43 protein-coding genes and 2 pseudogenes (2 of these 45 only partly in view) are annotated in these 57,671 nt (G+C 45.6%); 9 read left to right on the forward strand and 36 right to left on the reverse strand.

Translation table 11 applies throughout. From position 1 onward, the window contains the following. From ASG89_RS00890 to ASG89_RS00925, 8 genes are all read right to left on the reverse strand, one after another. On the reverse strand, positions 1–918 hold the 5' portion of the coding sequence (locus ASG89_RS00890; RefSeq protein WP_235549537.1) for an alkaline phosphatase family protein. The gene continues 654 nt to the left of window position 1, outside the view; 918 of the gene's 1,572 nt are visible here — the first part of the coding sequence; the start codon lies at positions 916–918; its stop codon lies beyond the left edge, outside the window. A 206-nt stretch (positions 919–1,124) separates the two neighbouring features. Continuing rightward, positions 1,125–2,513: a sialate O-acetylesterase gene (locus tag ASG89_RS00895; RefSeq protein ID WP_057308417.1), complete on the reverse strand. Its 1,389-nt coding sequence runs from the start codon at positions 2,511–2,513 to the stop codon at positions 1,125–1,127. 68 nt (positions 2,514–2,581) lie between these two features. Further along, positions 2,582–4,144, reverse strand: a complete 1,563-nt coding sequence (locus ASG89_RS00900; RefSeq protein ID WP_057308418.1) for an extracellular solute-binding protein — start codon at positions 4,142–4,144, stop codon at positions 2,582–2,584. Positions 4,145–4,201: 57 nt separating this feature from the next. Continuing rightward, positions 4,202–5,074, reverse strand: a complete 873-nt coding sequence (locus ASG89_RS00905) for a carbohydrate ABC transporter permease (RefSeq protein WP_057308419.1) — start codon at positions 5,072–5,074, stop codon at positions 4,202–4,204. 10 nt (positions 5,075–5,084) lie between these two features. After that, a complete protein-coding gene (locus ASG89_RS00910; RefSeq protein WP_057308420.1) occupies positions 5,085–6,035 on the reverse strand; it encodes an ABC transporter permease in 951 nt (316 codons plus the stop codon). A 5-nt stretch (positions 6,036–6,040) separates the two neighbouring features. Beyond that, a complete protein-coding gene (locus ASG89_RS00915) occupies positions 6,041–7,681 on the reverse strand; it encodes a right-handed parallel beta-helix repeat-containing protein (protein ID WP_057308421.1) in 1,641 nt (546 codons plus the stop codon). Between the two features lie 26 nt (positions 7,682–7,707). After that, positions 7,708–9,231 carry an extracellular solute-binding protein gene (locus ASG89_RS00920; RefSeq protein ID WP_057308422.1) on the reverse strand — a complete coding sequence of 508 codons (1,524 nt, stop codon included), beginning with the start codon at positions 9,229–9,231 and terminating at the stop codon, positions 7,708–7,710. Positions 9,232–9,381: 150 nt separating this feature from the next. Beyond that, positions 9,382–12,816, reverse strand: coding sequence for a cadherin-like beta sandwich domain-containing protein (locus ASG89_RS00925; protein ID WP_082592529.1), 3,435 nt, complete (start codon positions 12,814–12,816; stop codon positions 9,382–9,384). Positions 12,817–12,991: 175 nt separating this feature from the next. Between ASG89_RS00925 and ASG89_RS00930 the strand changes: the two genes are divergently transcribed. Together ASG89_RS00930 and ASG89_RS00935 are read left to right on the forward strand one after the other, a co-directional pair. Then, on the forward strand, positions 12,992–14,755 hold the full coding sequence (locus ASG89_RS00930; RefSeq protein WP_057308424.1) for a sensor histidine kinase: 1,764 nt from the start codon (positions 12,992–12,994) through the stop codon (positions 14,753–14,755). Further along, entirely contained in the window at positions 14,730–16,337 is a 1,608-nt protein-coding gene (locus ASG89_RS00935; protein WP_057308425.1) for a response regulator, read from the forward strand. Before ASG89_RS00930 ends, ASG89_RS00935 begins: the two co-directional genes overlap by 26 nt. 52 nt (positions 16,338–16,389) lie before the next feature. Here ASG89_RS00935 and ASG89_RS00940 read toward each other — a convergent pair whose 3' ends face one another. The 9 genes from ASG89_RS00940 to ASG89_RS00980 all read right to left on the reverse strand — a co-directional run bounded on the left by ASG89_RS00940 (position 16,390) and on the right by ASG89_RS00980 (position 26,402). After that, on the reverse strand, positions 16,390–18,012 hold the full coding sequence (locus ASG89_RS00940) for a right-handed parallel beta-helix repeat-containing protein (protein WP_057308426.1): 1,623 nt from the start codon (positions 18,010–18,012) through the stop codon (positions 16,390–16,392). 267 nt (positions 18,013–18,279) lie between these two features. Further along, a complete protein-coding gene (locus ASG89_RS00945) occupies positions 18,280–19,989 on the reverse strand; it encodes an adenine deaminase C-terminal domain-containing protein (RefSeq protein ID WP_057308427.1) in 1,710 nt (569 codons plus the stop codon). Between the two features lie 21 nt (positions 19,990–20,010). Next, positions 20,011–21,072: an ABC transporter ATP-binding protein gene (locus tag ASG89_RS00950; protein WP_057308428.1), complete on the reverse strand. Its 1,062-nt coding sequence runs from the start codon at positions 21,070–21,072 to the stop codon at positions 20,011–20,013. A gap of 15 nt (positions 21,073–21,087) precedes the next feature. Continuing rightward, positions 21,088–21,876, reverse strand: a complete 789-nt coding sequence (locus tag ASG89_RS00955) for an ABC transporter permease (protein WP_057308429.1) — start codon at positions 21,874–21,876, stop codon at positions 21,088–21,090. A 4-nt stretch (positions 21,877–21,880) separates the two neighbouring features. Further along, on the reverse strand, positions 21,881–22,702 hold the full coding sequence (locus ASG89_RS00960) for an ABC transporter permease (RefSeq protein WP_057308430.1): 822 nt from the start codon (positions 22,700–22,702) through the stop codon (positions 21,881–21,883). Between the two features lie 27 nt (positions 22,703–22,729). Next, complete coding sequence (locus ASG89_RS00965; RefSeq protein ID WP_057308431.1) at positions 22,730–23,662, reverse strand: nucleoside hydrolase; 933 nt, start codon at positions 23,660–23,662, stop codon at positions 22,730–22,732. A gap of 69 nt (positions 23,663–23,731) precedes the next feature. Next, positions 23,732–24,838 (reverse strand): ABC transporter substrate-binding protein, encoded by a 1,107-nt coding sequence (locus tag ASG89_RS00970; protein ID WP_057308432.1) that lies wholly within the window; start codon positions 24,836–24,838, stop codon positions 23,732–23,734. 246 nt (positions 24,839–25,084) lie between these two features. After that, positions 25,085–25,432: a hypothetical protein gene (locus ASG89_RS00975; protein ID WP_056619026.1), complete on the reverse strand. Its 348-nt coding sequence runs from the start codon at positions 25,430–25,432 to the stop codon at positions 25,085–25,087. 577 nt (positions 25,433–26,009) lie between these two features. Continuing rightward, entirely contained in the window at positions 26,010–26,402 is a 393-nt protein-coding gene (locus ASG89_RS00980) for an ATP-binding cassette domain-containing protein (RefSeq protein ID WP_414813229.1), read from the reverse strand. A gap of 177 nt (positions 26,403–26,579) precedes the next feature. Here ASG89_RS00980 and ASG89_RS00985 point away from each other — a divergent pair, with 177 nt between their 5' ends. From ASG89_RS00985 to ASG89_RS01005, 5 genes are all read left to right on the forward strand, one after another. After that, on the forward strand, positions 26,580–27,350 hold the full coding sequence (locus tag ASG89_RS00985) for a sugar phosphate isomerase/epimerase family protein (RefSeq protein WP_057308434.1): 771 nt from the start codon (positions 26,580–26,582) through the stop codon (positions 27,348–27,350). A 1-nt stretch (position 27,351) separates the two neighbouring features. Further along, positions 27,352–28,434 carry a Gfo/Idh/MocA family protein gene (locus tag ASG89_RS00990; protein WP_057308435.1) on the forward strand — a complete coding sequence of 361 codons (1,083 nt, stop codon included), beginning with the start codon at positions 27,352–27,354 and terminating at the stop codon, positions 28,432–28,434. Between the two features lie 157 nt (positions 28,435–28,591). Next, positions 28,592–29,413, forward strand: a complete 822-nt coding sequence (locus tag ASG89_RS00995; protein ID WP_162259662.1) for an AraC family transcriptional regulator — start codon at positions 28,592–28,594, stop codon at positions 29,411–29,413. A 162-nt stretch (positions 29,414–29,575) separates the two neighbouring features. Continuing rightward, positions 29,576–31,129, forward strand: a complete 1,554-nt coding sequence (locus ASG89_RS01000) for a response regulator (RefSeq protein ID WP_057308436.1) — start codon at positions 29,576–29,578, stop codon at positions 31,127–31,129. Continuing rightward, positions 31,122–32,912 (forward strand): sensor histidine kinase, encoded by a 1,791-nt coding sequence (locus ASG89_RS01005; RefSeq protein ID WP_057308437.1) that lies wholly within the window; start codon positions 31,122–31,124, stop codon positions 32,910–32,912. The genes ASG89_RS01000 and ASG89_RS01005 overlap by 8 nt, the downstream gene beginning before the upstream one ends. Positions 32,913–33,024: 112 nt before the next feature. Here the strand turns inward: ASG89_RS01005 and ASG89_RS01010 are convergent, their stop codons facing one another. From ASG89_RS01010 to ASG89_RS01060, 11 genes and pseudogenes are all read right to left on the reverse strand, one after another. Further along, positions 33,025–35,778, reverse strand: coding sequence for a hypothetical protein (locus ASG89_RS01010; protein ID WP_157276472.1), 2,754 nt, complete (start codon positions 35,776–35,778; stop codon positions 33,025–33,027). A 150-nt stretch (positions 35,779–35,928) separates the two neighbouring features. Beyond that, positions 35,929–37,707, reverse strand: a complete 1,779-nt coding sequence (locus tag ASG89_RS36025; protein ID WP_057308439.1) for an S-layer homology domain-containing protein — start codon at positions 37,705–37,707, stop codon at positions 35,929–35,931. A gap of 106 nt (positions 37,708–37,813) precedes the next feature. Continuing rightward, on the reverse strand, positions 37,814–43,090 hold the full coding sequence (locus tag ASG89_RS01020; RefSeq protein WP_057308440.1) for a DUF4962 domain-containing protein: 5,277 nt from the start codon (positions 43,088–43,090) through the stop codon (positions 37,814–37,816). 13 nt (positions 43,091–43,103) lie between these two features. Further along, positions 43,104–44,129, reverse strand: coding sequence for a M14 family zinc carboxypeptidase (locus ASG89_RS01025; protein ID WP_057308441.1), 1,026 nt, complete (start codon positions 44,127–44,129; stop codon positions 43,104–43,106). A gap of 154 nt (positions 44,130–44,283) precedes the next feature. Then, positions 44,284–45,870 (reverse strand): ABC transporter substrate-binding protein, encoded by a 1,587-nt coding sequence (locus tag ASG89_RS01030; protein ID WP_057308442.1) that lies wholly within the window; start codon positions 45,868–45,870, stop codon positions 44,284–44,286. 51 nt (positions 45,871–45,921) lie between these two features. Beyond that, on the reverse strand, positions 45,922–46,791 hold the full coding sequence (locus ASG89_RS01035) for a carbohydrate ABC transporter permease (protein ID WP_200963404.1): 870 nt from the start codon (positions 46,789–46,791) through the stop codon (positions 45,922–45,924). A 93-nt stretch (positions 46,792–46,884) separates the two neighbouring features. Continuing rightward, positions 46,885–47,802: an ABC transporter permease gene (locus ASG89_RS01040; RefSeq protein ID WP_057308444.1), complete on the reverse strand. Its 918-nt coding sequence runs from the start codon at positions 47,800–47,802 to the stop codon at positions 46,885–46,887. A gap of 213 nt (positions 47,803–48,015) precedes the next feature. Then, positions 48,016–48,686: pseudogene (locus ASG89_RS01045) on the reverse strand (ABC transporter ATP-binding protein). 86 nt (positions 48,687–48,772) lie between these two features. Further along, positions 48,773–49,083 (reverse strand): annotated as a pseudogene (locus ASG89_RS01050) (sigma-70 family RNA polymerase sigma factor); the annotation flags it as partial. 122 nt (positions 49,084–49,205) lie between these two features. Continuing rightward, complete coding sequence (locus tag ASG89_RS01055; protein ID WP_057308445.1) at positions 49,206–49,598, reverse strand: hypothetical protein; 393 nt, start codon at positions 49,596–49,598, stop codon at positions 49,206–49,208. 2 nt (positions 49,599–49,600) lie between these two features. Further along, the gene (locus tag ASG89_RS01060) at positions 49,601–50,479 is read right to left on the reverse strand and encodes a DMT family transporter (RefSeq protein WP_057308446.1); all 879 of its coding nucleotides are present in this window, start codon (positions 50,477–50,479) and stop codon (positions 49,601–49,603) included. Between the two features lie 93 nt (positions 50,480–50,572). On the opposite strand from ASG89_RS01060, the gene ASG89_RS01065 reads away from it, so the two are divergent. Beyond that, positions 50,573–51,271 (forward strand): ArsR/SmtB family transcription factor, encoded by a 699-nt coding sequence (locus tag ASG89_RS01065; protein ID WP_200963400.1) that lies wholly within the window; start codon positions 50,573–50,575, stop codon positions 51,269–51,271. A 203-nt stretch (positions 51,272–51,474) separates the two neighbouring features. Here the strand turns inward: ASG89_RS01065 and ASG89_RS01070 are convergent, their stop codons facing one another. Then, positions 51,475–51,918 (reverse strand): alpha/beta hydrolase family protein, encoded by a 444-nt coding sequence (locus ASG89_RS01070; protein ID WP_268795571.1) that lies wholly within the window; start codon positions 51,916–51,918, stop codon positions 51,475–51,477. 104 nt (positions 51,919–52,022) lie between these two features. Here ASG89_RS01070 and ASG89_RS01075 point away from each other — a divergent pair, with 104 nt between their 5' ends. Beyond that, positions 52,023–52,391 carry a DUF3888 domain-containing protein gene (locus ASG89_RS01075; protein ID WP_057308449.1) on the forward strand — a complete coding sequence of 123 codons (369 nt, stop codon included), beginning with the start codon at positions 52,023–52,025 and terminating at the stop codon, positions 52,389–52,391. Between the two features lie 83 nt (positions 52,392–52,474). On the opposite strand, the gene ASG89_RS01080 is transcribed toward ASG89_RS01075, so the two are convergent. From ASG89_RS01080 to ASG89_RS01110, 7 genes are all read right to left on the reverse strand, one after another. Then, the gene (locus ASG89_RS01080; protein ID WP_057308450.1) at positions 52,475–52,897 is read right to left on the reverse strand and encodes a UPF0158 family protein; all 423 of its coding nucleotides are present in this window, start codon (positions 52,895–52,897) and stop codon (positions 52,475–52,477) included. Positions 52,898–52,916: 19 nt separating this feature from the next. After that, positions 52,917–53,117 (reverse strand): hypothetical protein, encoded by a 201-nt coding sequence (locus ASG89_RS01085; RefSeq protein WP_057308451.1) that lies wholly within the window; start codon positions 53,115–53,117, stop codon positions 52,917–52,919. A 370-nt stretch (positions 53,118–53,487) separates the two neighbouring features. Next, positions 53,488–53,847: a Rieske (2Fe-2S) protein gene (locus tag ASG89_RS01090; RefSeq protein WP_057308452.1), complete on the reverse strand. Its 360-nt coding sequence runs from the start codon at positions 53,845–53,847 to the stop codon at positions 53,488–53,490. A 15-nt stretch (positions 53,848–53,862) separates the two neighbouring features. Then, the gene (locus ASG89_RS01095) at positions 53,863–54,924 is read right to left on the reverse strand and encodes an amidohydrolase family protein (RefSeq protein WP_057308453.1); all 1,062 of its coding nucleotides are present in this window, start codon (positions 54,922–54,924) and stop codon (positions 53,863–53,865) included. 57 nt (positions 54,925–54,981) lie between these two features. Next, a complete protein-coding gene (locus ASG89_RS01100; RefSeq protein WP_057308454.1) occupies positions 54,982–56,547 on the reverse strand; it encodes an extracellular solute-binding protein in 1,566 nt (521 codons plus the stop codon). Between the two features lie 72 nt (positions 56,548–56,619). Further along, on the reverse strand, positions 56,620–57,480 hold the full coding sequence (locus tag ASG89_RS01105; RefSeq protein WP_057308455.1) for a carbohydrate ABC transporter permease: 861 nt from the start codon (positions 57,478–57,480) through the stop codon (positions 56,620–56,622). A 14-nt stretch (positions 57,481–57,494) separates the two neighbouring features. Then, positions 57,495–57,671, reverse strand: the 3' end of a protein-coding gene (locus ASG89_RS01110) for an ABC transporter permease (protein WP_057308456.1). The gene runs 744 nt beyond the window's last position; only the last 177 of its 921 coding nucleotides appear in the window; the start codon falls outside the window, past its right edge; it ends in the stop codon at positions 57,495–57,497.

A 57,671-nucleotide genomic window follows, 5' to 3' on the forward strand; every position in this document is an offset into this window, starting at 1 on the left:
GCTATCTCCTGCCACAATAAAAATCGCTTTACGCAGCGCTTCATCAAGAGAACCGTAGTTTTGCATAATGCCATTTATTTGTTGATCGACTTCAATTACTTTTTTCATATGGGATGGACCATCCCGATGTAACGCCTGATCCAATTCAGGAAAAAAAACATATAGAAAATCAGGTGCTTGCCCGGTCTTTATTAAATAGGAGGCGACATTAGCCGCGTATTCATTATTCAGCCCCAAATGTTTCGTTGCATTCTCCGGTAAGTCTATGATGCCTCTGAGAGGATTGGAAAAAGCTCCGAATGTGAAAAAATCCGGGCCTTTCACGGTCACTGCTTCGGGTAGCGATGTAGGAGCCGATAACCAGCTAGGAAAACTGAGCTGATGATCCGTGTTTCCTCGGTAAATGATTCCGTTCACCGCCCCTGACTTTAACCCCAGCTTGGCCAAGTCCTCATAGATCGTAGGTGCATTCTTACTAAGATGTTTGTTATTCAAATCAATGAAAACCTGACTCAAAAAAGGATTGGGACCTCTTCGCACGATGTCTCTAATGCCTGTTCCATAATTGATCACATCTTTGTCAGCAGATGAGTACCAAACCAGTCCAGGAATCCGATGCTTGTCAGGATAAGTTCCCGTTAGAAGCGTACTGTCTATTGTCACGCTCATCGTCGGAAACGAACTGACAAATTCTTTATAATATTGCCCATGTTCCTTCAAGAATTTGAAGGTTGGAAGCATATCCTTACTAATTCCTTCATCAATTGCAGAAGATAGCAAGGAATCCACATGTATAAGGATAACCGGTTTTACCGAGTGTGTTTTGTCTAATGTTTTCATTTGAACGAGATCATTTTCTTTGTTTTCCGGTTTCCCGCAGCCAATAACCAAAACGATTAAGAAAATCAATGTTATCACTTTGCTTCTATGCAGGTGTCGATTCATAACATTCACATCCGGTTCTATTACTTACTTTCATACTTAATATCTACCAAAATGTACCGAATGATTCACTCTAACCTTGAACACAAAGCAACGTAGAAATAATTAATAACCTTTCGTGCTGATCGTACTTGTTGAACAAAGGTTTTTCGTGCACGCTACTTATCGATCGTTATCTTGAATTATGGAACATCAACAGGACCGAATAACGTCATCGGTATCCCCAAATCATCCCTTAGATTCAGTGCCGGATAGTACCCGGTTCCGTATTGAAGCTTAGCCGTATAGGGAATGATTTGGTCGAAACGGAGTAAAACAGCCTGCCGATCTACTGATAATGTAGATTCGATTGGCAGACAGACTCGGTCTTCCAACTCGATCTGGAAGCCGAAAGCTCTATCTACTTGCTGGAGTGATCCGTTCATCCCAGTAATATGGACAGTCAGTTCCATCCGATTGGCGTTCCATGTGAAGAAGCTTGGACGTGGACCAGTTGGACGGCTCTCGCCATATGCAAGCCTTAACGCTTGCCATGCAAAACGTTTACCGATCACCTTCAGTGAGCTGGCATCCAGATGTATGGGGTCGGAAAGTGTAGCATCCGCCGTAGATACAAGTGCACATGCCCCCAAGATCTGCTCTAAACGTAATTGCTCGTGTTGAATAAAGTCCCACCAGCTTTCATTCTGCTTATCCCACGAATGAAAGTGTGCCAATTGCGCATAAATAAAAGGCAACTGAGGTTCCTGTAAATCTTCTCTCAGGCATTGGACAAAATGCTCCATTCGTTTCGCATACATCGTAGCAAGTTCCAGATTGGCGTCGCTCTCTCCCTGATACCATAAACAACCCTTCACTTTGCCGCCAGTTGCCTTTACCCGGCGCATCATGGACCCATATAAGGAGTGTCCTTCTTGCCCCCGCAGCGCTGGGTCCCATTGTGTCATCCTTGTCCCCCCGTGCGCACAAACAATGAGCCCGATGGGGATGCCGGTATTTCGGAGCAATTCTTTACCAAAGGAAATACCCAGCCCTGCTCCTCGTGTTCTCGTTTGGCGTTCTTTAAGTCGTTCCTCCAGAAGCTTCTCCTCTGGAACGCTCCAATGCACGGGATCCACGGCTTCAAAATACCAACACATAGGGTCCTCAGCTATGCCCCAACGGTCATCCAGGTAGAAGCAACTCACGCCTTCCATAGGATTCTCCACTTCGAGAAGTGTGCCGCAACCTTGCATATTGGATTGTCCGGCAAGTATCCAGAGATCTCCTACGAAGACTGGCTCCACCTGCGTCTCAGCGATAAAGTCTTCCGTTAAGCCATCGCGAATTCGAAATTGCAGGAAATGACTTCCTGTCGATAGTCTTGTAAAAGCACCATCGAACGAATCTTGATCTCGGATCAATCCTGCCATTACCCACGCACTATCCATCGCGGATCGCATTTCCACTTTTCCACTAGCCGGCAAGGAAAGTCTCAAAGAATAAGTCACTTCTGCTAGTCCCATTGCATCACGCTGATACACCCTTTGCGGACTTGGCCCCACCACCTGCATGCCAATCGGTTCATTCATTTTCTTCACTCTCCCTATAAATAAGGGAAGCAGCCCATCAAGCACTGCTTCCCCTATTGTTCATGTTATTATTTACCTGATTCCGTTTTCTTGATATATTCGTTCATTTGTTTCACATAATCGGTCCCGCCGTTTTTGTACCAGCCTGTTAACAACGCATCAAATTCGCTGGCTGGAAGTTCACCAATCAGAATTTTCATCGTCGTTGTATCCCATACCTTCTGGTAATCCATGTAGTTTGGTTTCTTCGCAGCCTCAGGCTGGAAGCCCAGATCCTTACCGGCGACAACGGTGTCTACCGACTTTTTCAACCATGGCTTCACTAGATCCACGATATCCTTTGGCGTTCCTGTTGTGATGAAGAATTCGGTGTCATTTGCTCTACGCATAGAGTTACGGCGAATATAGAATTTCGGCGGTGGCGTAATTGCCTTCTTCTCTGTCCCCGTAAAGGTGTAATCCGAACCTTCATAGCCATCAACGACCACAGGCCACATGTCATCGGAAAGCCAAGAATTGAACAAATCAACGACCTTTTGCGGATTTTTCGCATTTTTGGTAACTGCCCAGAAGCCCCATAGACCGGTTGGACTTGTCGCCAGATTACCACCCTTAACCTCGCCTTTTTCATTCTTCACATGAACAAAAGTCAATTCCGCATTCGGATTCAACTTTTTCATCTCTGGAAGATGCCACGTGTAGTGACCTGCGAAGCCGGGATATACCCCAGTCAAACCGCGCCAGAAGCGTTCGCGCTGCTTCGTCCCGTCATTCGTGGCAGAATCCGGATCGAACACGCCTTCCTTATAGAGCCTCCCCGAGAATGCAAGGGCCTTCTTAAAAGCTTCACCCTTTTGATCATACATTGGGTTCATATATTCATACTCTCCGCCGGTTGCTTTTTGCCAGCCTAAGAGATCAAACGGTCCCGTTAGAACCGGATCTAGCACCTTGCGTGCGTTATACGCCCCGGCATAACCGTAGGTATCGTTTTTCCCGTTTTTATCCGGATCGTTGAACGTGAATTTTTTTAATATGTCCTCAAACTGCTCAATGGTAATTTCTCCGTTAGCTGGTGCCTGTAAACCCACATTCGTGAGCCAATCTTTCCTGACCCAATACCCATCGTTGCGTACGACAGAAGTCCGCGGAATGCCGTAAATTTTACCGTCCTGATTCACCTTTAGCTGATCCCAGGAGGCTTGATACGTATACTTGTTCAGGTTGTCAGCCGATTTCAGATAATCGTTGACTGGAACCACAATCCCGTCGCGAACCGCGTTTTGGAAAGCCTGATCGGTCGTATTTTCGAAGAAAACGATATCTGGATATTCGCCCGAAGCGAGCATAAGCTGAAGTCTTTCCTTATACCCTGTGACCGGAGGAATGTCGAACGTTAACTTTACGTTGTTCTTCTTTTCCAACTCCCCAATAAACTTAGCATCTGTTACCGATATTTCTGGTTGGTCATGCATCGCCATGATTTTCAAAGGGACTGGACTCGCTGCTGCTGTCGGTTGTGTGCTTGCTGTTGTTGAACCTTTATCTCCACCTGTTGAATTGGACGAACATGCCGTTAACAGCATCATACCTGCAAGTGCAACTACCATTCCTTTACGATTCTTACTCATATCTTATACCCTCCTCATGTAAGTAAAACTAAACTATAGTGCGGGTTTCCCCGATGACTATCCTTTTACGGAGCCTAACATAATCCCTTTTACAAAATACTTTTGTAAAAAAGGATAAACACATAAAATGGGGATCATCACAATCATTAGCGTGGCGTATTTTAATGTTTCACTCGTCACCTGTTGGGATCCCATTTCTGCGGCATTCGATTGCTGAGCCATCATACTAGCCGCTTCAATCACCTCGCGCAGGTAAAGCATGAGCGGCCAATTCGTTACACTGCGAATGTAAATGATTGCGTTAAAAAAGTTGTTCCAATAGCCTACAGCAGCGAATAAACATAAGGTCGCAATAATCGGTTTGGATAACGGAACAATAATCCGAAATAAAATATAGGGATCCGATGCGCCATCCATTCGAGCTGCTTCTTCCAATTCCTCGGGCAGCGATTCAAAGAAATTTTTCATCAGAATGAGACTGAAGCCTGAAAACAATGCCGGCAAAATTAATGCCGCAAGCGTATCGAGCAGCCCTAATGAGCGCATCAAGTAATAATTGGGAATTAATCCCCCGTTGAATAGCATCGTGAATACGATAAGAACCATGAAGAACTTTCGACCTTTAAGTACATTCTTGGATAAGGGGTATGCTGTGATGATATACAAGAAAATGCCTATGCTTACTCCGCAGATCGTAACAATCACCGTATTCAGGTAGCTTCTCCATAACAAAGCTCGCGACATGATTTCTTGATAAGCAGCCAAGTTGAAGTCATGCGGCCAGATCATCATTGGATTATTCACATAAGCCGAGTAGGAACTCAGTGACACTGAGGCTACATTGATAAACGGATACAGCATGACCACACAGATGAGCGAGAGCAGCGTATAGTTGATAGCATCGAATAACTCTAATCTCTTAATGCTCATGTACTCTCACCTACCAAATTTGTTTTCCGAACAATCTTGCAATCCGATTCGCCAGTAGAATGAGAACGAAACCAATTACAGCTTTAAATAGTCCGACAGCTGCAGCGAATGAAAGCCTGCCATCGATTAAACCAATACGGTACGTGTATGTCTCGAATACATCGGCCACCTCATACGTCATGGGATTATATAAAAGGAACACCTGCTCGAAGCCATTGTCGAGAATGTTGCCTAGCTGCAGAATGAGCAGGACAACGACCGTCGTAGTAATACCCGGCAGTGTGATATAACGAATTTGCTGCAGTCTGGAAGCTCCATCCATTTTGGCCGATTCATACAAGGAGGGATCAATACCAGTCATCGCTGCGAGATAGATAATCGTTCCCCACCCAACTCCCTTCCAAACTTCAGCTGAAACGAGAATCGTTCTGAAATATTCTGGTTTTAGCAGAAAAGAAATCGGTTGATAATCCAGGGACTTAATCAGAAAGTTTACCGGGCCGGTTGATGGGGATAGAAAATTTATGATCATCCCAGCGAGCACGACCCAGGAAATAAAGTGAGGCAAATACAGGATCGTCTGAGATAATCGTTTGAACATCAGATTTCTGACTTCATTAAGCATGACAGCAAGTAAGATCGGAGCCGGAAATCCGAACAAGATTTGATAGAAACTAATGATTAACGAGTTGCTCATCACTTTGTAAAAGTCACGTGCTTGGAATAAGTAGGTGAAATTTTCGAAACCTATCCATTTGCTTGCCCATATCCCCCGCACTAAGCTAAAGTCTTTGAAGGCGATCACGATTCCGAGCATAGGAATGTATTTGAATATGACCAAATAAAGCATTCCCGGTATCAAAAAGATATACAGCCATTTATGAAGCTTAAAGTGCTTCAAGGTTGCGCTTTTATGTTCTGTTGCCCTTAATGCACGAAGTTTCTCCGCAGATACTTCCACACTTTTCACTTCCTTTCTTCGATGATAATCATTCTGGATGTAGATGGGTCGATTCGAAATGGCTGCCCGACATTATGAAAGCGGTTACAAACAAGGCGAACACCCTCCGCATGATGAACGTCCACCCCGATGGGTACATGCCGAAACGTACATTCCTCAATGACGATGTTTTTATTATAGAAACCTTCAAGCCCCTCCGAACGAATCCCGATACCTCCTGTTACTCCACAACGAGGTGTGAATCCGCAATTGTCAAAGCTGCACCGGCGTATGGTAACACCATTTGGATGCCCACCTTCGTAGAAGTCAGTCCACTCAGCGCCAATTAATATACCTACATTCATTAAATTCTGATAGGAAACATCCTCAATGGTGACATGACTGTGCTTCACGATATGTCCGCTTCCAGCGATATTACGGAACACGGAATGTTTTATCGTATAGGCGTTTAGCTCCCAGCAGGAAGGGACTGCATGAGCGTTTAGGTTCAGCGGCAGATCCACAGGTTGTTCACATTCGATCAAATAATAGTACCCGCCATTGCCAGAACCGTCCGGTTGCCATGAACGAATCCCGTTCTCCATCTGATCGTCCCCGTTATAAAAGGTAAGTCGACTGCCCGTTCGGAGCGGAGCATAGCTCCATTTCGCCCAGAGTCGCAAGTGATAGCGATCGATCACCTTATCGACCAAGAGGAACGTGCTGTGCATATTCTGACCATCCATCCGCACGCCTTCAACATACATGTGCTCAATCTCGAAGTCACCTTCACACTTATAAATCTTCCATGCATCTCTTGGCGCTGTAAACAGCAACTGTCCTTCTGGCTGAAATCGAACCCGATTCGCTTTCACTCCATTGCAGCTTTCTGTTTGCATCGCAAAACCGTTTGAGCTAACCGTATGCAGATTGTTAAGCCACAATCGGGAGCATTCCTTGAACTGCAATTGAAACTCCGTATTCGCTCCAAAATGCCAAGATAGCCCTTCTCCGACGGTTACTTTCTCAGCAACTTCAGCGCTGTCCAGTCTCAACCTGCGTCCCTCGCCGCCTTCAATGCAACGCCAGTTGACACCTGCACCCTGTCCATAAGTCACACTTTCGCCGACCAATGCACCAGCCTGCAGATCAAAGCGGTTCGCGCAGAAGCAAGCCATGCCGTCTATATAGGGATTGCTTTCAAACACCTCTACGATAAGGAAATCATCCCCTTTGTCGACGATGATTCCAGCACTGGAATAAGCCGGCTCCCGCGAAAACTTTAAATTGCGCAATTGCAAGTCTTCACACCTCTCCGCCCATAAGATAGCGGGCAAATAAGCTTCGTTCTCTCCTTTGTGACAACCGACAAGTAGCGACGCCGGATTACCTTCCTCATCAACAGCACCTTCTAGCGTCAAGCCATGAATATCGTGCAGCCAAAGATGCCTGCGAGCCCAATCCTGACGTTCGGCATCCTCATCTGTCACAAAGCTATACAGATAGTATTTTCCGCGCTCCAGCAGTACGCGTGATTTACAATGTGTAGCAGCAAATGTTATTGCCTGACGAAGCGCCTCAGCCTGATCGAAGGGAACATCCGGCACAGCTCCAAAGTCCCTTGCAAATACACAATTCTCTAGATCTTGTTCTGTTAGATTCAGCATGTTAAGGCACCTTCCTAGTGTACAAATTACTGTTTAAGTAGCTCTTGCTCGACGAGCTGCTTTCTAGCTGCTTCCATATATAAGTCGTAACGATACGTCTTCTCCAGTGTGTGAACGAAATCGTCGTACTCGGATAACGGACGTTTATCATAAATGAATTTGAACGTCTCCTCCATGATGTATCGATTAGCATCTACCGCATTAAACCCTGGTGGCAGCTCGATAAAAGCGTCATAGACCTTCAATCTCGGCTGCTCGATGGCAAATCGATAATAGGGTTCGGCATCTGGGAATTTCGTTCGTAAATAGGTCATTTCATCACGGCCAATCAATTGATACAAGTGTGAGTAAACGACATCATTAATTTTTTCGGTTGGTAGAATCGTATCACCGTCCAATTTAAAGTGAATCCCGGGGAGTCCATATTGCACAAGACGGGAGCCTTCCGTAGAGGATAAATAATTCAGCAATGCAATGACCTTCTGCAATTTCTCGGAATTATTCTGAAGCGAAGCAGGCATGACCGCAATACTACGCGCGCCCACATCGTCATAGCCGTTGTAAGAGCCACCCGGCCCAATTGGTGCTTGTATTTGGACCCAATTGGCTTGCGGCTGCAAGGTCTTAATTTGTTTAGCTGCATCACTATTCACGACAACCGGCCAATTAAAGTTGAGCAATCCTACCTGTCCTTGATAGGCTTTATCTTTATGCTGTACCTTGGTATTCGCCAGAAAATCGGGATCGACGACACCTTGCTTCACCATGGTATTCACGAACCCAAGCGCTTGTTTGAATTGTGGATCGTAGATTGAATTCACAAGCTTGCCATCCTTCAAATAAAACTTACCAGGATACGTTGTACCATACGCCCCGAATATTTGGTCCAGTGCGTTAAATTGCGGATTGCCCGTAAAACCGTACGTATCTTTCTTGCCATTGCGATCTGGATCTTGTTCAGTGAAAGCTTTCATGACCTGCAGCAACTCGTCAATAGTTACAGGTGCCTGCCTATCTACCTGATCCAGCCAATCCTGACGAAGCCATAAGGTGAACTGTGGAGCTGGCGAAACCTTTGGAATGCCGAATACCCGTCCCTTGACTGTTCCCGTCTTCATCGCTTCGTCTCCCCCGACAAATTGCTTCGTCGCTTGGAGCTTATCCATATAAGGTGTTAAATCCAATAAGCTGCCTTGCTGAGAAAGGGCAATCATATCCCTGCGGTCCACATAGAACAGATCTGCAGAGGTGTTGCTTGCTAAGCGGAGATTGCGCTGATTTTTATAATCCTCGTCTCCTACTACTGCTGTAATTTTCAAATCAATACCCAGCTTGGTATCCAATTCTGTCTTGATCATATCCATGGCCGGATCCGTAGGAAGGTTGTTTAGCGCGCTTATCAGCACCTCGATTTTCACCCTTGTACCGGTTTGATTAGTAGGAGCAGCTGAATTCGGGCTCGCAGGCTGCTTGCTGCAACCTGCTAAGCTTAAGGTTAACAATACGCATGTCACTAAAGCGGGAACAGATTGCCATCTTCTCAAGATCATAAGTCTCTCTCCCTCATTGCAATGAAAGTGATGCCATACACCTATTGTACATCCTGCGAGCCCTTTTCACCTTTCAACATTTCGTAAAAAACTTCATTATTTCATTATTCGACTTTCGAACCTGATAGATCATACTGTTCTTCGTCTTCTCTAGTTCTTATTTTTGTCTTTGTCTTTGTCTTTGTCTTTGTCTTTGTCTTTGTCTTTGTCTTTTTTGGCAGGCCCAGCGCCTGGTTCGGGGTTGGTAGGATCATTTGCCTTTGGAACGAACATCACCGCATCTGCACGCAGGTACGCTGTATCCATGGCAGTCATCGTAACGGTCGCCTCCTCATCTTGCGTAAAGTGATAAGTACCAAGCGAGATCCACTGCTGGCCTCCCATCTTCTGATCGATCATGACGGACGTCGAGCCCCCCGCATGCTGCACAGTGTACATGGCTTGCGTTGTACTGTTATGAAAGGACGGATTCCATATCCGTACTTCATAGTTCCCCTCTGTTTCAAGAGCCTTACTCCAATTCACTTGATCGCCAACAGTCCTTGTAAATCTGGTGTCATTATCGTCATAGCCGAAAGCGTCTGTTGTGGAAGACCATGTGCCTGTTTCCGAGTAGCTAGGATCTCCGTTGTCTACGATAACTGCATCAAGAGGTGCGTCCAAACCATAATCTTTCGTGTAAAATTTGAAATAATCATAGGTTACTTCCGCAGGCAATTGGTCATCCGCAACAGGAAGCTTATACACCAAAGATGTCAACCATAAATGCTGACCTCTCCCTTGCGTCCCCGCTCCATGCGGTCCGGGATAGAATTCTTCTCTGAACATTTTACCGTCCACATAAAATTTAATCTTTGTCGGTGTCCATTCCATTCCGTACGTATGAAAGCCATCAGAGGAGTCCACTTCGCTGTAGGTGGTATAAGGCACATATGTCAAATGCGCATCTCCGGGCCACCAGTAATGACCTGCGGTCATTACTCCATCGGGGTGTGAAGTATCAATCTCAAATCCGTCGATTTCATTTACCTGATAATCCGTTGTCGGGGAATAGAGCTGATCCCCATCGAGAACCGTTACCCGCTGATTCAAGCCTGCAATCCAAAAGGAACTGTGAAACCCTTCCTTATTCCATTGCTTAAATCTAGTTTCATAATAGCCGTATCCCAAAAGCGGCTTGGTAATAATGCCACCCCCAGAATAAGCCCTTCCACCGCTGCCAGCAGGCTCCTTTTTCAACGCAATTCTTAGAAAGCCATCCGATACAGACACGTTTTCTTTTTTATTATCGGTATACGCATTACTTCCTATGCGATAGTACCACTGATCGTTATTCAGAGCGGAACCATTAAATTCATCCTCAAAAGCAAGCGTATAGCCGGAACCCGGTACTGAAGGTACTAATTCGATATGCAATCGATAAACGAGCTTGCGACTTCCATCCTGGGAAGTAACCTCGATTGGTACTGTTCTAACTCCACCGAATAAGGACTCCTTGGAGACTAGCAGGTTGCTTTGACTTTGGCCGTCTATTTTTAACGTCTGTCCCTCCGCGCCTTTCACCGGTGTTAACGTAATGTCTCGATCTGTAACGATCGTGTAATCGGTTGAATAAGGATCAAATGAAATGAGACCGTTCGATAATGTGATGCCTGATAACCGTTCGTAATTTTCCCCCGGTACGTTTGTTGGAGGCGTAGCCCCATATATTTCAAAGGAATATAACCCTGTAAACACGAAATCTTTTGCTTTGTCCGCATAAAACCGCACGTACCTAGCGGTCACCTCTGGAAAGCTGACGTTTTCAATCGAGGATGGCTTGGCTTGGCTGATATAGGCGTCCTGCCATTGCAAGCCGTCGTCCGAGTATTGAATTTTGAAGCTTTGCATATCTGTGTAGTTGTAAAAAGCAGCCACTGCCCGATTAAACGAGGTTCTGCGGAGTAAATCTACCTCCAACCAGACATAAGGTGTGCCATCTGCCAACACATTTCGCCATACCGAAGCTCCATCGCCATCCACCGCATACTTGCCCGGCGTCAAATAGTATTCTTGAGTAGTCCTCACAGGCTTTCCGCGTGTATGATTCCCGTTGCCCACCGTAATGTCATATTGCTTCTTATAGGAACGGTCCTCTGCTTGCACCTCAACTTGAATGGTTTGAACGCCATGTACTAGCAGGATTGACATTGAGTCTGTACCACTGCTAATTTGGGCACCATTCACGAAAAGAACTGCGTTCAAATCACTTGTTTCAGCCGTTATAATGAGCTCATTCTCCCCATTTGGGACCTCATAGGAATATGTGATTACGTCTGGCTCAAATCCCGGCGATTGGTTCTGTCCAGGCGTAACGTTGTAGCCTCTTGTTAGCTCATGTCCGTTGATCTGCAGTTTTTTCAATGTTGCGTCTGCCTTCTGACGATAAATATTCAGCCTATAGTGCTGGCTATAAGCTGGATCTTGGGCTATCACCACAATGTCAATCTCGTTATTGCCAACTGTTAAATCTACAGATATCGGTTGTTCTGAGCTGATTACGGTTCCGTTCACCTTCACAGATGCTGCGGTATCAGCTGATATAGGCAAGATGGTAATGGATGAGCTTGCATTTTGAACCGTATACGTATAAGAAGTCACGCTAGGGTCGAACTCCTGCAATGGAACCCCATTCAACTGCAAATCGCTTAATGTCACATTCGTGTTGTTACCAGCTGAACGTTTTACAACAACCGTGTATCGCTGAGTGTAGCTGCTATTTACCGCTTGAACATCGATAGGAATCTCATTATCTCCGATTATTAACGGAATGGACTCACTTGAAGACCCATTGTTCACCACCACCCCATTCACTCTAATCTCTGCTGAAGGATCAGTAGCAGTCGGAGTAATCGTAATCTCATGTACGGCATTGCTTACTAAATACGTATAGGAAGTCACTGTAGGCTGAAATATAGATGTGGAGCCAACCTGCAAATCACGAAGCGTATGAATCCGCGATGGCAGCTTCTCAAACTTTACCGAATCCGAGTTGAAATAACCTGTCGGGCCTCCCGGATCTCTGGAAAGCTTCACATATTCCTCCCCTGCTGCTTGAAAATCAAAGATGCCTAACTCTACCCAACCGCCAGCCGGAGCCGCATTATCATAAGCCGACTTCGTCGACTCACCATTCCGATACACCTCGGTCATTAGTCGAGCGGATGCCGCCGTTCTTTGGACGATCCATACGGACACTCGATATGTTCCCATTGTAAAGCTTTGCTCGCTTAAGGATGGTGTGTAGGTTGCATAAGCAGTATTTGTATTAGCATTCTGAGCACCCTTTGCATAAGCTAGTGTGCTTTTGGAACCGCCCCCCAGCATGCCTGAGCTGAAGTAGCCCTTGGTCGTTGTGGGAAATCCACCTGCGATATTAGGCGCCCCTTCATTATCGTTATCGATAATGATCGTTTGCTGCACAGATTCTGTTGCGTAAGCTGTGTCAGCTCCATAAGCCTCAAAAATGCCACTTAACCCTGAAGACATAAGTAGTACGAGGGCAAGAAAGCAGAAAACCATACGTCTGAATGACTGGTACATCATATTCCCCCTATTTTCAAATAAAATACAACAACATCCTCATTATCACTTCATTTAATCGCTCATCTGCATTCAAAATTTATTAAAATGATTCAATATTCAACGAAGTATCAGATAACACTAACTTTCGCTCGGAAAGCTATTATAATAAGAGTTAAGATCGTTTAGGAGGACTTCTATGAAGCGTCGTATCGCAGTCCAAGTGTTCGTTATCTCCTTCTTGCTTGTGGAATCGATAATCGTTTTGTTAGGTTACTGGTATTATCGGCATTCTTCCGATTCCTTGCTGGAGGCGCAGTATGAATACGCCGATCAGATTGCTAACAAATCCAACGATTATTTAAATGTTACACTCGAAAATATTCGAAATTTATTCATTACCGTAGGTACTGACAGTCGTTTCCAACAAGGCTCAAGCGAGGAAATCATTCGCTGGTTTAACAACAGTCTGCTGCCTTATATGCCCAATGTGTACAATATTCATTTGCTTGAACAAGGTAAGATGGCTGCCAGCACTTCTTATGTGCAATGGGCACTTTTGGATACACCTACACTTTCCAAGGAACTAGCGCAAATTAAGCTAAGTGGAATCGTGTATTGGATCGGCCCTTACTTTTCACTGCCTTCCAACTATACCGTGACGGCTGCCATGAAGCTTCCTTCTACGGACGGTGACAAAATCATACTGCTCGATCTCTATCTAGCTAAGCTCTATGAATCCTTGCAGTCACAATCTTCTAATCGAATCACGGGGGAAATCCTTTTACTTGATCGGTTGCACCGGCCTGTTTTCGGAAGACCGCCTTATTCGCAATACAATGTGTTCAATAAATCGTACCAGCTAATCGGACTCAAAGATGAGTGGTTCGAAGGCGGATGGAAACAATCCGAACAGCAAACCGCTGATGGCCAAAGTCTTGTCCTTACAAGAGTGACCAATCCTGCGCTCGGTTGGGATGTTGTTTGGATACTTGACAAAACAGCACTGCTGAAGCCTTTGCAAAAAACGCTCTCCTTTACCTGGGCACTCGGTTTAGTCTCATTGCTATTATCTATTGCGATGGCTTATACGATATCCATTCTGATTAGTAGACCTATTCGTAAGATTGCCGACTCGATGAATGCTGTCAGTGACGGGCTCTTGGACACCTCCATTCAGCTAAACCGTCAGGATGAACTTGGGCTTCTCGCCAAGCATTTCAACCGGATGACGGCTCATATTCGCGAACTCATTGCTAATCTGAAGCAGTCTGAGAAGCAGAAGCAGATATCTGACTTTCTTGCACTTCAAGCACAGATCAAACCGCACTTTCTATTTAATACGTTGAATTCCATCAGCATGGCTGCCCGCTCCGGCGAATATAACAAGGTTGATCAACTCGTATCGTCCCTGACGACACAACTGGATTACACGTTAAAAACAAGTCCAGGTCCTGTGACATTGCGAGAGGAAATAACAGCATTAGAGAGTTACGTTGATTTGATGCATATCCGATATCCAGGTAAATTTTCCTTTCATATGGATCTTGATCCACTCACTTTAGAGCGGAAGCTGCCGAAGTTCGTGCTGCAACCTTTGGTGGAAAATAGTATTTTTCACGGGCTAGTGCCAGATCATAAAGACGGTGTATTGTTCATAGGCACGACTGTCGGGACAGATGGCTGGGACATCATGATCGAAGATAACGGCAAGGGCATGTCCACTGAGAAAATATCGAAACTAATGGATCGGCTGAATAGCCATTCCGCTAACGGTAAAGAGATTACAGCTGAGGAAAATAAAAATGGACATAGTATTGGTCTTGTCAATGTTCACCGCAGACTTCAAATGATGTACGGAGACCGATATCGTATTCACTTAGAGAGCACGCAGGAAGAAGGCACAAAGCTATTAATCAGATTGGGGGCAGAACCGAATGAAGAGCATCTTGATCGTGGATGACGAGCCGATGGCAAGGCAGTATATTCGTACACAGTTTCCTTGGGCACAATGGGGTTATGTCATCGTTGGCGAGGCCGAGAATGGTGTGGAAGCTTTGGAGAGCTGTCGTTCCATGCAGCCGGACATCGTATTACTTGATATTACAATGCCGCTGATGGATGGATTGGAACTGCTGCATCATTTGAAAAAGGATGTCCCCCATGTGCGCTGCATTATGCTAACCGCTCACCGGGACTTTTCTTTCGCTCAAGAAGCGATTCGCAGTGGCGCAGACGGCTATATTCTAAAGTCTCCAATTGAAGCAGAAGAGCTTAAAACAGCCTTAGCAAAAGCCTGTGAGGAGCTTGAGAAGACGTATCGATTAACGACAAGTGAACAAAGCTATAAAGTGCTAGTACAAAATTATCAGTACCCCCTTCGTCAAAAGTTTTATGAGGATATCCTCTCTTCCTTGCTTGCGAAACCAGAGGAAATCGTAGTCCGCGGGGAGAAGCTTGGTATCGACTTAATTCAGCCCTCTTACATGTTAATGGAATGCTGCGTTGATGAACTTACCAATTTCGAGCAGCGCTATCCGATCAAAGACCGATCTTTAATTGAATTCAGTATGCTGGAGATTGTTCGAGAATGTGCACAAGTCGATTTCCCTTGTCGATTCGAGCTGTTCCCTGTTAGCTTCGGACGGTTCATTCTGCTTCTGACAGGCCAACAACCAACGAATAGCAGTATAATAAAGGAAAGTATCATCTTATTTATTCGCAAGCTGTCCACCCCGCTCAAGCAATACTTAAAGTTACGGCTCTTAGTAACTATTAGTCGGCCTTTTACGACTATTTCTTCCCTTCGTTCCGTGTACATGGATACATTGACATATCGCTTGCATCACTTTTACTCGGAAACAGCTGATCCTATGTTCATCGATCAAATTCTGCCTTTCCATGCAATTCCGGATAAGACACTAAGTAGATTGCGTACCCGACTAGAGGAACTAATCAAACATCAAGAAGAACCTGTTTATCAGGAGTGGGCTACGATCGTGCGGAATGAGTTTCTCCTGTATAAGCCCGATCCTTCCACAGCGAAAAATTGGTTGGAGTTACTTGAACAGCTTCATGCTGCTGGGGGCCACGAGATTAATCCCCTCGATCCACTTAATCTGAAGGCTGAGACCTCTTTTCATCGCGCGCTCGAAACTGTGATAGGGCGGTTTATCGAAATTAGGAAACGAAGCACGCAATCGCTTCATTTGCGGCATGAGCTTTCCTCCGCAATTCAGTACATCAAATCTCATTTGAGCGATGATCTCAATGTGGAGTCGATCGCACTCAAGGTAAAGCTGAGCCCGTCTTACTTAGGGCATCTGTTTAAGAAAGAAGTCGGCGTCTCCATCGTAGACTACATTCTGGAGCAGCGCATGGAAACAGCCAAGATCTACTTGCAGACTGGACAATACAGGAATTATGAGTTGGCTTCCAAAGTCGGCTTTCGCAGCTACTCGTATTTCTGTACCTTATTCAAAAAATACTCGGGCATAACGCCTAATGAATACAAGCATTCCCATCAGCCGGTTGTAAATCCTTGATTTATGAGAAAAGGACCTGAAGATTAGCTTCAGGTCCTTTTCTTTATGTATGTTATTCAAATTCAATTGTACCCGTAATGCCTGGACTAACAACCAGGGGCTTATCTATTTGCATGAAGCGATTATTCTTAACCACGACTTCATCAGCGTCGATGGCATGAATACCAATTGTTGAATTCTTGAAGAGATTCCCTGTAATCGTGATCTGTCGATTATGCTTCCCTTCGAAGCCTGCGGATTTAATACCTATGCATCCCTCAGCCCCATATCGCGGGTAAAATCCACAATGATCGAACTCGCAATCCTCAATTCGAATATTCGTAGCATGTCCTCCCTCCGCATGCGTCGGCAGCTCCGCACCAAGCAGTATCCCCGGATTCATCGTGTTACGATACGTACAATTCTTAATCAGGACGTGATCATTCCTGACAAGATGTCCAGCGCCTGCGATGTTGACGAACGCTGAATGTGAGCATGTGTAGCTCTCAGCTTCCCAATAATCGGCTGCACACAGAGATCCTTCCGCGGCATAGTCAGGAATATCTTGCGTGAATTGAATGCGATAGAGATGACCACCGACTCTCTTCCCTTCGTGCGACCAACGGGCAATCTCTCTTTTCTCCATATGCTCACCATTGTAGAATTCAATGTTGCTGCCTGGCTGCAAAGCCGCGAATGTATACTTCCCGAAGAACAGTGCTTCCCGAGTTGAGAGCCTACTTTCAAAGAAAAACCAGTTGCTTTGGATATTTTGACCATCCATTCTAACGCCTTCTACATACATCCCGCTGATTTCAATGTTTCCACCACACTTAAACAGCTTCCAAGCATCTCGTGGTGCAGTAAACAATCTGTTCCCATCCGGTTTGAAAACGACGCGATCTGCAGTAATATGGCGGCAGCTTTCTGCTAGCATGGCAAAGCCATTGGCATTTCTCACACGCAGATTATTCAGCACGAGATGATTACATCTTGCAAAGTACGTTTGGAAATCCGTTTGCGCTCCTTGATGCCAGGAAAGATGCTCGCCAAGTCGAACCTTAGCAGCGACGCTTGCGCTGTTCAGGATTAGCGTCCGTTCACCAATCTGTTTCCAACCTGCGTCAGCGCCACCCCCATAGGTAACACTTTCCCCAATCAGTGCCCCTGTTGCAGGGTCCAATCGGTTCATACAGTAAGTCCCCATTCCCTCGTAGCATGGATTGCCCTCAAATACCTCAACCGTAATCGAATGATCCGTGTGATCTATAACGACTCCAGCGGATGCGTAAGCAGGCTCTCTCGTAAACGCTAGATTCTGAAGTGACAGATGCTCATTATTCTCGCACCAAAGGATGGATGGCAAATACCCATGAATAGCCCCATCATTGAAACCGGCCAGTACGGTTGCAGGTTCGCCGTCTTCTCCGACCGCACCTTGCAGTGTTAAACCGCTAGCGTCCTTAATTGTAAGATGACATTCTTTGGCTAGTTGAGCGCCGCTTCCTGCATCATGCACCATTCCCTCGGTCTGCAGCAGCTTACTGGAAACTAATCGATATCTCCCTGGTTCAAACACGACCCTCTCCGCTCCCACAGCAATAGCCTTATCAATCGCTTCGCGAATGCCTGCTGCGCTGTCCTCATTGGAAGGACGAGTATAATCTTTGACAAAGATACTTTTATCAGAAAACATTAGAAATTCCTCCTTCAATCGGCCAAAGGCTCTCATTATGTCATCATTATAGAGCTTCCATAGGCCACCGAATATGAAGGATTTAACGAAAAAGTTTAAAATATAACAATCTTATTTTTTACCTAACTAAACTCTACTCTTCCATAAATATTCAATACTAATTAAATAACCCCGTAGAAATTAAAAAAGTGAATGTTCACAAAAGTAAACATCCACTAACGAACTCTATTTTCCATTAACGATCTTTATTTTCCTTGATCATTTGCTCTATTGAATAATAAGCGGGACTACCTTGCCCTGATTCACATCGATTAAACCGAAGTCCGTAATTTTCAAAGCCGGACTTACCGGTAAGGAGTGCGTACTGATGGACATGATGGGATTATAATGCTGGTAGCCCAGCGATTCCATAGCTTTGCGGAGCTGTTCCACTTCCTTAGCTACCTGCTCCAGCGGCTCTTCCGTTAAGATGCCGCCCACTGGCAGCCTGAGGTTCGCGATCACTTTGCCGTCTTCCACCACGCTGAAACCGCCTTGATTATTAATCACTTCGTTAGCGGCAAGCTGCATATCGCCGGGATTATGCCCGACAACGAGCAAGTTATGATTGTCGTGGGAGTACGTCGTCGCGATGGCTCCCCGCTTGATCGTATCGCCGCCGATCAGCCCGTAGGCGCGATTGCCATTCTTCCCGTAGCGTTCGAACGTAGCAATGAGTGCGCTGCCGCTTTCCTGCCATAGCAGCTTCCCTTGCCGAACTTCAACCTGAGCGTGCTGTTCTTCTGTAAATGTAGAACCATCCTTCACCATCATCTTGCGGCACGTATAAACAGCGTCAGCTTCTTCTATACTGACAACAAAATCCGTTTCTTTTAAAGGCCCCATCTGCACGCTCTGATAATAATGCGCAGGGAAAGCCGGAGGCTTGATGATTGGTGTATAAGCCTCTTCCACATCGTAAACTTTACGCCCCGCCTTGAAAACCTGCTCAATCGTTAGCTGTTCTAGATTGGAAAGCAGCAGGAAATCGCCTATCTTGCCAGGGGCGATTACCCCGCGGTCATACATCCGCATCCGCTTGGCTGGAGAGAGTGTGCTGGCATAAATGGCCTGCTCGGGCTTCATACCCATGCCGATTGCTTTGCGCACAATATGATTCAAATGCCCGCGGCGCTGGAAGGAGTCAGCCATCACATCATCGGTAACGAAGCAGTAATGCTCGGATACATCATGCTGGATTAAATAAGCCATGACTTCATCCGTCATTGATTTTTCTTGAATTTCGATGAACATACCCGCAGCGATCCGGGCTTCCATGCCCTCAATTGACTGATGCGTATGATCCGAATCGACCCCACTGTAAATCATCCGGTGCAGGTCCAAATCCAACAGCTTAGGCACATGCCCTTCAATAATGAGATGGGGATAGTTGGCACGGACATGGTTGATGATTTGATTTGTTTTGCAATCGGGGTCTGTGATAACATCAACGAAATTCATGATTTCACCCAGGCAGATGATCCGTTCCGTACGCAGCAGCTCGTCCAAATCGGCGATATGAATCTCGCCGCCTGTCGTTTCCATGGATGTCGCTGGAACCGAGCTCGGGATGGCGTAGAACATGTCCGCGATACAATCTGTACTAGCTTTCATAAACTGCTTGACCCCATCCCGCCCGAAGACGTTGGCAATCTCGTGAGGTTCAGGAACAATGGTTGTGACCCCATTACGAATGAGTCCGTAGGAGAACGTTTCCGGCGTCACCATTGTGCTTTCAATATGCAAATGGATATCGATAAGACCTGGAATCATGTAACGGCCGTTTCCGTCTAAACGTTCCGCGGCTTCGAAACTTTCCGTCCCTCTTTTGCCAATATATAAAAATTTACCATCCAGGATGGCTGCGTTGCCATGGATAAATGTTTTAAAATAACTGTTATAAATCTGGACATTCTCAATCAGAACATCAATGCGCATCTGTCTTCACCTCCAAGTCCACTACTCAACGATTACTAATTTCTCACCTGGAAAATAAAGCCGGACCTCTTCCCCATTCACATAGGGAAACTCCATTTCTTTATTCACGGTGAAGGAACCGAGTTCCGTTTCAATCACATACTGATAGCTTCGCCCGAGGAACGTGCTAACCTTGACGCGACCGCTCACGCGATTGGCCCCTGCATCCAGCTCATCCAGCTTTCCCATCACGACATCGTCCGGACGGATAGCTCCTTGCTTGCCTAGCTGTTCGCCTTTACTCGCATGCTTTGTTACAGCGAACATATATTCTTTCACCTTGAGGGCAATCTCTTCCCTGGTATCAAACCGTGACTCGAAGGTGATAAAATTCGTAAACCCGATAAACCGTGCCACGAACTCCGTCTTCGGATATTTGAATATCGTCGCCGGAGCGCCTAACTGCTCAATAATACCTTTGTTCATGATCGCTACTTTATCAGAGATCGAGAAGCACTCTTCCTGATCATGAGACACATACACCGTCGTGATGCCCAGCTCCTGTTGGATACGGCGTATCTCCACGCGCATGTTGACGCGCAGATTCGCGTCGAGATTACTCAGCGGCTCGTCAAAGAGCAGCAGTTCCGGCTCGATGACGAGCGCCCGCGCAATCGCGACGCGCTGTCTTTGACCGCCCGACAGCTCCTTAGGGTAACGCTTCTCGAAGCCGGATAAGCTGACGACATCGAGAATGTGACGCACGCGGCGATCCAGCTCCGCCCCACCCACTTTGCGCAAGCGCAAGCCGAAAGCCACATTATCGTAAATCGACAAATGAGGGAATAACGCATAGCTCTGGAAAACGAAGCCAAAATTGCGTTTATTCACAGGAACACGCGTATAATCTTTTCCATTTAATGAGAAAGTGCCTGATTTCGCCTCGATGAATCCTGCGATAAGTCGCAAGGTCGTTGTTTTCCCGCATCCGCTAGGACCAAGCAGCGAGATCAGGCTCCCTTTTTCAACACTCAAGTTGAAATCCTGCAGAATATAGTGCTGGTCGTAGGCAACCGAAATTTTTTCCAGTGATAGCAATGCCATGGATACAAGCCTCCGTTATCGTTTGGTGAAATAGGATAAACCCATCAACCGTTCAATGATGAACATAAGTACAGCTGTGAACAGCATCAGCAGCACAGAAATAGCAGCAATTGTCGGATCAAAATGATTCTCCACATAAGTCAGCATCTGAATAGGCAACGTACTGACCCCAGGCCCCGTCATAAAGACCGAAATGTCCACATTATTAAAAGATTCCAAGAATGCAATCAAAATTGCCGCAATAATTCCGGATTTGATATTTGGCAGAACGACTTTAAAGAAGGTCTTCAAGTGGCTGCTGCCCAAGCTTAACGCGGCTTCTTCAATTGCAAAATCGAAATTCGATAAGCTTGAAGCAATAACCCGAATAATAAAAGGCAGCATAATGACTGTATGTCCAGCCAGCAGCGCCGCATATATCGGTAGGTGGTACACCACGATCAGGTACTTGAGCATTGTAAAACCAAGCACAATACCAGGAATTAGCACAGGTGAAATGAAGATCGCATTGAGCGCTTCCTTCCCTTTGAACGTAAACCGACTTAATGCGTAAGCGGCAGGAATCCCCAGGAGCAACGCAAATAAATTACCGAGCAGCGATACGATTATGGAAGTGCTGAACGTCGACATGAACATCTTGACGTCCAGGATGTTACGGTACCATTTTAAAGAGAAGCCTGTCGGCGGGAATTTCAAGATACTCCCTGGCTCAAATGATGCAAATGCAATAATGATGAGCGGCCCGAGCAAAAATAGATAGACAAGAAGCGTAAATACGGCCAGCCCTCGGTTCTTCTCCCGCATATTTCTACCCCTTCGGATTCAATTTAACAGCCAGTTTATTCATCAGCGCGATGACCACAAAAGTAATCACGATCATAATTACCGCAATAACGGAGGCGAGGTACCAATCATTCAGCGTAATCGCGTTCTGATATAGGAATGTGGAGATAACCCGCTGCTTGCCTCCGAGCAAAGCTGGTGTCGTATAGGCCGTCAGACTGCCCACGAAGACTAGAATACTTCCTATGATTAATCCGGGTACGCTAAGCGGCACGATGACTTTGACGAAAGCCGTGAAGCGACCCGCTCCCAAGCTTTCCGCCGCTTTCAGCAGATCCGGATCTATATTCTCAAGAACACCGACCAAGGTAATAATAATGAGCGGCAGGAATAAATGGACCAGACCGATCATCATCGCAGCAGGCGTGTACAAGATATCGAGCGGTTCCTTGATCAAGCCAATGGCGATCAGCGCGTTATTCAGCAGCCCTTTTTTGCCCAAAATAATCATCCAACTGAACGACCTAACAACAGAGCTGGTGAGTAGTGGGAAAATCGCTAAGGCAAGCAGAATCGCCTTCTGCCTTGGGCTTTGCTTGGAGATGAAATAGGCAACCGGGAAGCCCACCAGGATGCATAGCAAGGTTGTGACCACACTAACACGCAGGGTCGTCCATAAAATTTTCAGAAAGTAAGGGTCCTTGAAGAAACTCCAGTAACCGGCTAATGTGAAGCTGCCTTTATTGAAAAAGGTTGAACCTATCGTAAGAAGGATCGGAACCACCATGAAAACCGTCAGGAACAGTAATCCCGGCAGCAATAGTAAATATAAATACGTTTTTTTCATGTAGCTTTACTCCTGTTCCTGGGTTCGCTAGGCGCGCAGTGCGCAGATAAATTGGTCGAGAAAGGCCTCGGCGGACACTTCCATACACACATGGACGTTAGCAGGCTTGGCTAATCGGTTCTGGAAATCACAGACCGTTTGCCCGTCGCACAGCTCACTTCGGGTTTCTACATCTACGTAATAATGGCGAGTGGTAACCAGCTCTTTATTCAGCGCCACCCCGACTGCAAGCGGGTCGTGAAGGGCGCAAGCCCGCACACCATTGCGCTCTTGATAACGCTGCATGTAATCTGCTGTGCTTTCCTTGACATAGCGGCCAATCGGCGTATCTCCGAGCGAGCGGATATGTTCTTCTGTCAGCAGCGCCTTCCGGGTCACATCCAAGCCTACGAGCGTTATGGCCGGGAATCCCGCATGCAGCACGATCTTCGCTGCTTCTGGATCGACGTACATGTTATACTCCGCTGTCGGCGTCACATTACCGAAACCTTGGACAACGCCGCCCATTACAACCACTTCGCGGACCTGATGAATCAAGTCCGGATATTTCATAACGGCCATGGCCAGATTCGTCAGCGGCGCGGTCATAATAAGCGTGACTTCACCTGCGTGCTGCTTCACTTGCTCGATGATGAAATCGACCGCATGTCCAGCAGTCGCCTGCGTGTGCACCGGCATATCACTTAAGGCTCCGCCAAGTCCGTCCTTGCCGTGAACGCGATGCTCAAAATAAGTCGTGCGCAGCAGAGGCTTATTCGCCCCTTTAATAACCGGAATCTGCTGTTCCATTCCCAGCAGCTGCAGAACTTTGCAGGTATTCAAGGTAGCTTGGTCAAGTGACACATTGCCGTTCACCGTAGTGATACCTAGCACTTCCATATCCCCACTGCCAACCGCCAGCAAAATGCCCAGCGCATCGTCTATGCCTGTATCAACATCAAGGATGACCTTCTTTGTCATGATAAACCCCCTTCCATTTCATACAGACAAGGGTATATCCACAAACATATACCCTTGTTCAATCTTCAACTATTGAGTGACTTCTTTATTCCAGCGGTCAATCCAACCTTTAAGGTTTTGATTCACGAATTTCATGTCCAATTTGCGAAGCTTGCTCACGACTTCTGTTCCATAAGTAATACCTTGCGCCTCATCTGCCGAGAGCTGAAGTGTCGTATTCACAGGTGAATCGATTTTGGCTTTCGCTGATTTTTCTTGTACTTCTTTGCTCAAATGCCAGTTGATAAAATCTTCAGCCAACTGCTTATTTTTACTTCCTTTGATCACATTAACTGTATTCATGACAGCGTATGCCCCTTCAGTCGGGGAAACAAACTTGGTTTCCGGCACAGCCGTTTTCAAATCCTTCACATACATTTCCATGATTGGCCCAGCTGCAATTTCCCCTTGCGCGAACATGTTCACGAATTCGGAAGTTTGGCCGTAGTATTTGACGACGCCTTTATTTAGTTCTTTCACCTTGGCGAAAGCTTGATCCGCATTGAACGTTGTGTTGCCTGCAACGACCGATGCCGCATCAAGGATCATTGGACCTGTTGTCGACGTGATGTTTGGCAATGTCAGTTTCTTCGCAAGCTCAGGACTCCATAAGTCGCTCCACGACTTGATTTCTTTACTTGTTGCCTTCGGATTATAGGCGATTCCCAACCGACCAATCGTGTAGGCAGGACCATAGTCTTCGCCAAGCGGAGCCTTTGCCAAATCGTAGATATCTTTCAAATTCGGAATACGGCTGCGATCAATCTTATCAAAGAGTCCAGCTTCAATACCTTGCTGCGCATAGTAATCGGATAAATAGATGAGATCCACTTTGGAACTGCTGCCTTGCTTCACTTTGTTCAGACGTTCGGAATTGTTGCCAATCTCCAGAACGATCTTGACGTTATGCTCTTTCTCAAATGGCGCGTAAACTTCCTTCTTAAAGAAATCATCCGAGAAGCCCCATGTAGAAATGACTAATTCGGTAGGCGCTCCTTTGGCTGTTGACGTCGGTGCCGTTGAAGCTGGACTTGCGCTTGCAGTCCCCTGATCTTTGGACGGCGCTGCGCCGCATCCTGTTAGAGCCAGTCCCACCACGGACAGCGAAATAAGACTTTGAAGCATTCTTTTTTTCATCACTAATAACCTCCCAAGTTTGTATATCTATATTTTGAAGCGTGAATCCCTTGTCAATTTTTACTAGTATGCTACCCTAGACCTCATATCTATGCGCAAAAGCAATAATAAACAGAAAAGTGCCCTTGATAGAAGAAATCTTCTAATCAAGAGCACTTTTCATCGTAAACAATGTAAAGAGACATCTACGGATATTCATGCGGTTTCCACTTAAGATAGATCAAAAGTGAAACACCATGGTCTGAGCTATTCGGTTTGTTTAAGAATGATGTTCGTAATTGCCCATTGCGTTGGCGGATCATAATCTCTTAATACCGCATCCATCGATAATCCCATCTCTTGTTCCAACTTCTCGCGGATTCTTTTCTTATATATCGATGACATATAGAAATCCACTTCGTGTTTCAAAGTCGGCGCCTCGCCTTCAAGCGCGGTAGAACGAGGGGAACGACGATGCTTTGCATGAAAAGTAATAATGTTCTGATCCAGCGATACCTTGAGCAAAGTGGTTCCAAAGCCGAACAATTCTTTAGAAATCTCGTTATATAGGTGACACAGCTTCTTCTTGTACTCATTAGAATCTGATTGGGACATTGCAATCACCTTCAAGAACGATTATTGACTTCTACGCTTTCAAATCTACCTTAATAATACATAGGATTCCTGAATTAATCAAGCCAATCGTTCGCCTTTTTATCTATATTGACCAATGATAAAGAGTACATCACTTAGAAATATGCCGATTTCCCGAAATATCTCTCATGCTTTGTAAGAATTAACAGGGATTGCCCGATTCAATTGGATTCTGTATGCAGTCCTATAATCTCATTTCTTTATCTCTATCTACCCAACGGGGACCCTCCATAAAAATAACCTTTCATTCTTACAAACGTTAGAATCTCTCTAGAAGTTACCTTTCAGCAACTAGACGAATTGGCTTACCTTGATCGATCTTTTAAGTAAATGTGCCAAGCTTGGCTACGCAACAAGCCAGTTCAATCTTGAATTTGTACAGGACACTTCATGGCACTTATTAAATAGGAATATCTTTTTCAAACAAAACCTCATTAGAAGATACTGCTCCATATTTTTAATGAGTCTCTAACCAAAAAGTTGATCAAAAACTACTTTCACCTTTAACTACTATTACTCATTATGTTTATTTCCAATCTCAATGCAACAACCGCCAATCCCGAAATCTTACAACCCGCTTCGACTGCTCCGCAGCTTGTAGATCATGCGTAATCACAATAATTGTCCTGCCCTGCTCGTTCAATCGCCTGAAAATATCCATGATCTCCGCGCCGGTCTTTGAATCCAGCGCTCCCGTTGGCTCATCCGCCAATATAATTGGTGGATCACCCGCCAACGTTCGTGCAATGGCTACGCGCTGCTGTTGCCCACCCGATAGCTCACGAACGCGAATGCCGAGCTCCTTAGCAATCTCCCGCTGCGTCCGCTCTTCCCCACCGAGCTCCAACCCGAACCTTCCGACTACGACTTCTTTCTCCCGGTCGTCCAGTATTTCCAGATTGCGATATATCTTCGACTTCTCGATCTTCAAGAAGATGAGTTGCCGATGCAGTCCCATCCAATATAGTTTTCCGATAGTTCAATGATAAAATTCGAAACTTAATCATATTGTTCATGTTTCAATGACATCCTTCATTTAATGGCAAGATCGTTCATCTTATAATGAATCAGTAATGAACAATCTGTATGAAATGTGAGGTAACCTTTTATGAAGAAAATGGGAATAGGCCTGCAATTATACACACTTCGGGATGAAATGGCACAAGACACCGCAACGGTTTTGCAAAAGGTGGCCGAGATGGGTTATGAGGGTGTGGAGTTTGCAGGTTATTACGATTATAGCCCTGAACAATTAAAGAATTTGCTTACCAGCTTGTCACTGCAAGCCATTGGCAGCCATGTAAACATGGATCGACTGCGGAACCATTTGGAAGAAGAAATTGCAATGAATGTTGCCATCGGCAGTCGTTATGTCGTCTGTCCAGGAATCAATCTGGAAGAGCGACAGGCACTTCCCGAAACTATTGCTTTTTTTAACAAGTGCAGCGAACAGTTTAGAAGACATGGCATCGCCTTTGGCTTTCATAATCACTATGTTGAATTCACTGAACCTTATGGGGATCAGCTTTGGTTTGACGCCTTTTTCGGTAGTACGTCCCCGGAGAATATAAAGAGCGAGCTCGATGTTTGTTGGGTACATAATGCTGGCTGCGACCCTATTGCTTATCTCGACAAATATGCCGGACGTGTCCCATTAGTTCATTTGAAGGACATTCGCAAGTTCGACGATGGCACTTATCAAACGTTGGAACTGGGGAGCGGCGAAATGAATTTACCAGCCATCATTGCGGCAGCAGAACAAGCCGGAACAGAATGGCTCATCGTCGAACAAGACGATTGCAACTTGCCTGGGTTAGAAAGTGTACAGATAAGTATGAATTGGCTAAGTCAAAATTATACGTTTATGGAGGTCATTTAAGATGGCGAACAAACTGCAAGGGGCAATCATTGGTTGCGGGGGAATTGCGATTGAGAAATATTTACCTGCACTTTCCAAACTGAAGGACCTAGAACTGGTCGCCTTCTGCGATATTGTTGTTGAGAAAGCAGAAAAAGCAGCGGCAGCTTACGGTTCTGCTGAGGTAAATACATTTTACGATTATAGAGAAGTCCTTGCAAATCCCGACATTGATGTGATCTATGTATGTACACCGAACGATTCACATGCGGAGATCTCTATTGCGGCCATGGAGTCAGGCAAGCATGTCATGTGTGAGAAACCAATGGCCAAAACTGCTGCAGAAGCACAAGCCATGGTGGATGCTGCCAAACGTACCGGCAAAAAGCTCTCGATTGGTTACCAGAATAATTTCCGACCAGACAGCCGCTATTTACAACAAATTTGCGATAATGGCGAGCTCGGGGACATTTATTTTGCCAAGGCTCACGCGATACGCAGACGTGCTGTTCCAACTTGGGGTGTCTTTTTAGATCAAGAGAAACAGGGTGGCGGCCCACTTATTGATATCGGTAGCCATGCGTTAGATTTAACACTTCGGATGATGAACAATTACGCACCAAAATGTGTGTTGGGCAAGGCCTATCACCAACTTAGCCGTAAAGAAAACGCAGCAAATGTCTGGGGACCGTGGGATCCGAATAAATTTACGGTGGAGGATTCTGCTTTCGGCTTTATCACGATGCAGAACGGTGCGACAGTTATCCTCGAATCCAGTTGGGCTCTAAACTCACTTGACACTTTAGAGGCAAAAACGACGCTTTGCGGTACGGAAGGCGGCGCGGACATGCGTGACGGACTCCGCATTAACAGCGAGAAGCTGGGAAGAATGACTACGACCACCATCGATCTGAGCGCGGGAGGCGTTGCTTTTTTTGAAGGCAAAGAAGAGAGTTCAAGCGATCTGGAAGCGCGGTTGTGGCTCGAGTGCATCCTTCATGATACCGAACCGTTGGTAAAACCGGAGCAAGCGTTGGTTGTCACGCAAATCCTAGAAGCAATCTATGAGTCTTCGAGGACTGGCAAAGCCATTTATTTTGAATAACCTTATGAGGCAAGCATAGGCACGATCATGAGCCGCCCTGTTCAAGGGAGGCCACGGTTGTTTAAAGAAAATTGAGCGTACAATTGGCTGGAATTTTTGTATAATTATGAAATAGACACGAAACATGAACAATTTGCGCAGTCAAAGGAGAAAGCTGATGATGCATGGGCGTCAGGATAAGTTGCGAGCTGAATCAATTGATGTAGCTATGGCACACCATAAGAAGCGTCACAGGTTTCCTTCTGAGTTTTTAACCACGTACATCATTAGATTGCAGACAAGCGGTTCCTGCGAGGCGTTGATTGATAACGAATACGTTGTGATTGAACCTGGAGATCTGCTTATGTTTCGTCCTGGTGATAAGTATGAACTTATCTTGAAAAATAACAGCATCGATTACTATGTGATTTGCAATGGCACATGGATCGACCAATGGTGGGACAATTTCAACCCTCCAAACAAGTCAACCATACCTGTTGACGATGATCTGCTGAAACTGTGGAAACAGTTGGCTAAGGAAACGTTGCGGAGGAATGGTAATCTCCATGAAGTAACTGATTATTTATTGCGTGTCTTTTGCTTGACTTTACAGCGCCTGCATGAAACTGCCGGCATGGGCAAAACATTAAGTCCGTCCTACATCGCCTATCAAATCAAAACATTCATCGATCAACATGCAACAGATGAACTCACCCTGAAGCAAATCGCCAAACATGCGGGAATTAGCGTTTCCAGAGCTGTCCATTTGTTTAAAAGCAATTTTGGTCAATCCATAATGAGCTATGCCATTGAAGTCCGTCTTACGGTTGCGTGTGAACGCATTCGTTTCAGCGTCATGTCGCTGGATTATGTCGCAAAGTCATGCGGTTTCAATAGTTATACCTACTTTCATCGACAATTTCGCATGCATTTCGGACTATCGCCCCGGCAATATCGTGAAGAACAAAAGAAACGTTCAAAACTTAGCATGGAACCATAAAAAGATCGCTCTTCACTTGCAAAGAGAGTCGATTTGACTAAAGCGCTACCCATGACCCCTTTAAACTTTCGATTATATGTCTGAAATTAAGATTCCGTTTTGAATCCGAATGAAACATACTATAATGAAACTATCTACTAATGTGTGTACTGGAGGGTCATCATGAAGCTTTTACTTGTGGAAGACGAACAGTTGATTCGCAAAGGGATTCTGATGAAGACCGACTGGCAGCAATGCGGAATCAATGAAGTGATGCAAGCGGAAGATGGCCGTGATGCCGTGCGGATTGCTAAGCAGTTCCGCCCCGACATTCTGCTAACAGATATCCGTATGCCCCATTTGGATGGTATTGAATCTGCGCGCAGCATTCGGGAGTTTTGTCCGAAGGTCCACATCATCTTCATGAGCGGCTTCTCGGACAAGGAGTATTTGAAAGCCGCTATCTCGTTACAAGCGGTTCATTATGTAGAAAAGCCGATCCATCCAGATGAGCTGCACGAAGCGATCCGCACCGCTTCCAAGATGGTCCAGAACGATCTGCTAACCGACATGGGAGAGGAAGAAAGTATGCCTCTCATTAAACGGGAAATAGCCGCTCTACTCTGTTCTCCTGTGTATCTATCGGATAAGCTTGCACGCTTGTTCTCATTAATCGCTTCTCAGTTTCCGCGCGCTAATCCCTGTGTGAGCTCCGTTCTCAATTGGCATCGTGCCATCGAACAGCCAGATAAGCTTATACAAGAACTCGAGGATGCCGCACAGATGGCAGAGTTGGATTGCTTTAGTATGTTAAAAGATAATCATCATGTCGTCATCCATTTGATCTCCCGTTCGGAGCAAGAAATACCTTTTAACGATATACTTCAACGGTGGATCAAGCAAATATCCCTTCGTTTACCCAGTCTTCCTGGCTTTCATTTGGCGGTTGGCCATCAAGTCCATGGAATGGATCAGCTGTATTCTTCCTATCTATCTGCGGTGATGAATCTTCAAAAGGGCTTTTATCAGCCACCGAACTCCATCCTATGGGAGTCTACTAACCATTCCCACACAGATGCGTTCTTTTTTGACGATAAGCGTATCGCGACCTTTGCCCTTTTGCTTCAACAAGATGAAGCCTATCAGGCAAAGAATTGGCTGGCGAATTTGACGCAAGAGATCCGTAAGTATCCGGATACATCTGTAACTTATACGAAAGGAATCTATTTGCAGCTCTATCAAACCGTACTGCAAGTCGGCAAAGAAAGCAGCATACCTCCATTCAAGCAGGAAACAGCGGTAGGTAAGTACGTGGAGCGTTTGTACGCTTGTCAGACATTGGACGACTTAAATCAGCTGCTGAATGATGAACTCACTGTTCTTTTTGATTATTTGGAAACGCGAAAGGGTAACTCGATCATCCGTCATGTGACGCAATATATTGAGCGAAACTACCGGAATCGCCAGCTTTCCTTGGCCGAAATCAGCGAATATGTAGGAGTGACCATTCCTCATTTGTGTTTCGTTTTTAAGGAAGGCACCGGCGTGACAATTAAACATTTCCTTTCGGAATATCGAATTGATCGGGCGAAGGAACTTTTGGCCAACAGGGATCTCAAGCTGTTTGATATTGCGCTGCAGGTGGGTTATGGGGACGGGGAATATTTTAGCAAGATATTTAAAAAAGTAACTGGCCTGCAACCTTCAGAATACAGGAAGAGGATCGCTGATGTTTAATTCCTTCAATCGCATTCTCCTTAAGCTACGACTAAAGCAAAAACTGTTGCTGTCCTATCTGCTGCTTATCCTGCTTCCAATACTCTACCTTCAGTTCTATGCTTCCGGTAAAGTGACGGGCATCATACAGGAAATGGTCAATTTTTCGCTCAATCAAAGTTTTAACCAAACTCATTCCTTTCTTTCCTATAAATTAAAACGGATGACCGATGTTTCAGATATTATTGCCTTGGACGAGCAGAATATGACCCGTATCCTAACGCGTAACGTAAACGATTACAATATCCATGATCAATTGCAAGATGGAAACATAATGAGGCAATTCATCACTTCCTTCCGTGACAGTACCGATGTAAGCGAAGTCCGGCTCTATCTGCCAAAAGGGTTTCTATTCGCCGATGAGGGCAGCAACATGTTGCGTCTGGATGATGTCCAGAACTCGACATGGTATAAGAACTTGGTCAACGCCAGAGTAAAGCTCATGTGGTTTTCTTCGCATGATTATTCAACCCTAGCTGGTGATGGGCGTCCGGTCATCTCCCTTATCCGACTCATTCGCCATCCCAATCACTATAATGATACAATTGGTGTTCTAAGATTGGACATGGATGAACGGAATCTGAAAGAAATCGTTTCGCGTGCCAACACCGTTAAGAATAGTTTAACTTATTTACAGAGCAGCGATGGCCTCATTCTAATTGCTTCGGATCAACTGCTCATGAAGCAATATTTTCTCGCTGATGGCTCTGCACCTATACGATCACAGCATTCAAGCGCCAGTTATAAGCAGATCATTAACGGCAGAGAGCTTGAATTCCTTCAGCTGCCCATACCGCAAACAGACCTGACCATGGTTACTGTTATTCCCACTCAGGAGATCGTGTCTAGAAGCACACGCCTTCAGAAAGAGCTCCTTGCCAGCTTGCTCGTAGTCGCACTGCTAGCGATCGGGCTTGCACAATATATTTCCCTTCATATGACTAGACGGATTACACATTTGAGTCAAAAGATGAAAGCAATGGAAGCTGGACTCCTAGAACCTATCATTAAGCCGTCAGGGGAAGATGAGATCGGAGAGCTCATCCAAAGCTATAACTACATGTCGAAACAACTAGCTTTGTTAAAGGATGTTGAAGTAAAGGCAATTAAATCGGAATTGAAGGCCCTTCAATCCCAGATCAATCCCCACTTCTTATACAATACGCTAGATCAGATCAATTGGATGGCTCAATTCGGAATGAATGACCAAATCCCCGCTCTTGTGCATTCTTTAGCTGGATACTACAAACTTACTTTGAGCAATGGACAGGACATCATTACAATTGAACACGAACTGAAGCTGGTCGACTATTATGTCCAAATTCAAAATATTCGCTTTGAACAAAGAATCGAATTTATTATGCAGGTCGATGAGGAATTTCTACAAGGACTCATTCCTAAGCTAACGCTTCAGCCCATCATCGAGAATGCCATTCTACATGGAATATTGAAAAGTGAGAATCGAGAGGGGATCATTACGGTAACTTGCGAACGCCAAGCTGATCAGATCGTTCTGTCTGTCGTTGACGATGGGGTTGGTATGGACGGAACACACCTGGAAGCACTCCAATTAGGCAGTAAGATGATCAATCCGAACGGAAGCGGTTACGGGATTCGTAACGTACAGGAACGGATTAAATTGTACTATGGGGAAGCCTTCGGATTGCAGTTCTTCAGTTCACCTGGAGATGGGATGATTGTTGAAGTGCATATCCCGTTAATTATGGATTCGGATTCCTTATAAATATTAGACAGGAAACCAATAAGATCGCTCTTCACTTGCTGCGAAAGACACAAGTGAAGTAGCGATCTTTTTACGCTATCAAGGTTCCTTACAAGTTCGGCAATGATTTTAATTAATACCCATAAACCTCAAGCTCAACCATATAATTAGAAGTATTTACGGTATTGCCATTTAGCCAAAACCTTACGTACCGGCCCGATAGGGGGCTGAACGTAATCGTCTTGCCGTTGCTCGTCTCCGTATATTCAGCATCAGTCCCTATGCCTTGGCCAGCCGAGTTATTCGTATCATTATTAAATACATTGGTATAGCTGCTGAAATCCGCATCATTCGAGATCTGAACAATAACGTCGTGGTATTGCCGACTGTCATTGAAATAGTGCCACATCGTGATTTGTTTCAAGGTGATGGTGGATCCGAGATCCATTACTGCATGAACCGCGCCAGTTCCTACATCTACCCAATCACTTGAGGATAAATTCCCATTCGATAATTTAGAAGGAAATGCATCATTTACACCCGCTGCACTGTAAGTAATATCCCTGTATTGAGACACTAACTTTGCGATTGGGTCAGTTCCAAATACCTGCAACTCTACAAAATTACTGTTGGTATTTACAGAGTTGCCTTTTAACCAGAAACGGGCATATCTAGCTGTAACTGGTGCAAAAGTAAGTGTCTTGCCGTTAACCGACTCGGCATACTCATCGTCAGACCCGTACCCTTGACCTGAGCTGTTATCCTTATCATTATTGAACACCGTTGTTACATAACTGCTGAAATCAGACGTTCGCGACAACTGAACCACCACATCTTTATACGTGCGGCCATCTGTATAAAAGTGCCACATCTTTATTTGACTAATGTCTTTCAGAGCACCAAGATCAATTTGAGCATACACAAGTTGGTCAGGATTTCCGACAGTTACATAATCCGTAGATGCTGTATTACCATTTGTTAGTTTGGAAGGGGGAGGATCCGATGCACTACTACTAAAGGTAGGAGCTATTCCTGCAGATAGGTTCGTTGTACTGACTCCGGGGTATTGAATTGCCCCTATACTTCCGCCGCTTATTGCAAATGGCGTACCAAAAAAGTCGCTATATCCTCTGTCCATATCCGAATGATAGCTGAGGGCTCCAGTTTTCATAGTTGCGCTAGAACTGGATTGAAGCCGATAGTCCCGATTAGCAGGATCTACGAATAATGGATTTATCTGAACATTACCACTGCAGCTAGATGAGCAGACACTGTTCAATTGCGCAGCGTCATAATTTAAGCTAAAGTCTGGTGGAGAACCCGAGTAGTTCTTGTAACGAGCCACTTTTCCATTGGTATCGCCGGTTTGAACGACAGGATCCCAGAAATTGTTATTGTGAACGAAGGCTGTACCCGTTACTTGCGGATGTACGTTCAGCCCAACCTGCCCTTGAGGGCTGAGACCGTACTCATACATAATGTTATTGGCAATAACATTATTCTCTACCTTGTTGGCGCTCGGACTGCCAGGATTATCTCCAAGGTAAATAGCATACTGATCCGTCTCAGCAATCGTGTTATTAATAATCCAACTATTCTTGGCTTCCATCCAAGTGTTGTTATCACCCGAAATAGCTTGCCAAGGATACATATCTAATCCCCAGGGTTGGAAGGAATGATTGGGCAGAACTGTACCCGTAGCACCCGTAATAATATTGCCGTATATTTTGTTGCTGCTACCAAGAACATGGTTAGTTGTTGTGTAATCGTGAATATAGTTGCGGCGAATGATATTATTCGTGGTCTTGCCGCTGTAGCCGTCCATGTCAAGACCATGCATATATCCGGAGGTACCTGCAGAAATATCATTTTGCTCCACGATTACATGCTTAACGCCAGGCAAGTTAGTCTTGTAATTTGTAAGCGAGATCCCGGAATGTCCCCAGTTCAATATTTTATTACCACGGATCACTGCACCATCAACGGCATGATGGATGAATAATCCATCCCCTGTGGTCACCACCGTATCGTTCTCTTGGGGCAACCAGACTTTGTCAATCAAGGAATTCGTTATCGTGATGTGAGAGACATACGAAGTGTCGTCTGGGTTAGTTCCTGAATTCCCGATTTGTATCCCGCCTTGAACAGCTCTTTGGACGATCAGATTGTCAAAGGTTAGATGCGAGCTTGGAGCTTTGACCCAAATGACTCTGCCATAGGAGCCTCCACGGAAATCAATATCCTTAATCGTGACATGATGCGTATTCTGCATAACAACAGCTTCTGGCAAATAATAGGCGATGACCTCCACATTCGTGGGTGGAATAGTGGATGAGCCTGTATTTACGTATACAATTCCTCCCGCAACTGCCCATTCATGTAATTGATCAACGTCGCTCGCACTTGATACTCTTTGTTTAGGAACGCCATTCACAAATACCCGGTACGCATCTAAAGTGGTACTTCCATTGATACTTTTTTGCCAACGATTCGTCCCCGGGACATTTGCCCAGCCCGTATCCAGCTTATACATTCCTGCAATCACAGGCTTAGGTCCGGTCCCGTAAGCACCTATCGTGATCGGATCGGCTGCTGTTCCTGCTTTGTTAGTCAAGTTAAGAGATGCGTTGTACCAAGCATCCCCTCTTTTGAATAAGATTGTATTTCCTGCATTCATTAGGGTTAGGGCAGTTGAGATATTCTGTTTAGGAGCGGCTGGAGAGAATCCGTTGTTGGAATCGCTTCCAGTAGTGGAGAAATAGTACGTATTGCCCGTAGCGAAAGCTACATTAGGGGCTGTTAATATGAAGACGAGAACAGAGCTGATAATAAGTGCTGCAATAAGAAAAAACTTAGACGAGGAACGATTCGTTACATAGTTCATCATAAACCTCCTCAATATATTTACGTACTAATTATCACAACGTTCTATACATAAATGACTACTTGAATAAACATGCTCACCTCCTATGATTGGATTACTTGCTAGATGTTACAACCTATAAGCACCACCTCCCTACCTGATTTGGTATTGAAATTAACCGCTGTACATGCCAGCAAAAGTCAACAGTCGTTTCAGAACAGCCGCAGCTTCAGCTCTTGTTGTTTGCGCCTCCGGCCGGAAAGTGTTCTGCTCGTCACCCACCATCAAACCAGCTGCAGCAACTTCAGCAATCGCCTGCTGCGCCCAAGCTGCAGACTCGTGGAAATCGACAAATGGCAGCACACTCCCACTGACTTCGGCATCTGCGAATGGTTGACCGACAAATTGGGCCGCACGTTTCAAAATCACGGCCAATTCCTGTCTGTTAAGCGTTGCTTCAGGCCGAAAGGTCTCATCCGGATAGCCGCTAACCAAATCGGCATTCGCTGCCGCTTGGACTGATGTGTCATACCACTGCCCATTCATATCAGCAAAAGAAGTTGTGCTGGCATGGGAATCCAGGGAAAGGGCACGTACCAACATAGTTGCGAACTCAGCCCGAGTAACCGGTTTGTCTGGTCCAAAGTTTTGATCCGACAAGCCTTTAATGATGAGCTTATTCGCCATCGGCTCGACCAAGGACTTGCTCCAATGCCTTTCAAGATCGGCAAAATGCTTATCCAGACGAATCAAAGAATATACGCTATTTCCTTTCCTGAAAAGCTCTGCCACCGTTTTGCCGTTAATGATATGAAATACGGTTGGAACCGGAAGCAGCTCACCCGTAGCTTCATCCATATAAACGCCTGACGTATTGCCAGGTTCAACTTCGAAGTCAAGCTGAAAGGAACGTGGTACATACCGCGTGAATTTTGTTATTGTTACTTTGTCTCCAGTTGGTGTTTCGGCAATCACTTCAAAATCAATCGGTTTCATCAACAGATTCGCTCCGTTCTGAGATGCTCCGCGCTCAGCTTTATCCGCCTGCTCCTTACCTGCCTCTGTTACGATGATTGTGATCACTGCCTTGTTTGCTTGTTCACCCAGTTGATCGCGCCAAGCACCCGAGGTCATTTCGCTAAGCGGAAGGGAATAGGAAATATTCCCTGCTTTAAGCTCTACGACTGCAGACGAATTTTGCTTCGCCCACTTTTGTAGCAGCTCCATTGATACTCGTACTGGAACGTCTGTGGGAATGACGACTTTTCCCGATTCCACTTGACCATTTCCGTCCTCTTCGGTGATTTCGCGATGAGCTTTCGAGTTACCGTTACCATTGCCATTACCATTGCCATTACCGTTACCGTCACCGTTACCGTTACCGTTACCATTACCATTGCCATTACCATTACCATTACCATTACCATTACCGTTACCATTGTTCTCACTGTCATCAGAAGTTATTTGAATGCTGAGCTTTTTTTGCACCTCATGAGCTGTTGCATGTAATCCTGTTTCAAGATTTACCAAGCTTTTGACCTTTATTAGCTTGAAGTCCACTATTCCAGGCTTATCTGCTTGGAAGGTTAATGTGGTTAATGTTTTGGTCCCGTTTTCCCCAGCTGCTTGCCCTGACTTTGTCGATCCATACCTAAACGTATTTCCATTCCTTACAAAAACGGGCGTTCCCCCAGGTAGATTGTAATCCGCACTCAGTAATGTAACGCCAGCAGGAACCTCGATCGTCAAGTCATAAGCATACAATTGTTTGAGATTTGATCCTACGATGGTAATAACGAATGAATCTTTCTTTTTAATAGTTTCCTTTGTTGTCCGGATATCAAACGAAGTTGGCACCTCATCTGCGAAGGCCACTGGCAATCCCTTGACCCAACTTAATAAACACGTGATGAATAGTAGGATCGCTCCATACCGAAATAAGTGCTTTATCATCTGGCTCCCCCTAGCTAATAACTTATATCTTCTTCGAATTTGAGAAATGGGCTTAACACCCCCTTGCATAAACAAGGGGGCGCATCGCTATAAGTTTGTTTAGTAGTTAACTCGAAAACATCCGGCTGGCGACGAATGCCAAGTCTTCAATATCGACGACACCGTCGCTATTGATATCTGCATTTCGAGCATCGTCCGACCAATCAGGGCTTGTTGATTCCTTCCCGTATTGCTCAGCGATATTGGCGAAATCGTTGACATCAAATTCGTGGTTGTTGTCTGTATCGCCTGTCTCAGCTGTAATCCGGTGGGATTCAAATTGTGTAAGTGCAGCTGTTAAATTCGACTGGGCAGTCTGGATTTGCTCTTGGGTTGCGTCAGATTGATTGAATACTGCTTTAGCTGCGTGGATAACCACGGTCAGAGCCGCTTTCAATCCCGAAAGGGTCGAGCTGAAGAAGGTCCCGATGGCCGTACCTTCAACTGCCTGATCACGGGTCGACTCGGCTTGCGTGATCAATGCTCCTAATGCCGTTTTGTTTAATACATTCACTTCCAGTGTGGATCCTACTATTGTCGTTTTTACTCCAGCCTCGCTTGATATTGAAACCGCTGATGCTGCGAAACTGGCATTGCCAGATGAAGCATCCGATGTTACATCAAACTTCAAGGTTAAGAACGGTGTTCCAACCGGAAGTACGTCTGTTCCTGTACGCGCAGTAACTATGCGCAACTCGCCTGCATCCTCATCATTTTCAATAATAGCTACTTGCTCCGGATAATCGTACACAAACCCGGTATAAGTAAACTTAGCTGGATCATAAGACAGTGTAAGTTCAACAGCTCTCGTGGAGTCGGTCTTATCCAAAGCTAGTTGAACGTCTAACGGCTGCCCCGAACTAACGGAACTTGTGTTAGTCGTCAGTTTGACCGTCGGCTCTATAACTGGCTCCCTTTTGACCAAGCCGACCCAGTCCAGATTCATCGCTCCGCTGATCCTCCACATCTTAAGTTCAACCTCACCAGCGGGCAGCGTTTTACCGGTATGGACGGTCATCGCTTTCCAGTACTCCGGTTTAGTACCTTGATCGACTGTTCTTTCCGCCTCAGCCGTGTAATACTGGTTCCCTAGTTTAATGAGTCGGGTAGGAAGCGAGTCAGCAAGTTCCCATGCAACGTATTTGATAGCAAGGTCATAGTTGCCAGCTTCGGGGACGTTTAATTTCCATGTAATATTTTGTCCTAGAGCATTCCATTGGCTGACTCCCTTACCCCCCGACAAGAAAGGACGCGAGCTGTACACGTTGAAATTGCCGTCCTCATTATCTATAAAGCTCTCGGCTTCCGCGAACACCGTTAATTCATCCTTGAGGACATCATAATTCGCTGTAGCTTCAGTTGGCGTCACCCCGCCAGGCGATACGCTGCGCAGTTTCAAGGCTCCTGTCACGCTAGGTATAGAGAATCCCGCATTTTTCCCCATGAAAATGAAAGGCTTAACTGGACCCAACCCCTCAAAAATTAGGCCCGGCGGCGCTTCAAGAACCTCGTAAAGACCTGCCGAATTCGTGATGGATCCCCAAGCTGCTGTACCACCGTGTCCATTGCCGTACGTGGACAACGTTACTGATGATGCTACACCATTAATTTCAACAGGATAGGAAACCTGCGCCTGTGGTGCAGGTGCCGGAATATTGCTCAACAGCAACTTATGCTGCCCTGGCTCTACATTCAACGTTAATGTATTGCCTGCCGTATCCCATTGAACGCCTCGTGCATAAACGACATCTGTTACACTGCCGCCTTTCGGCAAGCTACGGTACTCTTCATCAAGTACAGTCGTAACACCCGACTTAAGTAAGCTGACCTGATTATTCTTCGTTCCTGTAATTGACAGCTCGTCGCCAGAGAGCGCGACGGTTGCCGGCTCAGTGCTGGCAATTCGTGTGACACCATTCATCGTCAATTGCGTACCGCCGACCAAAAGAATGGAGTTCCCCTTGACGGTAGCTGCGATGCCTTCGAATTGCATATCGCCTGTGTCTACAACACCGCTTTGTGCTGTCCGTACATAAACATCCGTTCCATCGGTAAAATGCAGTTTCCGGTACGTGCCAAGATCCTCGGTGATGATATCCTCAGGCGCGGAGCCCACTTGGTAAGGCACATAGGTGGAAACGATCGTCGCTTCCTCCGTTTTTGGCGTTTTAAATCCGCCATGCAACCTTCTTTTTCCGCCATAAGTTGATCCGCTTGGCAAATATTCAACACCTTCGTAATCCAAGAACTGGTTGGTTACGTCGATCTTCGTTAATCCCGGATAGTACAGATTTACTTCTAAAGCAGCCTTGTTCTTAATAATCGTTGCGCTGCTGTTCGCTTCGTCTATGTTTAAGGTGTTTTCGGCATGGAGCCAATATTCGAAGCTGGAGCCTCCCGGCTCGCGCGCATTCAGATTATCGACGATTACAAAGGCGCCCGGCTTCACATAAATCACACTGCGCTGAGCCAAATCAAGGCCGATGAAATCTCCGGTATTGTAAGCCGTTGTGGCGTCACCGACAGCCGCGTCGAAATCCCTGTTTGTAGCGAAGCCCGTAATTTGACCCGTTGCTTTCATATCGAAATGCTTTTGGCCTTTTTTGATGTCATAGGTTATCGCATTATGGGCAAAAGTCTGCTTGGCATATTTCTGGAAATGCTCGCTGTTGAAATCATCATAGAACCCGCCGTCAACCGTGAGATCTTCCCCGTAGGCTTTAATCATGATGCCATTCTGATCCGCGTGGCTATGATTGAAGCTGCCGAATGGGCTGGATTTGAAAAAGAACGAAATCCGCTTCGGATCAAGCAAATTGGAATGCATCGCGACCGTTCCGATATTCTCGAAATACTTGGCGGTTGGCATCTCTACTGGAGGACGAGCCGGTAAGCTGCTGTCTTCATATAAGTACGAGATGAAGTTGGCATAATCATAAGGGTCTCGCTGCGCGTACCACTGCATCACCTCATTTTGCTGCATCTGCGCTTCGCGTGTTATACCAGCTGCAACATAGTTGCGGGAGATCAGATCGGCTTGGTCTCCAAATGCGCCGGTTTTCTGACCTGGAGGCAGCATATACATCGGGTACCAAGCTTCGTTGCGGAAGTATGCCTTCTTATAAAGACTGAAGCCGGTTGCAATATAGAGCGTATCGACGAACTGTTTGTTACTCATTGTAGACCATTGCCAGTAGCCTTCTCCATTGCCCCAGCCGCCGTCCTCGCCGCCCCACGGAGGCGATAGATTAATATAGGCCGGGACGATCAGATTGAACCAATACTGTGCGTCCTGCATAACGTTTTTCCCATTTACATTAATGTCGTCGTGCATCAAGGCAGTAGCAATCATGCCCAGGAAGCCGAATACGGTCCAACCGTGTGAATCATAAGGTGTACTGGATATTGGTTTGCTATCGTACAGGACATCGTTTGCAATCGTTGTGGAGCGATGATGCACCATCGTTAATACGGTTTCCCGCTCAGTCGGGCTAAGGAGATCATAAAGCCAGTCATAAGCCATCGCGCCTGTTAATGCGATCTCCCGGTGAGCCTGATCGTCATTTTTATAAGCGGTTAGGCTGCTCTCATCCAAACTCCACGAAGAGATATGCAGCAGCCGTCTTTTTGCGAACTGGCCGTAATTGGGGTCCTGAGTGATTAAGTAAATAAAAGCTGCGTCCAATAAGGGATTTGTTATTGCGCTTACTTGATCGATAACTTTTGGATTTTTAGTCACGGGTTCACCCGGCAGCGCCTGCGGGGACTTGGCTTCAGCCTCTACCGCAACCTTTATTCGGCCCTTTACGGTATCGAATGTTTTCTTGCCGTCACCGTCTTTTCTAGCACGAAATGCTTCCAGCGTAGCAGGAGTCGTGAGGATACGTGGATGTTCTGTCGATACGGCATTAAACATATCTGAAGTTGAAGGCACTGGGAAAGGGACGTTATCCGCATCAATGCGGAATTTTAATACTTCGCTCCAGACCGACCACCCTGCCGGTTTATGAAACCTGACTCTCCAGAAGTAGGATTGTCCGCCTGCAAACGTATGTGGGAAATTGTAGAAGTTGGTAGTAATGCCATTTTTCTGATAAGCAATAGACTGAAAGGAGCTGTCTCCTGAAACTTGTAATTCGTAAGAATCAGCACCCGGAATGAAGGGCCATGCGAAATCAGGCGGATTCTGGGTCGTTACAAGATGATTGACAGGTTGAAATTTCCTCGAAACTGCCGGATCCTCCCCAATTGGCCACGTTAAAGCGCCTGCAGGCGGGGGAGTAGGAGTCACGGTTGGTGTAGGTCCAGGTGTTGAACTGGTTGCCGTAAGAGATGCCGCATCAAAATAAACATCGGCAGTCTCCATACCTGGCGTAGATAATTCTACTTGCACATCGGTTGTGCCTTCGGGCGGCACAGCAGATATAGTCAAAGTTTCATAGCTGCCAGTAAGTGTTGTTTGCGCTTCCATAAACTGTTGGCTAGCAGATCCAATAAAGTGCAGGATCAAACTCGCATTGCCTGTTAATGCTTTAGCTCTAACTGTTGCCTTGTACTCATTGCCGGTAACGACAGGTACAGTCGGGCTTTTCACACTGTAGGCGTCCGATGTGGAATTATCAATCATATGCACAGACCGGAAGCCATGATCTGCATAAGTTGCAGCGTTAACCGAAACGATACTGGAAGTCAGTCCATGGTCAATCGCTGTCCATCCCGTTGGTCTCGAACTCGAGCTAGCTTCAAAACTTGAGTTAGGGAGCAGCTCGGTCGTCTTAAGCGATACATCGTCAAAATAAACGGTGCCGTTAATGGCGGTGGTAGGAATAATCAGACGAACAAGTAAACTTACCGTACCAGGAGGTGGTGTGTCGGTAAGCTCCAACGTCTGCCAGTTTGGAGAGACCGATTTGTATTCGGATACTTTGGTTGTATTAGCACCACTAGCATCGAAATATCGGACCTGCATTGTGGCTTGCCCTACTACGACTTTTACTTTGACACTGGCCTTGTAGGTTGTCCCAGGCGAGTAAGGAATTTTTTGGCTTTCCATAACTGCCGCAGTACTAGCATTGGTGTCCGTGACCTTCACACTTCCGGACCCTTCAGATACCTGGTCGGTGACCCACTCATAGGAAAGTCCCGTATTTACGGCTGGCGTCCAGCTTACAGGCACACCGCCACTCGCTTGTTCAAAGCCGGGATTTACAACCAGTTCGGGTCCCATAACCGAGATATCGGCCGCACTGGCAAATTGAAAGGTAAACAAGTTGAGGATCAAACTCAATCCCATAACACCGGTGAGGAATGCAGAGATTTTGCGCTGCCAAATTCGATTTTTCAAATAAATTCGCCTCCTATGTTTCATTGGTTGTATTGGTTGTATATCTAAACATCTCCTCGAATAATACGAAATGACTGTCCAGAATTTCATCCGCTGTCAATTTAATACCGGGAGCATCCAGCCCCATATTGGACTCGAATGTGAAACTAATTCCGCCGCATACATGGTGGATCGCCGACGTTAAATTGAAAGCCCGATACGGGTAGGCCCCATCATCCGATAAGATCAAATTCAATTTCGAATAAGGAAGGTTTTTCTTCGCATAGGCATTTGTAATCTGCTCGTTGAACGCCTGCTGCCTTTGCATAACGGCAAGTGGTACATAAGAGGTTGGTAAAAGATGATTTTCGTAATTGGACCCTCCATGCAGCAAAACAGCAAAATCCGGAGCCTCTTTATCTACAAGTCCAAGCAGCGAACTGGTCTCACGTGCCATCGGGGCAAAGAAGTTATCGTGCATAATATTAACGCCATCATCGTTAAAGTAGCTGCCTAAGAAATCGGAAGCATCCTTAATGGGATGAACCGCCTTGCAGTCCGGCCACTTGCACAACGAACCGTCTTTCCATGTACCTTGCATATAGTACACAGTCTTATCGAAAGGTACATTAATTAACGTATCCACAGGCAATCGGGCCCGGCCATCCGGGTTCATGCAGGGAATCAGAATCAGTCTGAATCGATGGGCATTTTCATATAAATAATCATGCCTTTTCCCCCGGTAATCCTCCCCTGTTTCGAGCAGTCGTATAAGGTTCATTACGGCAACAATGCCCTCCAATTCCCCGCCATGGATACCGCCGACAATGAAAAGAACCGGTTTGTTAGCCTCATCCTTATTCGCGTAATGCTTAGGGTCCTTCGCTCCGCAAGCAGAATTATAATTTGCCCGCCGGCCGAAATCCTCCTTCAACCCGTATTCCACCATATAAATGTCTCTTTGACCTGCTGAAGTTGTCAGTACACTTGCCTTCCCCCTATGAATTGTCGACATTGCTTCCTCTATATCCAATAATCTGCTCTTCCAAAATGATTCCAAATTTATTTTCCTCCTATAGCTTAAATTGCCTCTGGGCATGCGACGAAGCATATCTGACAAGCCTTTACCAGGACATGTAACCGCTTTACTTTTTGGGCAAAGAAAACGGAGCCGCCGTTTCATTGGAATAAAACATTGCAGCCCCGCCAGGTCTTTACTTCTTACTTGCGATGTAGGCATCCAATTGTGTTTGGAACTCTGCCTGAACCTTCTCAATTCCTGCTTGCTTCTGCTTTTCGAGTACCTGTGGAATACCTACGTCTGCTTTGATCAAGCCGTGTACGATCGGCAGCAAATAGGTTTGTTGGACATTATCAAGTGCGGCCAGCTCATTTTTAATCTTGGAATCATCCAGTACAAAAGTCTCAAGCGGGCTGTGGACAATATTCGTTGCTTTCCATCTGTTGTAAGTAGCCGTAACCATATCGCCGACTACTCCTTCCATCTGCCTGGAAAGCTGAGTTCTCCAGCCCCAGGGACTAGCACCTTCAGGCGGATAACCGGCAGTTGCTGCCAGTGTTTTGAACTTATTATCCCCTACAGGTTCCCAGTGCTTCCCTTTGATCCCATAGAACGTTAGTTCATATATCTCTTTGTCGTAACGGAGAAGATCTAGCGCCATTAACGCCCGCTCCGCATTCTTGGAGGTTGCGTGAATCCCGATTCCATTACTGATCAGTGGGGTTTGGTACTGTTTGGCCGTCGGATTAACGTCAATTAACTCGGGCTTCCACTCCGGATTCGTTTTTAGAATAGCGTCGATCGAGTTAGCCATCGTTGATATATTACCAAAGTCAGCTGCCGTCTTGCCTTCTTTAAATGCCTTTCTCCAATCCGTCTTGGATACAATCGCATCCTTCGTCCAGACGCCTTGCTGCGCCATGTCATAGAACATGTTATATTTTTCGATCGTTTTCGGGTTTTCTAGATAATTCGTAAGTTTTGGATTTGGATTTTTCAAGTCATAGACCAAAGTAACACTTCCATGGACGAGGCGCATTTCCATATCAGAGAAGAATACAGGAATTCCGGTAGAACTTAATTTAGCAGGAGGACCACTGAAGCCAAGCATGCCCTTCTCGTTCTTGGCAACCGTAGTTAAGTAACTGGCCAAATCGGCTTGCGTCTTCACTTCCGGCAGCTTATATTTTTCTCTCAAATCCCCACGGATCACACCTATTGCAAAACTACTTTCGAAGGTATCATTCGGCACCATATAGATCTTGCCATTAATCTTGGCTTGATCCCACCCAACCTTATCCTGTTTAGCCCATGTGTTTGGCGCATAGGTTTTGAGGATATCTTCGGTTAATTGAAGGAAGCCGTCTTTACGGGCTGTTGCATTGTAGAATGCCCAATCACCGGTAAAGATCATGTCAAAGTCCTCGTTAGCAGCAAATAATAGCGGATATTTCTGATTGTATTCATTGAAATCCAGATACCTGAGTTCTAATTCGGCATTGATTTTTTTCTTAAGGATTTTGTTGACTTCCGCATAGACTTCATCTGTATCTGGTGGTTTGGTACCCACCAAGACCATTTTCAGCTTAACCGGTGTTGAAGTATCTATTTTCGTTGCTGATGCGTTTTCAGACGGCTTTACGGATGCGTTTGGCGATGATGAAGTTTGGCTTCCCGTATCTCCGCCGCATGCACTTACCAACACGCTTAGAACGAGTGCCGGCACTATGCCCTTCCAAACTTTTTTGTGGTTACTTTTCATTGTCATCATTCCTTTCATGCTCTACCCCCTATGAAATCTCATGCTATGATAAACCGGAGTGTTCCGGGATTATCCTTTTACTGCACCGATTGTAAGCCCTTTGACAAAATAGCGTTGAATAAATGGATATAGCAGTACGATCGGCCCCGTAACTACGATAGTCAGAGCCATTTTGAGGCCTTCGCCTGGCAAATCCGGTACGTTCATTCCGCTTTTTTCTGCAACGATTTTGAGCGCATCTACGCTGCCAATAACTCGATATAAGTAATATTGAAGTGTGTAGAGCTTGTGATTATTAATGAAAAGTAAAGAGTGGAACCAATCATTCCAATATCCAAGAGCTACAAAAAGCCCAATGGTGGCAAGTGCAGGCTTGCATAGAGGTATGATAAGTCTGATAAAGATCGTAAAATCTCCTGCACCATCCATCTTAGCTGATTCCGTAATAGCTGCTGGAATGCTCCGCATAAAACTTTTCATAACCAAAATATAGAATACGTTAATCAATGGAAGCAACAGCAACACCAAGTACGTATCGTTTAATTTCAAATAATTGACGACCAGGATATAGAGTGGAACCAGTCCTCCGCTGAATAAAGTCGTGAAATAGTAGAAGAATGAAAATGTATTTCTCCATTTAAAATCAGATCGTTGGAGCACATAACTGCTCATGGATACTAGAAATAGCGAGATCGTTGTACCGATAATCGTCAAGGATGTTGTTAGTCCATAAGCACGAAGAATCTCTTGTGGAACCGTGAAGATAAACCGATAAGCCTCGAAGGACAAGCTGGAAGGAATTAATTTATAACCTTCCAAGATAATCTCTTTTTCATCTGTGACTGATCCGCTTAAGATTAGTAAAAAGGGTAAGATACAGAGAAGTGCTACAAATGATACCCAACCATAGGCTATTACATTCAGGACAAATTGGTCCATCTGAATCTTTGGGGCTGGCGTCTTCGTTAAGAACGCGATTTCTGTTTGGGTATTGGCTGCCGATTTCATTCAGGTGCAGACTCCTTTCCGGATTTAGAACAAAGCTGAGTCTTTATCCGCTTTGCGAACGACTCCGTTAACTAGGAGAATAGTGATAAAACAAAGAATGGATTGAAAAAGTCCTATAGCCGCTGACATGCCAATCTCATTGTTTTGTACCAAAGACCGATATACATACGTATCAATGACGTCCGTATTGCCAAACAAGAGTCCGTTATTCCCGATCATGTTAAAGAAGAGTCCGAAATCGCCGCGAAAAATGTGGCCCACCGACAGCAGCGTCAAAATGATCATCGTCGGTTTCAAACACGGAATCGTGATATGCCATATTTTCTGGAACACGTTGGCCCCATCGGTCTCAGCCGCCTCATACATCTCCTGATCGATACTCATAATTGCGGCTAAATAGAAGACGACACCATATCCAACAGCTTTCCACGTTGAGAAGAATACGAGGAGGAATGGCCATATGCCGGTTGTGCTGTAGAAGTTGACAGGTTCCATACCGAAAGTACGGAATATTGTGTTAATCGTACCATGTTCAAAATTCAACAAATTGTAAGCGATTGAGCCTACTACCACCCAGGAAATGAAGTACGGAAGGAACATTACAGATTGACTAACTTTCTTAAACCATTTGCTGCGAACTTCTGAAAGTAAAATTGCTATTCCTACCTGCAGCACCAAATTAATGAAGATAAAGAACACATTATAAAGCACGGTATTGCGCGTCACTCTCCAGGCATCTCCAGAGATAAAAAAGAACTTAAAATTCTCTAGTCCGCTCCAATCACTTCCCAGAATGCCTTTACCATAAGAATAATGTTTGAATGCGAGAACCAGGCCGAACATCGGCACGTATTGGAATAACGCCACAAACAATAAGGAAGGGACCAGCATAAGCAGCATGGTTCTGTAACTGATCAAATCGCGAATGAACGGTGTTTTCATTTTACTCTCCTCCTTTATGTTCACCGGTCTATGTAGCTTATTATAATGGAACCGCTATCATTTGGGTCCCCACCAATCTTTCGAATTCATGTCCAGAATTAAGATTCCTGTTAAAATGAGAAATAGGATCGTCTGCACTAGGCGTATGCTTTTCCAACCCTATAAAATGATTAAAGCCTTACGATTTTTATCGTAAGGCCGATATTATTCATATTAGTGAACCAACCGCCCATCCCGAAACCTAACTACCCTTTTCGCTTGCTCCGCAACCTGCCGATCATGCGTAATCACAATAATCGTCCGCCTCTGCTCGTTCAACCGCCTGAAAATTTCCATGATCTCCGCGCCTGTCTTTGAATCCAGCGCTCCCGTTGGCTCATCCGCCAAGATGATCGGCGGATCGCCTGCTAAGGTTCGCGCAATCGCAACACGCTGCTGCTGCCCACCCGATAATTCCGAAGGAAAATGCTTCCTCCGGTCGAGTAGATCCACTGCTTCCAGCGCTTGCAAGACAAGTGGCTCACGCTGCTGCTTCGTCATTCCCCGATATATTAGTGGTAGCTCCACGTTCTCATATGCGCTTAATCTCGGTAACAAATTAAAATTCTGAAAAACAAACCCAATCTTCCGATTCCGAATCTCAGCCAACTGTGAATCTTTCATAGCATGAATCTGCTTCCCATCAAGGCTGTAAACCCTTCGTCAGACACATCCAAACACCCGATAATATTCATCAGAGTGGACTTGCCAGAGCCCGAAGGCCCCATGATGGCAACATATTCACCTTGCAAGATGTCTAAAGTGATATCATCTAGCGCGCGAATCGTTCCGCCGCCCATATAGTAAAATTTGCACACATGCTCAATTTGGATTAAGGCTGCCATTGTGTTCGCCCCCCATTATCTGATGCCAAATAAATGAAGTCTGCGATTCAATTCCAATGATTCCAATTCTTTTAAAATCTATGCTTTTACCGCTTCGCCTTATAAAACTCATGATACATCTTCATCAGAGCCCGCTTCTCAATCCGCGATACGTAGGACCTCGAAATCCCCAGCTCCTTCGCGATCTCCCGCTGCGTCCGCTCCTCGCCGCCAAGCTCCAACCCAAACCTTCCGACTACGACTTCTTTCTCCCGGTCGTCCAAAATCTCAAGATTGCGATATATCTTCGACTTCTCAATCTTCAACTGCACCGCATCCACGACATCGTCCGCCTCGCTGCCGAGGTGTCGATCAACGTAATCTCGTTCCCCTCTTTGTCCGTTCCGATGGGATCATGCTAGGAAACATCTTTCCACGTTATTTTTTGAGGTTGTGAACAGTTCATTGAAGTTGAACTATAGTTCTCCAATTAACGTAATGAACTCATCTGTCCTCTAAGTTACGGTTCACGGTATCTCTCTAACGGCGAAAGCCTGCCGATGGCATTTCAAAACGAGATCGTTTCCGGCTGGATACGAATACACCCAATCCGATGACCAAACCGATATTCGTTAACGAAGCAAAATGGTTTAAGTTAACTGGCTCGATCGAGAACGCTATGGTTCCGCTACCAATCATGGCGCAAAGCAGTGTGCCGAATGTCGTCTGATACATCGTTACTCCCTTTAGCCGCTTTGACAACCGTGAACCTGTCGCATAGCACAACGTGGCTGCCAACATACAAATAAATCCGACGATATCAACTGACACGATTGAATGCGCGTTAATGTCAAGCAGATGCTTAATGAAGAAAAAGGAGCCTCCCCTGATGAGACTTAGCATCAATAACGCCGAAAAAAGCAAACGATTCATAACTAATCCATCTTCCTGCCGATTTTATTTTTAGCCTTCCAGTTGACCAAGAATATGCCTATGAAGATACCAATCCCCCCGACATAAACATACCAGTGGATAACCTCACCCAGAATCAGCCATCCGGACAGGACGCCAAAGAACGGAGCTAAAAACAGAAAAGCGCTTGTTTTGCCCGGGTCTCCTTTGCTGAGCAGATAATACCATGTTGCAAACTGGACGATCGATCCTAGTATCACTAAATAGAGGATGACTCCGGATGAGGTCCAGTTGAGAATAAGACGCGGGGTTTCCATACTTAGGCTTAACACCAGGAGGAGCAATCCTCCAAACAACATTTGATACGCCGTCAACACCCAGTTGTCGAATCGCCCCCCCCATTTTTTGACCAATAAGGTAGCAATCGCCCATGCTAGCGCGGATCCTAGCCCGAGTAACGTTCCTATCGAGAATTGCATGTGGAATCCCAGCGTTACGAATACGCCGGCAAATCCGACGATTACGCCTATCCATTGATACAGTCGGTATCTCAAGCCCATAATCACTCTTCCTAAGACCACGACAAGTAGCGGATTTACGAACGTTAAAATCGAGGTTTCCCCCGACGGAATCGTTCGCATACTCAAGAATATACAACCCATTACCGCTGTCGTCTGAAAAACACCAATAAGCATAAGTCTAGCCCAATCCTGGGTGATTACAGGCAAACGCCTGTTTTTTAATGTTACGGCCAGTGCCATAATAGCACCTGCCAGCGTAAAGCGTATGCCTACGAGTAGCAGGGGTGAGACGTACGACAGTCCAACCTTGCCGACCGCAAAAGATGAGCCCATTAGAGATGTGGCAAGCGCGATAAGTAATCCGAAAGCATAACGATTCATAAACTTCTCCTCTTCCTTTGTTTTGTTTCTCTATGCTACCATGAAATTACTTCGGTCGCGGTCGAATCATAATAACAAAGGGATTGGAGTGAATTGATTATGAACCCGAACGTCACGGAGACCGCTCAATTAATTGGCGACCCCTCTCGTCTTGCGATGTTATTGAGTTTGCTTGAAGGAAAAGCATTGCCCGCCAGCGATCTGGCTCGAGCCGCACGAATATCGCCGCAGACGGCAAGTTCGCACTTAGCCAAGTTGGTCGAGGGCGGCCTGCTGCTACACGAGAATTACGGCAGACATAAGTACTTCCGTCTTGCCAATCAGGAAGTAGCGCACGCTCTAGAATCGCTCCTTGCGATTTCCCCTCCTAAGCCGATTCGTTCTTTGCGCGAATCGGACGAGCTTAATCACTTACGGCATGCCCGAACTTGTTACGATCATTTGGCCGGCAAGATCGGGGTCGCTCTTACGGATCGACTAGTCGATATGCGATGGCTGGAAGAGTCGGAGAAAGATTATGCGCTAAGCTCGGAGGGTAAGGAAAAGTTGCAGAACTGGAGCGTGGGAATCGAAGTTATTCCCGAGAAACGTCGGTACTTTGCTCGACAATGCTTAGATTGGAGCGAGCGACGTCATCACTTGGCAGGAAGTCTAGGATCCGCGATAACCACTCGATTGTTCGAGTTGAAGTGGATTGAGAGACTTCCTAACGGACGGGCAGTCCGCGTAACGAACGAAGGAATACAGGGACTTAGAAGCGAATTCGGACTCACTATTCCTCCTTCCTTCTGAATAACCAAGAACCTCTCCGAAACTTCATCGAAGAGGTTCTTTTATTCATTTTTTCTTAAAGAGGTTCGCCCAACTTAAGATTCAATTCAACGGAATTCAACTAATCTGCGCGTTACATGAACGAAAACAGGGAGCAGATGCCGCGGCAAACTGCTCCCTGTTTATTGTGCTATAGTTCCTCGATAGATGAAACATTAATCCACTTATTGCTTAAGTTGCTCATTGAAGAAATCAACTATTCTCGTTCTGACTTCATCAAATTTGTCTCTAAGGGAATGGTCTGAGTCTGGGTATTCCACATACCTATAGTCTTTATTGAGTTCGTCTAATTTTCGCACAAAATCTCTGACTTGTTGCGAAGGAACCATCTCGTCTTTCCCCCCATGGAAGATTAATAGGGGGACATTTATATCATCGGCCCATTCAATCGGCGAGCGTTTTATGTATTCATCCGCATTTTTACTGGGGTGCCCAACTAAACGATCAAGAATCCCTTTCATAATTTCAGTGCGTTTATGATAGAGATCAACCAAATCAGTGGGTCCACTCATGACGACGGCAGCACGGAGACTCATTTTTTTCCTAATCGCTAAATAAGTCATTAATCCACCTCTCGAGAAGCGGAGTGAAGGGCTGCAACGCGGCAGCCCTTCAGTTGTTTAACTATCGTTTACTGTTAGAGAATGGCATTCATTGAATAGTCCTTTTGAATAAGTGGAAAAACAAGTTAAATCTATTAGGAGGAATACCAATGAAAAGTAAAATAATATTCGTAGTATTTGTTGCCTTCTTCGCAATTGCAACACCTATTCAAGCCAGCCCAAATAATCAGAGCAACGATGAATTGCCATGTGATGTGTTAAAGAATGCATTTGTGGGGACTTTGTTTGGTTCGATAGGCAAAGTGCTTTCGCAATATAAAGATGAGAGGCAATTCAGGGTTGATAAAATGGTGGAGATCAAGAATTTATCGTCATGGGGACAATATTATTGGGAGACAACTTTAAAAGTAACGACATTTTCTGGAGCCCATAATCCGCCGTATAATCATTATACGATTACCTTTACAAATCAAAACCCCGAGATACAAATAAAGGCTATCAAGGTCATACAAGAATAAATAATCTGCTTAACCCGTTAACAAAGAGTAAAGGGCTACAACGCGGTAGCCCTTTCGATGTTGAATTATAGTTCTTCGATAGCTTAACCTTCCCATACTAATTGCCTTATCTTACTTTCTTTGTACTTGTACCATTGCTTATCAACGCCAAATTCTATTATTCTATCTTTAAATCTTCGAAAAGCTCCTCTTCCTTGAATGGTGCCATACAGTTCTTCTCTATTTTTTTGATCCTTTTGACTTACAATAAAATCCTCCATGATTTCATATTCATTGAAGTTGTTTCTTAATGTAAAGTCCACGTAAACCCCGTCTTCATCCTCAATTATGCTGATAGCTTTCTCAATATTCTCTCTTTGCCAGTCAGGAAATTTTTCAAGTGGTTCTTCATCTTCCGCAGCTCTTATTTCTTCTCTCATTAATGTGATAACTTCGCCTGTATTAGTGTTAATAAAAGTAAAATTATCATCAATTAGAAGCTCAATCTCACTAATTAGATCCTCCAACTTACTGGTTTGTTACTCTTCAATTTGTTTGCCCCTTTCGATATATATATTCATCATATCCAAAAAACTCTTGTAAATCGTTACAAAAAACAAAGACGCAGTCTGCTGTTGCTTCCTCGTCTTCTTTCCAATGAATTCCAAGTACGATTTCAATTTGCTCAGGCGTTAACTTATCGGGCTCTATTGTTGATATTAACTTTGTTGCTTTAGCTGCCGACAATAATTTCGCCTCCTCGTATATTTTTTCAATAACTTGTCAAGATTTTTCAATAGAAAATCGAGAAGATAACTTGATGTCATAAATGACAAGAACTTAATCCCATTCCCGAAGTTTTTATATTCGCGGCTTTTTTCGCGGCAAGCAAAACAAAAAAAGCCTCCCGTTTTTATGAAAGGCCTCGCTCGAGAGAACTACAGGGGCTTATTTGGCCTCCGACCTATGTTTATTGGATGAGATCGGCAAAATAGCGGACCATTGTTCCCTCCCCCATAAACAAAGCTGTCTCCCTCAGGTCTATCCAGACCATGGGAGACAGCTTTGAAAGAAGTACTGCTATTCCACAATTTTTCTCTCAATATCTTTTCCATCTTTATTTCCTTTGCAAGTTAACACCGATCCTGCCGTCAAGCTCGCACACTTCAAACGTTTTCAACCAGATTTTCTCACTGAACAGCGACTTGCCGGTTCGAATATCGAACTCCCAGCCGTGCCAAGGACAGCGCAAGATCTCGCCTTTTTTTCCATATTCGTATTCATATACGTCAGACGGGAGCGTCGTTCCTGAGACGAGTCCAGCACACATCGGCGCACCTTGGTGCGGACAATAATTGTTGATCGCATAGTAGGCACCGTTAATCCGGTAGATACCGATACTTTTCCCCTCGATTGTGACGACTGCGTGGCCGCCTTCAGGAACTTCATCTGCCTCCAACACATAGTGTACCGTCATAAGCTCCTCCATCACTTAAAGGTTATATAAGCTTTTGGCGTTTTCATAAAAGATTTTCCTCTTGGCTTCGGGTTTTAATCTTCGCAGGATCATATCTGGAGAGTCAAAATCCCAATGCGGATAATCGCTTGAATAGAGAATCATATTCTCTGCATCGATCATATTAAATAAATCAATCAAATGCTGTGGGTTGTCCGGCTCCTCGATCGGCTGCGTAGTCAAATAGCAATGCTCGCGGATGTATTGGCTAGGCATCTTCTTGAGCCAAGGGACTGTGGAGCGCAGCGCTTTGTAGTTTTTATCCAACCTCCACATGAGATGCGGGAGCCAAGCAATACCACCTTCGGTTAGCACCACTTTCAGACGCGGGAATTTCTCGAACACTCCTTCGCATACCATCGACACGAGATGAGCCATGAACATCTGGGACAAACACGTGTGCCACTCGATGTAACGGGACGGATACCCTGCAGCCGTAGGCGCGGTTGAACCGCCGCCGCCTTCCGCTCCAGGATGGAGCGCAATGGGCAGGCCATTACGTTCTGCAGCCTCATAAATGGGATGAAACTGCCGTTGACCAAGAGGCGCACGCGCTGCACTGGAAATCATCACCTCAACGATGTCCGGGTGCCCTCCCATGCGGTCAATTTCTCGTGCAGCGAGATACGGATCTTGCGTGGCGACTGCCAAAGCGCCCTTAAAAGCCTTATGCTTGCCAAGCCACTTATCGGCTAAAAAGTCGTTGTAAGCCGAACAGATCACTGCTGCAAAATCAGCATCATGCGTCGTTGATATGTTATACACGACACCGGTTAATACGCAGTATTCGACGTTATAGTCTTCTAGCAGCTGTTTGATCATCAGATCTGGGTCAGAGCCCGCTTTGCCCCCGCCTGGCGGTATAGCGTCTTTCTTCATGACGCCAACCGGTGAGTAGTAACCGGAACCGGCATATCCGATTCCTGAAGCAGCCACGCGTGAGCGCCATGGTTCAGCCAAGTACGGCAGCAAATCAGAATCATTCTGCTCATTGTGGACATCCACATCAATGACCTTCATCTTTTCGGCCATAATCATCCCTCCATTTCGGAGGCCTGTTCTGGGTGAATGGGCCTCCGTGCAGCGCCAACGCGTTTATTTTTTACCGTATGTGCGAGTGTAAGCGGCATTGTACATATTCAACAGTTCATCTGCGCCTAGCTTTTTCGTTTGATCAATAAACTCTTGCCATGTTTTATCGTTAATCGGCGTTTTACCAGACACGAATTCAGTCAATTTTTGCTCCAAATACTTGTTCAAATTGTTCAGTTTTGATTTTTCCAGCTCCAGCTCTTCACTTGTTTTAACAATCTGCTTCGGTGCCGGGATAATAACCGGTGCATAGAGCTTGTTAATCGCTTTGCTCTTATCGCTTAAGCCGCTTTCCCATACAGCACGGGATTTGGCATTGTCCAGAGTGACCATGTCATACCAGACGCCCCAATCTTTCCGCAGTGTAGTAAATGGCGACGCGCCGAAATCCTTGTTGTACACAGGTACGCCGTTTTCCTTCGTATACGTTTTGCCTTCGATTCCGAGGGATAAGTAATTCGAACCTTCTTCACTAAGCAGGTAATCGAGGAACTGAACCGCTCTGTCTTTATCTTTGACCTTGGCGGAAATCGCACGACCCGTAGCCCCTACAACAGAACGCGAGAATTGATAGTTCTTAATGCCATCAGCAGCGAACTGTGGAATTGCATCCAGCGTGTAATCAGCCGTTCCTGCTTTGCGCCCCTTATCCATAAGAGTCTCTAGATCAGCCTTCCAGAAGAAAGTAACCAGTGATTTCCCCTTAAGAATCCGCTCCTCCCACTGCGCTTGCGTGATCATTGAGAATTCAGGATCCAATAATTTCTCGTTAAACAGTTTGTTGAGGAAGATGAGAGAATCCTTATACCCTTTATGATAAGGCGCAAATGCATATTTATCCGTAGCAGGATCAACGTTATAGAAGCCGTGAATACCTGTGAAGGCTCTGCCGAACGTCGTGAATAGCCCTGTATCGCCAACGATTGCATTATTGATCAATGGGTACGTATCTGGCTGTTTTTCTTTCAGAGTTTTTAGATACTGGTAGAATTCTTCCAGTGTCGTCGGCGCTTTCAAACCGTATTTATCCATAATGTCCTTACGGGTATACCAGATAAAGTTGAATCCTTTGCCTTCGGCATCACCCTCGATAACTGGCACGGTGTAAATCCCTCCGTCTGCTCCTGTGGCAACGGCCTTGGCTTCCGGATATTTATCGAAAAACGCCTTCATATTCGGGGATTTATCCATGTAATCCTTCAGGTTCAGAAACACTTTGTCTGGCCCATGCTGTCTGCCTTCTAGGGTATCGACCTGAATGAAGTCTGTAACCGCGTTGGTCGCGATCATGATCTGTTTCTTCTCTTTCAGGCCTTCCTGACTAACCACTTGAAACTCCACTTTCACGCCAGTTTTCGCTTCAATTTCCTTGAAAATTTCCCAGTCTTGACGCACTTTCCCCTCCGGACGGTCATAAGCCAGCCAGGAAAAGGTGATCGGCTTCTTGGCCGCTTCCCCTTTCTTCGTATCCCCTGATGCCGGTGTATCCTTGGATTCACTCGTACAACCTGCGACCAAGCTGGAAAGCATTACGGCCGATAGTGCTGCTGCTACTGTTCTTTTTTTCATGAAAAAACCTCCCCAATGTGTTTAAAAGGCTGCTTTACTACCGTAGTCACTAGCACAAGTCACAATCGGATCTTACCCTTTTATACCGCCGATCATTGTCCCCTGAACGAAATATTTCTGGATGAAGGGGTACACACATAGGATCGGGAGCGTAGCCATCATAATGATGGCGTACTTCATCGTTTGGAGCAGGCTCATATCGCCTTCACCTTGAATCGTTGTACCGGCTATCAGAATGTTCCGAAGCATAATTTGCAGCGGATACATAGAGCGGTCGTTCAAATAAATGAGGGCATCGAAGAAGGCGTTCCACTGGTTCACAGCTGTGAATAGTCCGATTGTAGCCATGACGGGCATCGAGAGTGGCATGACGACTCGCAGCAGCACCTGCAAGGAGGAACAACCGTCGATCGTTGCTGCATCCTCTAGTTCTTCTGGCAAAGCTTCGAAAAATGTCCGCATGATAAATAAATACCAAGTACTAATCATCGAAGGCAGAACGATGGCCCATATCGAATTCAACAAGCCGAGCTTCTGCACAACGAGAAACGTTGGGATCATCCCTCCGCTGAACAGTAGTGTAAACGCGGCCATCATCAGGATTAATTTTCGGCCGGGCAGCCATTTCTTCGCTAACGGATAGGCCATAGCTGCCGTAGTAATCAATGTCAGAATGACATGAACGACCGTATAGCGGATCGTATTCCAGTAGCTGACCCATAGGTCTGAGTTAGCTGCCAACTGCTTATAGGCTACCAGCGTTACTTTTTTGGGCAAAAGAAGGACATCACCGCTTGACACCAGTGCATTGTCGCTAATCGAGGCACTGAACACATAGACTAGTGGATATATCATCACAATCATAAGAAGGATCATAACCGTATAGTTCAATGTGTCAAAAATTCTGGAGGCTATTGACTGTTTAATTTTCAAATAGGATTCCTCCTTTACCACAGGCTTGTTTCTGAGTGTTTCCTAGCTATGCGATTTGCACCAATGACGAGAATAAGACCGATAACGGACTGAAATAATCCGACCGCTGTTGCGAAGCTGAAATCTGCATCCAGGATCCCGCGCCGATAGACGAACGTGTTAATCACATCTGAAGTTTCGTAGTTCATGGA

It is taken from the genome of Paenibacillus sp. Soil766, from assembly GCF_001428105.1.
Lineage (GTDB): Bacteria > Bacillota > Bacilli > Paenibacillales > NBRC-103111 > Paenibacillus_E.

Excerpts from the sequence above, each read along its gene's own strand:
- ASG89_RS00895 (WP_057308417.1), bottom strand. The coding sequence starts at position 2,513 with ATGAATGAACCGATTGGCATGCAGGTGGTGGGGCCAAGTCCGCAAAGG.
- ASG89_RS00900 (WP_057308418.1), bottom strand. The coding sequence starts at position 4,144 with ATGAGTAAGAATCGTAAAGGAATGGTAGTTGCACTTGCAGGTATGATG.
- ASG89_RS00905 (WP_057308419.1), bottom strand. The coding sequence starts at position 5,074 with ATGAGCATTAAGAGATTAGAGTTATTCGATGCTATCAACTATACGCTG.
- ASG89_RS00915 (WP_057308421.1), bottom strand. The coding sequence starts at position 7,681 with ATGCTGAATCTAACAGAACAAGATCTAGAGAATTGTGTATTTGCAAGG.
- ASG89_RS00920 (WP_057308422.1), bottom strand. The coding sequence starts at position 9,231 with ATGATCTTGAGAAGATGGCAATCTGTTCCCGCTTTAGTGACATGCGTA.
- ASG89_RS00925 (WP_082592529.1), bottom strand. The coding sequence starts at position 12,816 with ATGATGTACCAGTCATTCAGACGTATGGTTTTCTGCTTTCTTGCCCTC.
- ASG89_RS00930 (WP_057308424.1), top strand. The coding sequence starts at position 12,992 with ATGAAGCGTCGTATCGCAGTCCAAGTGTTCGTTATCTCCTTCTTGCTT.
- ASG89_RS00935 (WP_057308425.1), top strand. The coding sequence starts at position 14,730 with ATGAAGAGCATCTTGATCGTGGATGACGAGCCGATGGCAAGGCAGTAT.
- ASG89_RS00940 (WP_057308426.1), bottom strand. The coding sequence starts at position 18,012 with ATGTTTTCTGATAAAAGTATCTTTGTCAAAGATTATACTCGTCCTTCC.
- ASG89_RS00945 (WP_057308427.1), bottom strand. The coding sequence starts at position 19,989 with ATGCGCATTGATGTTCTGATTGAGAATGTCCAGATTTATAACAGTTAT.
- ASG89_RS00950 (WP_057308428.1), bottom strand. The coding sequence starts at position 21,072 with ATGGCATTGCTATCACTGGAAAAAATTTCGGTTGCCTACGACCAGCAC.
- ASG89_RS00955 (WP_057308429.1), bottom strand. The coding sequence starts at position 21,876 with ATGCGGGAGAAGAACCGAGGGCTGGCCGTATTTACGCTTCTTGTCTAT.
- ASG89_RS00960 (WP_057308430.1), bottom strand. The coding sequence starts at position 22,702 with ATGAAAAAAACGTATTTATATTTACTATTGCTGCCGGGATTACTGTTC.
- ASG89_RS00965 (WP_057308431.1), bottom strand. The coding sequence starts at position 23,662 with ATGACAAAGAAGGTCATCCTTGATGTTGATACAGGCATAGACGATGCG.
- ASG89_RS00970 (WP_057308432.1), bottom strand. The coding sequence starts at position 24,838 with ATGAAAAAAAGAATGCTTCAAAGTCTTATTTCGCTGTCCGTGGTGGGA.
- ASG89_RS00975 (WP_056619026.1), bottom strand. The coding sequence starts at position 25,432 with ATGTCCCAATCAGATTCTAATGAGTACAAGAAGAAGCTGTGTCACCTA.
- ASG89_RS00985 (WP_057308434.1), top strand. The coding sequence starts at position 26,580 with ATGAAGAAAATGGGAATAGGCCTGCAATTATACACACTTCGGGATGAA.
- ASG89_RS00990 (WP_057308435.1), top strand. The coding sequence starts at position 27,352 with ATGGCGAACAAACTGCAAGGGGCAATCATTGGTTGCGGGGGAATTGCG.
- ASG89_RS00995 (WP_162259662.1), top strand. The coding sequence starts at position 28,592 with ATGATGCATGGGCGTCAGGATAAGTTGCGAGCTGAATCAATTGATGTA.
- ASG89_RS01000 (WP_057308436.1), top strand. The coding sequence starts at position 29,576 with ATGAAGCTTTTACTTGTGGAAGACGAACAGTTGATTCGCAAAGGGATT.
- ASG89_RS01005 (WP_057308437.1), top strand. The coding sequence starts at position 31,122 with ATGTTTAATTCCTTCAATCGCATTCTCCTTAAGCTACGACTAAAGCAA.
- ASG89_RS01010 (WP_157276472.1), bottom strand. The coding sequence starts at position 35,778 with ATGATGAACTATGTAACGAATCGTTCCTCGTCTAAGTTTTTTCTTATT.
- ASG89_RS36025 (WP_057308439.1), bottom strand. The coding sequence starts at position 37,707 with ATGATAAAGCACTTATTTCGGTATGGAGCGATCCTACTATTCATCACG.
- ASG89_RS01030 (WP_057308442.1), bottom strand. The coding sequence starts at position 45,870 with ATGAAAGGAATGATGACAATGAAAAGTAACCACAAAAAAGTTTGGAAG.
- ASG89_RS01035 (WP_200963404.1), bottom strand. The coding sequence starts at position 46,791 with ATGGACCAATTTGTCCTGAATGTAATAGCCTATGGTTGGGTATCATTT.
- ASG89_RS01040 (WP_057308444.1), bottom strand. The coding sequence starts at position 47,802 with ATGAAAACACCGTTCATTCGCGATTTGATCAGTTACAGAACCATGCTG.
- ASG89_RS01055 (WP_057308445.1), bottom strand. The coding sequence starts at position 49,598 with ATGAATCGTTTGCTTTTTTCGGCGTTATTGATGCTAAGTCTCATCAGG.
- ASG89_RS01060 (WP_057308446.1), bottom strand. The coding sequence starts at position 50,479 with ATGAATCGTTATGCTTTCGGATTACTTATCGCGCTTGCCACATCTCTA.
- ASG89_RS01075 (WP_057308449.1), top strand. The coding sequence starts at position 52,023 with ATGAAAAGTAAAATAATATTCGTAGTATTTGTTGCCTTCTTCGCAATT.
- ASG89_RS01090 (WP_057308452.1), bottom strand. The coding sequence starts at position 53,847 with ATGACGGTACACTATGTGTTGGAGGCAGATGAAGTTCCTGAAGGCGGC.
- ASG89_RS01095 (WP_057308453.1), bottom strand. The coding sequence starts at position 54,924 with ATGATTATGGCCGAAAAGATGAAGGTCATTGATGTGGATGTCCACAAT.
- ASG89_RS01100 (WP_057308454.1), bottom strand. The coding sequence starts at position 56,547 with ATGAAAAAAAGAACAGTAGCAGCAGCACTATCGGCCGTAATGCTTTCC.